We start from the raw sequence: 54,803 nt of genomic DNA on the forward strand, positions 1-54,803 counted from the left end.
TCCTGGACGTTTGTTGTATGATGTAAATGGGGAAACCCATACAGCAAAAAGGGAGTTTTTTTCATGATTATCCAATTCATTCGTTATAGATAATGACAGGTATAGACAATCTGCCAGACCTGGCCAAACTTTTGGGATAGGCCCAGGTTTATTTGTCTATGCCTTTTTCATTTATCTAAAAATGAATGAATGAGGTGTTTTTATCATGAAACGAATAGTTGATTTCAGCCAATTCGCCCCTATGTTTCGATGCCCGCATTGCGGTTCTTCCATGGATGCGAATTCAGGAAGAAGCTTGATTTGTACAGAACGAGGCCACACGTTTGATAGATCTCGACATGGATACGTGAACTTCCTGACGAAGCCGGTCAAAACCGGTTACGATGCCGGACTTTTTGAAGCGAGGAGCAGGCTGATTGGAGAATGCCAGTTTTTTGAGCCGCTCCATCATGCAATTGCAAATCTCATTAGTTATCCCAAATCTGGTCAAGAAGCATTCACCATCTTGGACAGCGGGTGCGGTGAGGGATCTCATCTGAATAAGCTTTGCGGGTTTGATTATGCGGGGAGAACAGCGACGGGAGCCGGCATCGATCTTTCGAAGGATGGGATTGTAAAAGCTTCTAGGACATTCAAAGATCAGATGTGGGCGGTTGCCGATGTGGCGCGTGCTCCCTTTCATGACCGCCAATTCGATGTTGTCTTGTCGATTTTTTCACCATCCAATTATGCAGAGTTTCATAGGCTGCTGAAGGATGATGGCATGCTCATAAAAGTAGTGCCGCGAAAAGATTATTTAATAGAATTAAGGCAATTTTTATATACTGATTCACCAAGGCGTACGTATTCCAATATGGCAGCTGTTGAGCGTTTTACAGCGAATGTTGAACACAGCCATCATGTGAGGCTGCGTTATGTCAAAACGCTTGACCGCCAAGCGATACATTGGCTGCTCCAGATGACGCCGCTCGCTTGGTCTGCGCCGGAAGACAGAGTCAGGCTGCTGAAAGAGATGAAATCAGCCGATATTACGGTTGATGTTGATATCTTAATAGGAATGAAATGAATGGCAGAGGAAAGCTCCGAAAAAAGGAGCTTTCCTTTTTTAATCGGAATAGTTGGCCCCCGCTTCCCGTACATATGGAAAGGGGACGGGAACGGTCGATGCGGAGAGTCTTTGTAAACGCTTTCCTATCCGTGGAAATGGGGGATGTGTGTGGAACTGATCATCATTCTATTGGCGTTAGGCTTGCTGATGTTTACGGCGTATCGGGGATTTTCTGTCATTTTATTTGCGCCGATTTGCGCGTTATTTGCGGTGCTGCTGACAGATCCAAGCCATGTGCTTCCTTTTTTCTCATCGATTTTTATGGAGAAGATGGTGGGTTTTATTAAGCTGTATTTCCCGGTATTTTTACTCGGTGCGATTTTTGGAAAAGTCGTTGAAATGTCCGGGCTTGCGGCATCGATTGCGAAAACGATTGTCAGGCTTGTCGGGGCAAAAAGAGCGATACTTGCCATTGTGCTGATGGGCGCTATCTTGACGTACAGCGGCGTCAGCCTATTTGTTGTCGTGTTTGCCGTGTATCCGTTTGCGAAAAATCTGTTCCGAGAAGCTAACATACCGAAACGCCTCATCCCGGGAACGATTGCTTTAGGGGCTTTTACATTTACAATGGACGCACTTCCGGGGACGCCGCAAATTCAAAATGTCATCCCGACGACGTTTTTCAAAACAGACATTTATGCCGCTCCTTGGCTTGGCTTGTTCGGCGCAGTGATTGTGCTGGCAGCGGGCATGATGTATTTGGAATCGAGGCGAAAAAAAGCGCAGACATCCGGCGAAGGCTACGGCGGTTTTGATTCGGAGAATACTGCTGCTTTTGAATCGCCTGAGTTCACGGCCGAACCGGACAAAAGCCCGGTGCAGCATGCGCTTGCCTTTGTCCCGCTTATACTCGTAGGTGCAGTGAATAAATGTTTCACCATATACCTTCCAAAGTGGTATCCGAATGGATTTGATTTTTCATCGATCGGATTAAAGGAGTTCGGCAAGCTCGATATTTCTTCAGCGGCTGCTATTTGGTCGGTGGAGCTCGCTCTGGTGATTGGCATCATTACAACGATTTTATTTGATTGGAGAAGGGTGTTTGCCCAAATGAAGGAAGGGCTGAATGAAGGGATCGGCGGTGCCTTGCTGGCATCTATGAATACGGGTGCCGAGTATGGTTTCGGCGGCGTTATCGCCGCGCTGCCGGGGTTTCACAAGCTGAGCAGCGGAATCTCGCACACCTTTACCGATCCGCTTGTGAACGGGGCCGTCACGACAACTGCACTGGCGGGGATCACCGGGTCGGCTTCAGGTGGTATGGGCATAGCACTAAGCGCGATGTCCGATCAATACTTGCAGGCGATTCAGGCTTACAACATTCCGCCGGAAGTGATGCATCGAGTCATATCGATGGCATCAGGCGGCATGGATACGCTGCCGCATAATGGCGCTGTCATCACGCTTCTGGCCGTGACAGGACTGACTCACCGGCAATCGTATCGGGATATTTTTGCAATCACGCTCATTAAAACGGCTGCCGTATTTGCTGTGATCGCGATTTACAGCCTGACCGGTCTAGTGTAAGAGAAAACGAAAGGGGCATCAATATGGGAAAAGTACTGTCATCAAGTAAGGAAGCTGCGGAACTGATTCATGATGGAGATACACTGATCGCAGGAGGATTCGGGCTGTGCGGCATTCCTGAACAGCTCATTTTGTCGATAAGAGATCAGGGGGTAAAGGATTTAACCGTTGTCAGCAACAATTGCGGAGTTGATGACTGGGGGCTTGGTTTGCTTTTGGCTAACAGGCAAATCAAGAAAATGATCGCATCCTATGTCGGTGAAAATAAAATTTTTGAGCGGCAGTTTTTAAGCGGAGAGCTTGAGGTTGAACTTGTTCCCCAAGGAACGCTCGCTGAGAGAATTCGTGCAGGCGGCGCGGGCATACCGGGATTTTACACGGCGACAGGCGTTGGTACTTCAATAGCAGAGGGAAAAGAACATAAAACGTTCGGCGGCCGGACATATGTACTGGAGCGAGGCATCACCGGCGACGTGGCGATTGTCAAAGCGTGGAAAGCGGACACCATGGGGAATTTGGTTTTTCGGAAAACGGCGAGAAATTTCAATCCCGTTGCCGCCATGGCAGGGAAGATTACGATTGCCGAGGCAGAAGAAATCGTGGAAGCGGGAGAGCTCGATCCAGATCATATCCATACGCCGGGAATTTACGTACAGCATGTGGTGCTTGGCGCGAGCCATGAAAAACGGATTGAAAAGCGAACAGTCCGACAAGCGGCGGGAAAGGGTGAGGCGAAATGAAAGAAGCGAGAAAACGAATGGTCAAACGGGCTGTACAAGAAATCAAGGATGGCATGAACGTCAATCTTGGGATTGGAATGCCAACGCTTGTCGCAAATGAGATACCCGATGGCGTTCACGTCATGCTTCAGTCAGAAAACGGCTTGCTCGGGATCGGTCCGTATCCTGTGGAAGGAACGGAAGATGCGGATTTGATCAATGCAGGAAAGGAAACAATCACTGAAGTGACGGGGGCTTCCTATTTTGACAGCGCTGAGTCATTCGCAATGATAAGAGGCGGGCATATCGATTTGGCTATCCTCGGCGGCATGGAAGTTTCTGAGCAGGGCGATTTGGCCAATTGGATGATCCCAGGGAAAATGGTAAAAGGGATGGGCGGCGCCATGGATCTCGTCAACGGGGCGAAACGGATCGTTGTCATCATGGAACATGTCAATAAACATGGCGAGTCAAAGGTGAAAAAAACATGCTCGCTTCCGCTGACAGGCCAGAAAGTCGTACACAGGCTGATTACGGATTTGGCTGTTTTTGATTTTGATAACGGCCGCATGACACTGACGGAGCTTCAGGAAGGTGTCACAATTGAAGAGGTTTATGAAAAAACAGAAGCCGCTTTCGCTGTAAGCCAGTCTGTGATCAAACAAAATTCTTAATGGGAAGGTGTTTGACATGAAAAAACAAGTCGCCTTGGTGACTGGGGCAGCCGGCGGAATCGGATTCGAAATCGCGAGGGAATTCGCCCGTGAAGGCGCTAGCGTCATCGTTTCGGACCTTCATCAGGAAGCATGCGAAAAGACCGCTTCCAAGCTTGCAGAAGAAGGTTTTGACGCAGCAGCCATTCCGTGTGATGTGACAAAGGAAGCGCAAGTCGCTGATACGGTAAACGCCATCCAAAAACGATACGGCCGCTTGGATATTTTGGTGAACAATGCCGGTATTCAGCACGTCGCCCCGATTGAAGAGTTTCCGACAGAAACCTTTGAACAGCTGATCAAGGTTATGCTGACGGCGCCCTTCATCGCGATGAAGCATGTTTTTCCGATCATGAAAAAACAGCGATTTGGCAGAATTATTAATATCGCATCTGTTAATGGTTTAGTCGGCTTTGCGGGGAAATCCGCTTATAATAGCGCCAAGCACGGCGTCATTGGACTGACAAAGGTCGGGGCGCTGGAAGGCGCGCCCCACGGCATTACAGTCAACGCGCTCTGTCCGGGTTATGTCGATACACAGCTTGTCCGCAATCAGCTGAGCGATCTTTCGAAAACGAGAAATGTCCCTTACGACTCCGTGCTTGAACAGGTCATTTTTCCGCTTGTGCCGCAAAAACGATTGCTTTCCGTCAAGGAAATCGCGGATTATGCGGTGTTTTTGGCAAGCGAGAAAGCGAAGGGTGTCACCGGGCAGGCTGTCGTCCTTGATGGAGGCTATACCGCTCAATGACATAAAAAACACACTTGCTCCGCCAGGGAATCAAGTGTGTTTTTTCTTTGCTTATTTCCAAACATCGTTAGCGATCTCAACCACATGGCGCAGCTTCGCCCATTGCTGTTCTTCAGTCAGCTTGTTGCCTTCCTCAGTTGAAGCGAATCCGCATTGAGGGCTGAGGCAAAGCTGGTCTAAGCTCACATAGCGGGACGCTTCTTCGATACGGCGTTTTACATCGTCTGGATGTTCAAGCTCACCGAATTTAGATGTCACTAAGCCAAGGACAAGCTGAAGATCAGAGCGCTTCACATAACGGAGTGGTTCAAATCCGCCTGAGCGTGAATCATCATACTCTAGGAAAAGCCCGTCCAGGTTCAAGCCGTCAAAAATGGTTTCGGCTGCTGCGTCATAGCCGCCTTCCGCTGTCCAAGTGGACTGGAAGTTGCCGCGGCAAATGTGCATTGTTACGGTCAAGTCATCCGGACGGTCTGCAATCGCGTCGTTAATGGATTTCGCAAATAGCTGGCGAAGCTCGTCAGGCGTTGTTCCGAACGCTTCGATTTGTTTTAAGCCTTTTTCAGATAAGAAAACAGCCCATGCTGTATCATCAAGCTGGAGGTAGCGGCAGCCTCTGTCATAAAACGCTTGAATCGCTTTTTTATATGCTTTGGATACATCGTGCTGGAAAAGGTGATAGTCGTTTTTGTATGCATCCTTTTCCAGCTTTCCGCGGAAAAACAGCATATTCGGGCTTGGGATTGTCATCTTTGGCGTCGCGTCACCGGCAATGCTATGGAGAAAGGAGTAATCTTCAAGCATTGGGTGAGTTGAAAAGTCGATATCACCGGTCACTTTTATGCCGCGTGCTTTTGTCTGTACGTTATGGAATTGAATGCCCTGCTCAGGAGTAAACGGCTCAACGCCATCTAAGTTTTCAAGGAAATCAAAGTGCCACCACGCTCTGCGGAATTCACCGTCTGTCACGACGTTCAGGCCGGTTTCCTTCTGTTTTTCCACAATGCGGGTGATTTCATCGTTTTCGATTTGGCGAAGCTGCTCAGCCGTAATCTCGCCGGCCGCTTTTTGCAGCCGCGCTTTTTTAACGGGCTCAGATCTCAGCAGGCTTCCGACTTGATCCGCGCGAAACGGCGGTTTTTTTCTTTGAAGTGATTTTTGTTCTGCGGGTGTTGTTTGTTGTGGCATGTTGTCCATTCCTTCTTTCCATTCGAATATAAAAAAGCTCTTCCTTTGGATAAGGAAGAGCTTGTGTGACAATCTCAACCTTATCTTCAAGAGCAATCATTGCTCTAAAGGATTTAGCACCATTCTGTTAAACAGCGGTTGCCGGGTATCGCAGGGCCAGTCCCTCCACCTCTCTTGATAAGGAAAACCTTTTTATGAAATTTTCTGATAGTATCTATTATTCACACATTTTATGTTTCTGTCAATGATAGATTATCTCCACACATCGTTGGCGATGTCGATCACATGGCGCAGCTTCGCCCATTGCTGCTCCTCTGTCAAAAGATTGCCTTCTTCTGTAGAGGCGAAACCGCACTGCGGGCTGAGGCACAGCTGATCCAGGCTGACAAAGCGCGCCGCTTCATTGATTCGGCGCTTCACATCCTCAGGATTTTCAAGCTCGCCGTATTTCGATGTAATCAAACCGAGTACAATTTGCAGATCCTTGCGTTTCACGAAACGGAGCGGATCAAAGTTACCGGAGCGGTCATCATCGTATTCCAAGAACAGGCCGTCCAAATGTAAGCCATCCAAAATCGTTTCCGCTACAGCGTCATAGCCTCCTGATGCCGCCCAAGTTGAACGGAAGTTGCCGCGGCAAATGTGCATCGTGATTGCTAAATCATCAGGCCGGTCTGCCACTGCATCGTTAATCGTTTTGGCGAATAAGGCAGGCAATGTTTCTGGATCGCCCCCAAGCGCTCGGACGACCTCTCTGCCTTTTTCCTCAAAGAAGAGAGACCATGACGTATCATCAAGCTGAAGATAGCGGCATCCAGCGTCATAGAAGGCTTTGATTGCTTTTTTGTACGCTTGGGCCAGATCATGAAAGTATTCCTCTTGGTCGTCATAAATCCCTTTATCGGCTTTTTCACCGAAAAACAGCATATTCGGGCTCGGAATCGTCAGCTTTGGTGTCGCGTCACCGGCAGTCTCATGTAAAAATTGATAATCGGCAAGCGCGGGGTGGCTCGTAAAATCGAGTTTTCCCGTCACTTTGATGCTGCGTGCTTTTGTTTTCGCATGATGGAACTGAATCCCTTCAGCCGGGATGAACGGTTCCACGCCGTCAAGCCCTTCCAGGAAATCATAATGCCACCAGGAACGTCGGAATTCCCCGTCTGTTACCACATCGAGACCGATTTCTTTTTGTTTTTCCACAATGCGGGTGATCTCTTGATTTTCGATATCACGAAGCTGTTCCGCAGTGATCTCGCCAGCCGCTTTTTTTTGCCGGGCTTCTTTCACCGGAGCAGATCGCAGTAAACTGCCGACATGATCGGCACGGAAAGGAGCTTTGATTTGTTTTTCTGTTTTTTGTCCTGCAACATTTGTTTGTTGAGCCATGTCATTCGCCTCTTTTCTGAAATGTGTTGTGCATGAAAAAAGCTCTTCCTTTGAGTAAGGAAGAGCTTGAATGATCAAATCTCCGCCTCATCTGCAAGAACGCAATGTTCTAAAGGATTTAGCACCATTCTGTTTGAAACAGCGGTTGCCGGGTATCATAGGGCCAGTCCCTCCACCTCTCTTGATAAGGTACATCTTCATATTCAGATTTTAATTATCTTAATATTATTACTTTTGGATCAATTGTCAACACCTTTTTAGAAAATACTATTATCTTCGTCGTCATATAATACCATATCCAGCACGATAGCAATGGCTGTGCAGATCAGCACATCTTCCTCGTTTTCAATTTGCAAATGATAGGAATCACCCCAGCTAAGCCACTTTTTGCTCACTGACATCCGGACATTCTCCCCGTCCGTCAGTTGAAATTCATCCTTCCACAAGTCACCGTCAATTTCCCAGTTGAGCTTGGAAATTTCAAATTTTGGTTTGAAAAACGTTAATTTCTTTGCCACCTCACAAACTGTTTTCCCGCCAATTGAAATCTCGTATCGCGGCAATACAGACATTACTTTTTGTTCTATGGAAACGAGTGTTTTTCCGGATGAATCTGTCATTTGTAGCGAGTCTCCTAACGAAAAGAACCGGCCCTCGACCTTGAATGTCTCTTGTTCATTTCGGTCATAAATGTGAAATGCATCTTTAAACGAGAACATTTTTTGTTTCATAAATAATTCGATCATTGCTGAAGTCTCCTTTTGGATTTGCCTTGTAAGAGATTACGGACAGGCGGCAAAAAGGTTTCAAGTTCCAAATCTAGTGATCAGAAACCCTGCTGATTGTTTTTCCCGAGTAATAAATGTTTCTAAAATTGAAAAAGGCTGCATGATTCAGCAGCCTTTTCGTTTGAAATATAGGATTAGGAAAGAGGCATCCGGCGTTTTTGGCGGATGGCGTCAAGGTCGATTAGGTTGTTGTGATGAGGTGCGGCTGCTGGCAGAGGGCTTGTCTTTTGCGGTTTGCGGCGATTGTCCTTGCTGAAAGAAAAAAGAAGATAGCCGCATAATGCGATGATAATAAATAGGATCATTTTACATACCTCCCAAAAAAAGTTTTGGTATTCTCTATTGTACGGATAAAATGTCAAAAAGTATTCAAAAAATTCTAAATCCATTAAAAATAAATAACTGCCCCTCAAAAACAGTCTAACCTGATGACCTGAAAATAGTCTTACAACATGATGATTGTTCTGGTTGGTGATTGGTTCTATAGTTACTATCGACGATAAAATAAATTCCTTTATATAACTTTTAACCTAAAAATCCATAATTCAAATTACCTGTTTTTGGTTGCTGTTTTCTTGCTTGTTTGGTTTATACCCTATTTTGCGGAATCAAACACAAAAAACCCAAATTACGGAGCATTTGGGCGGTACGAGTGAATGCGGATTATGTTTTGGGGATTTGAATGTTTTATTTGAAGAAGCGTTTGAACATTTTTCTGATTTTTTGAAAGGGGCTGGATTTCTTTTGCATGTTAAGCGGCCTTGTCATCATCCATTTTTTCAATAGACTCTTTGCAGCTATTGCATGTTTTGTCATTGTTTTTCCTCCTCAACTGTTGATACTTGTTTTACGGAGGACGTATTCAAAATGTTTCGTTTTCACAAAAAAAAACCAGTCTTTTTTTAAGACTGGCTTTTGGTATTATGCCTGTTCTTCAAACAGTTTTGCAATCTCAACGATGACATTTACGGCTTTCACCATGTTATCGGCTGAGATGTATTCAAACTTGCCGTGGAAGTTTTCCCCGCCGGTAAAGATGTTTGGCGTTGGGAGTCCCATGTAGGACAACTGGGATCCGTCCGTGCCGCCGCGGATTGGAGAAATCTTCGGTTCGATGCCGAGGTTTTCCATCGCTTGCTTGGCAATGTTGACAATTTCGATGACAGGTTCAATTTTCTCTCTCATGTTGTAGTATTGATCGTTCATATCAATCTGAATCCGGTCTTGCCCGTATTCGTTTTGAAGTTCTTCAACGACACGCTTCATTGTTTCTTTTCTGCTTTGGAAGTTGCCTTTGTCAAAGTCTCTGATAATGTAGTGGAGTTTTGTTTCCTCTACATCTCCTTGAATCGACAGCAGGTGGTAGAAGCCTTCGTACCCTTCTGTATATTCAGGCGCTTCGTCTGCCGGTAGCAGGCTGTTCAGCTTCATTGCGATTTTCGCAGAGTTGATCATTTTCCCTTTTGCCGTTCCGGGATGTACGTTGTTGCCTTTGATCGTGATTTTTGCGGCAGCGGCATTGAAGCTTTCGTATTCAAGCTCGCCGAGCGGGCCGCCGTCAACTGTGTAGGCAAAAGACGCATTAAACCGTTTTACATCAAATTTGTGCGGCCCTCTTCCGATTTCTTCATCTGGCGTAAAGGCGACTCTGATTGTGCCATGCTTGATTTCAGGGTGTTTGATGAGGTAATCCATGGCTGTCATGATTTCGGCGATACCGGCCTTATTGTCTGCGCCGAGAAGGGTTGTGCCGTCTGTGGTGATGAGTGTATGGCCCTTATAGCCGGGCAGTTCAGGGAATTGATCAGGTGACAGGATGACCTGCAGCTGTTCATTAAGAACAATGTCTTTTCCATCGTAGCTTTCAATGATTTGCGGATTCACGTTTTTGCCGGTAAAGTCTGTGGCAGTATCGACATGAGCGAGAAAGCCGATAGTCGGCACGTCTTTTTCAGTATTGGAGGGAAGAGTCGCCATGACATAGCCGTTTTCATCAATGGCTACATCCTGCATGCCAATGGATTTCAATTCATCAACGAGCATGTTTCCTAACGTCAATTGGCCGGGTGTGGAAGGGCAGGTGTCGACGGATTCATCGGACTGTGTGTCCACTTTTACATATGTAGTAAACCGTTCAATGATTTCTTCTTTCATTTCCAATCATCTCCTTTGTCTTATTTTATCATGACGGGATGAGAGTTTTCTATTGCACAATACCGTTTCGAATAGCAAAAACGACTGCTTGTGTCCGGTCTTGGGCATTGCATTTTTGCAGAATGCGGTGCACGTGAGTTTTCACAGTGCTTTCGCTGACGAAAAGCTTTTCAGCAATGTCTTCATTTCTCAACCCATAGGCCATTTGCTGAAGAACTTCGAGCTCTCTTTTTGTAAACGGATCTGCCAGTTCTTCGGCTTGAGTTTGTTGCTTTGAGCGAAATGTCTCGCTGATAATTTTAGCAGCTGTGGCTGTACGGAAAATCGCTTCGCCTCTGGCCGCGGCGCGAATGGCGTCAATCAATTCTTCAGGAAGCGTATCTTTCAGCAGATAGCCGACTGCGCCCGCGCGAATGCCTTCAAATACATATTCCTCGGTATCAAAGGTAGTTAAAATGACAATCTTTGTATCTGGCAGTGCGGACATAATGTCTTTTGCCGCTTCGATACCTGAGCAATGTGGCATTTGGACATCCATCAGGATGACGTGGGGTTTTGTTTGCTTTGCCAGTGCAATAATGCCGTGCCCGTCGCCTGCCTCACCAGATACGGCCATATCCGGCTGTGCGTTGATGACATAGCGGAAGCCTTCACGCACAAGCGGCTGATCATCGGCAAGTGCGACGCGTATTTTATCTTTGTTCATCTTTTTGCTCCTTATTCGTTGTCGTGAGCGGCAATGCCAGCTCAATTTGCAGGCCGCTCGGCTGCACGGCGCTGAAAGAAAGGGAACCGCCTGCTTTTTCAGCGCGGTCTTTCATTCCTGTCAGCCCAAATCCGCAAGTAAGATTGCCGGTGAAATGTCCGTTGTCGGTGATTGTGACATAGAGGTGGGTCTCGTCGTTAGAAATGACGGCAGCCGCATGGGTAGCGTGAGCGTGACGGATGATATTGGTCAGCGCTTCTTGCAAGGTGCGGTAGATCGTTTCACTTACGTTTTGAGGCCAAGACTCTTCTGAAAGGCCGGCAGTGTCTAAAGAAACGTGCAAGCCGCTTCGTTCCTCCACTTGGTGGATAAGCCCCCGCAAAGCGGTAAGGCCAACCATCGATTCACTTCGGCCCATTTGGTGAACGACAGACCGTACTTCCTGAAGACATTCTCTGGCGACAGTCAGTACATTTTGAATGACTTTTTCTGAATCATCCTTGCTGCTTTTCAGGATATAGGGAAGAGATTGAAGCTGAACAATCACAGAAGTCAGCTCGTGGCCGATACTGTCATGAATGTCTCGGGCAATTCTTGTACGCTCCTCAAGGACCGCGTACCTTAAAGAAAGAACAGAAGCCTCCTGCAGCTCTGCATGTGCTTTCTGGAGTTCTTCGTGGGCTTGCTCCAGCTGCAAGTGCATTTTTGCCAATTCAGCATGATTTCGTTCAGCCTCTCTTCTCGCTTCTCGCCTGAAACGCATGGAGGAGAAGAAGACGTACAGTCCGATCATGATAGAGATGTTACTAATGATATCATCCAAGCTGCTGTCAAAAAGGGTGTATAGAAAGAAAACGTTGCCCCCAATTAGGCATATTGTAAAAATCAAGGACAGCCGTGCAGGAAGCTTTATGGCTGCGAAAACCATTAAAAATACGATTAAGAAAAAGGCGGCTCCCTGCTCTTGGCCGGAAATAGCCCAAAGGAAAACGGTCAGGAGCCAAAGCCCGATGAATATGCCCAAATTGACAGCAGCGGATGCCACAAAGGGAATGATCCAAATGAATGCTAGATACACCGCAAATACAAACGCTAACAAAAGGGGGTCAGCTTTGGCTGGGTGAGATAAAAATTGTATGCAATTCAAAATGAGAATAAGGCTCGGCACAAGCTTCTTGTAGTGCCGAGCCGGAGATTGTTGGTTCATGCTGGTCCTTCTTTCAGTTATTGAATGGATACTTTGCCAGAGGCCAGCCGTCTGTATGCTTTGTAAAGCATGATGTTACGGGCTGTGATAGTGCCGAGGGGAATGAAGAACATAGAATGTATAATGCCAATAAAAATCTCGTTGCTCTCAGGCAGCCATGTTCTCGCAGCCATGCGCAAAGAAAGTATCACTAGAATGAGGATAACACTTCCAAGGGAGCCGCGTGAAGTGACCTTTCCGGTTTCCGGGTGAATCCGCACGTTTACCATCTTCCCAATGCCAAACCCGCAGGCCAGCCCGATCAGTAATAAAATGCAGCTGATCGCCACATGTAAAACAGAATGAAAATACACCGGCTGAAATGATGCTGATACACCCCATAAGAGCAGCAGCGGAATGATCAGCAATTTCGCGGGCTTTACCGTTCTTTCTCGATACATCGATAAAATAATAAGAATAAATACAATAAAAATGTAGGGGCTCATCGCCATGTCATCAAATCCTTTCAGCATTAAGCATAGCGAAAATTGGAAAAGAAAACGTCAACCGGCAGATTGATTTTTCAGCTGCCATACTTGTTTGCGCTGCATAAAGTCATGTAATATGGCGTGAAAATGCTGAAAACCTGTATCGGATAGCCCGCAAAAATATGAAAAAACCATTAATAAACTATTAAACTTCTTAAAAATGGATGTAGCCCGGTTCCAAACACTATATAATAATAGCAGGTCATTTTTTAGGAGGGTTTACATCATGGCAATACTTGTTACTGGCGGTGCCGGGTACATCGGAAGCCACACATGTGTTGAATTATTGAACAGCGGCTATGAGATTGTCGTTCTTGATAATTTGTCCAACAGTTCAGCTGAGGCACTGAACCGCGTCAAGGAGATTACGGGAAAAGATTTAACGTTCTATGAAGCGGATCTATTGGATCGGGAAGCGGTAGATTCGGTTTTTGCAGAAAACGAGATTGAAGCTGTGATTCATTTTGCGGGGTTAAAAGCAGTCGGTGAGTCTGTTGCGATTCCGCTCAAATATTATCATAATAATCTCACAGGAACGTTTATTTTATGTGAGGTCATGGAGAAATACGGCGTCAAAAAAATCGTATTCAGTTCTTCTGCGACGGTATACGGCGTTCCGGAAATGTCACCGATCACGGAGGACTTTCCATTAGGTGCGACTAACCCTTATGGGCAGACGAAACTCATGCTTGAACAAATATTGCGTGACTTGCATACGGCCGATAATGAGTGGAGCGTTGCCCTGCTGCGCTACTTTAATCCATTCGGCGCGCATCCAAGCGGACGGATCGGTGAAGACCCGAATGGCATTCCGAATAACCTTATGCCATATGTGGCGCAAGTCGCCGTCGGCAAGCTGGAACAGTTAAGCGTATTCGGCAATGACTATCCGACAAAAGACGGGACAGGCGTACGCGATTATATTCACGTTGTTGATCTCGCAGAGGGCCACGTCAAGGCGCTGGAAAAAGTATTGAACTCCACAGGAGCAGATGCATACAACCTCGGAACAGGCACAGGCTACAGCGTGCTTGAAATGGTCAAAGCCTTTGAAAAAGTGTCAGGGAAAGAAGTTCCGTACCGTTTTGCGGACCGCCGCCCGGGAGACATCGCCACATGCTTTGCAGATCCTGCAAAAGCCAAGCGGGAACTAGGCTGGGAAGCAAAACGAGGCCTCGAGGAAATGTGTGCTGATTCCTGGAGATGGCAGTCTTCTAATGTGAATGGGTATAAGAGTGCAAAATTATAAACAAAAGGGCTGGTGGTTTTCCCCAGCCCTTCTTTCTATTGATCTAAGTTCACTTCAAATGTAAATGGATTGATTGTTATATCGTAGTTTTCGGAAGATCCTTCTAAAATAATTTTTGCTGTTTTGCTTTCGATTTTAGGGAAAACAATAACCCCTTCAGTGTTAACTCCTGGTAAGATTTCACTTTGGATTTTAGGATAACTTGATAGGTCGTCTTTACGCTCAAGCTGTTTATTATCAGCGATGATTTTGGCATTGAAGTCATAAAAATTGATTTCATCTTGTGATTTGTTTTCTATCTTTACATATAGGCGAGTTTCTTTTTCAGCAAGTTCAACTTTTTGAAGCGTGAGTGCAAATCCGTGCTGGTTCTGTGTTTTATCCACGTTAATTGTTTTTTGAGCTGGGGCAAAAGCTGTTGCATAGTCGCTTTTTTCAATAGAATCGGCAATGATTCTCGGCGCTGAAACAGATCCGCCCAATGCGTTTTCACCATCATATTTGTCTTTCACCGTACCGACTACATGAATAATATCGTCATCTTTAATATCTAAATCAGAGTCGTCGCTCATAATAAGTGTATTCTTGCTTAACTTTTCTGGATTATTATAGCCCTGAAGATATGTACCATCATCGTCTTGTTCAACGTCAAAAACTTTTACATACAGATCAACTTTATAATTTTTAAATTGATTGGCATTGGTATATAGTTTTTCTATATCAGCCTTTTGTACTGTTTTTGTCGACTTTTTAGAGTCGGAGCTGGTTGTTGCTGTAGAAGCTTGAGAATCTCCGCTGTTTCCGATGTTCGCAATAATGATAATGACGACTATCGCTAGAATAAACGTAATGATTTTATGTCTCATAAAAAAGTTACGTTGGTCTTTACCGCAATTCGGGCATTTTTTAACACCTTTTGCAATCTCTTGACCGCAAGTTTTACAGTGTTGCATCTTTCCTGACATTATATTTCCTCCTATGTAATTAAATGTTTGAAATATATGTTCTATTTTGCCTATATATTTTCGCGTAGTCAATGATAAATTGATACTAATATTTAATTTATATTTTCTTTTAAAAGGTACTTTGTATCATATCGGTCAAATCTTTCATTTATTAACAGCTGATGCTCTTTTTTTGTTTCTCTTTATTTACTGATTAAATCTCCGCAAATACCTCTTGAACCAATTCAAACCGTCCCTTATAATGCTAATATTGGAAAGTAAAAATGATATGATAAAAACAGTGGTTTTCTAGGGTTCCGCAATGCAAATTGGACTGTGACCGAGAGAAAACACATAGCAGCCCGGCTGTTATGACACGGTGGGATAAAAGCCCAGGAGTTTCTGCTCTTTTGCGAGAGCGTACTCCTGGGTTTTTTTGTTGATACTATTTGGAGAAGGAGTGTTTTGTGATGAAAAAGAAAATGCTTGATGTGCTGATGCTTGTGATTGGCGCTTTTTTCTTTGCGCTTGCAGTGAATTTGTTTGCGATTCCCAATGACCTTGGGGAAGGCGGGGTCACTGGGATTACGCTGATTTTGTATTATGTGTTTCAATGGTCTCCCGGGGTAACGAACTTTATCTTAAATGCATTTCTGCTTTTAATCGGCTACAAGTTTCTAGACGGTAAGACCACTGTCTATACAATCATTGCCGTAGCGGCGAATTCGCTTTTCCTCCACCTGACACACGGGTGGAGCACTCCGTCTGATGAATTGATCATTAATACGATTTTCGCGGGTGTATTTGCGGGAGTCGGTATTGGCATGATTATTCGTGTCGGCGGAACGACAGCCGGTTCTGCGATTCTGGCCAGAATTGCTAATAAATATTTAGACTGGAATATCAGCTACGCGCTCTTGTTTTTTGATTTAATCGTGGTATTTAGCTCTTATTTTATTATTGGTGCGGAAAAAATGATGTTTACGATCGTGATGCTGTATATCGGAACGAAGGTGATGGACTTCATTATTGAAGGCTTGAACACGAAAAAAGCGATTACCGTCATTTCAGAAAATAAGAGTGAGATTGCAGAGCAGGTAAATACCTTGATGGATCGGGGCGTGACGATTTTATCAGGGAAGGGAAACTATACGGGCCAGTCAAAAGAGATTTTGTATATCGTCATTAACAAACAGGAACTGTCCATGCTGAAGAAAATCATCAGAAGCTGTGACAAAAAAGCGTTTGTGATCGTTCATGACGTACGCGATGTGTTTGGCGAAGGCTTTGTTGATATATCTAAATAATGAAAATCCCTCTGCACTTGAAGCAGAGGGATTTGTTCGTTTAGAACGGATATTTGCGGTATTGTTTCTGGATTGATATCCATTTCGTCACAGTAAATTCCTCGACCACCCATGGATTTCCGAAGCGGCCGACACCGCTTGCTTTGTTTCCGCCAAAGGCGATATTTGGCGAGTCATTAACGGACTGGTCGTTGACATGGGTCATGCCGCTGTCAATTTGCAGGGCAAACGTTTCGCCTTTTTCTAAATCAGAAGTGAAAACCGCTGAGCTGAGGCCGTATTCGGTATCATTAGCCATGTCGATCGCTTCCTGATCACTGGAGGCTTTGATAATGGTGGCAATCGGGGCAAACAGCTCCGTTTGGGCAATTTTGCTGTTGTTGTCTGCACCTACAAAGACATAAGGTGTGAGCACGTTTCCGACGCGTTTTCCTTCAACCGCAAGCTCAATGCCGTCTGCCTTTGCCTGCTCAATGATCTCCAGCGCTTTTTCGATTTGGCGCTCGTTGATCAGCGGGCCGACAACGGTTTTCGGATCAGTTTGATCGCCGTACGGAAGCTGTTTGACACGTGCGGTGAATTTTTCAACAAACGCATCGTACACATCTTGATGAACGATGATTCTGTTGATAATCATGCAGATTTGTCCCTGGTGAATAAATTTCCCGAAAATCGCGGCGTCTACAGCACGATCGACATCCGCGTCTGAAAGGACGGCAAAGGGGTTGTTGCCGCCGAGCTCAAGGGCCATTCGCTTAAAGTCACGCCCGGCGATTTCACCAATATGGCGCCCGACTGCGGTTGATCCCGTAAAGCTGATTAATTTCGGAATTGGATTGGTCAGCATGCCGTCCCCGATTTCCTTTAGGTCCGTCAACATGACGTTGAGGACACCCGCAGGAAGACCGGCGTGTTCAAATGCTTTTGCAATGATGGTTCCGCCGGAAAGAGCGGTTTGAATATCAGGCTTGTGAACAACACTGTTTCCCAGCGCAATAGCAGGTGCAATCGTTCTCATTGATAAGTTCATCGGAAAATTAAATGGAGAAATCGATGAAATAACACCGAGCGGAAGGCGGTAAATCTTATTGATTTTCCCTTCAATGTCGGATGGAACCTCTTTGACGCCGCCTAATTCTCCGGTATATGTCATGGCTTCATCTAAAATCGCAATTGTTTGTTCAAGCTCGATCGTTGCTTTAATGATGGTTCCGCCGGTTTCGCGGGAGATCATCATGATGATGTCATCACGGTTTTCCTGTAGGTAGTCGCGTGCTTTTTGCAGGACTGCTTTTCGTTCTTCTGCTGTGCTCTTGGCCCACTCTTTTTGCGCCTGCTGTGCAATGTCAAATGCATCCTCCAGTTGTTTGTTTGTTGCCAAAGATGCTGTTGTCATCACAGACTGGTCATACGGATTCAAAATGTCCTCCGTACGTCCGCTTTCCCCTTCTGTCCATTTTCCGTTGATAAAACTTTTGTTTAACGCTTCTAAACCCATTAATGATCGTCCTCCTTTGGTCGTGCATATCCTCTTCTATTTCCGCTGAAGCCAATATGTAAACGAACGAGGTTTCCCTTTCAGTTTCCCGTCTATCTATGCCGGATATACTCTTTTTTATTGGAGAACATGTGCATTTCGCCTTATACTGAATATACAGATCCTTACATGAGAGAGGAGACCCTATGAAATCGCTGCTGGCTATTTATCCCGGTTCGATTGTGTCTGAGGAGCTTTGCGTAAAGGAAGGCTGTCTATGTTTTTTTGATGAGAACAGTCAGAGATATATCACCATTCCGAAAACGGAGATTAGCGAAAAAGAGACGTTGCTGCTGCGGTCATTTTTGACACCTGCAGATGAGGCCAATCAAATGTCTTTGAAGTCGCCGGAGGAGAACAAGTGGTTTGCGTTTCTTTTTTCGAGAGGGGAAGTGCCGGCGAGCATAAAGAAGCGAACGAGATTTGTTCATTTTCATTTGCTCGGTAAAATAGAGCGTGCGTCTTTTGCGGAAGCGGTTCGCCATTTCTGGCCGGTGCCTTTTGTGATTGTGTGGATGCATGAAGACAGAGGCGTGATTGTCGAGCAGGAAAGTGAAGCGGCGGCGGGGAAGGACGAACTGGAATCACTCGCCAAGGTTCTTGAAAGTGATTTCTACTTCAGTGTCCGTTTTTACGCCGGGAGATTTTACGAGCCCGATGAGAGTCTGCGAACACATTATGCCCGTGAACAGACGTATTTCCTCTTTGCTGAAAAACGGCTGCCTCAGATGCAGAGTGTGACCTTTGAGATGATCTTTCCTTTTTTATTATTAGAAGCAGAAAAAGAAAAGCTTGAAACGCTGCTCTCTGAAGAAGCTGAGCTTTTATTCGGAGATGAATCTGAGCTGAGGAAGACAATCAAGCTCTTTATTGAAAACAACTCAAACGTGACGTTAACGGCGAAAACGCTGCATCTGCACCGCAACAGCCTGCAATATCGAATTGATAAATTTATTGAGCGGTCAGGGATAGACATTAAAACGTATAAAGGCGCGCTGCTCGCCTATTTTATCTGCCTGCAAAGCGAAGTTTCAGAATAAATTGGAAATATGCACGAAAAATGGTTGCTGATTTTATGAACGCTGCCCATTTTAGCGATAGGGAAATGCTGTTACACTCAATTTAGGAAAGCGTTTACAATGACAAAGGGGGAAATTACATGGCTGAATTGCGGATGGAGCACATTTATAAATATTATGATCAGAAGGAAGCGGCTGTTGATGACTTTAACCTTCATATTGACGATAAGGAATTTATCGTATTCGTAGGCCCGTCTGGCTGCGGGAAATCAACGACGCTGCGGATGGTCGCAGGGCTTGAGGAAATTTCGAAAGGCGATTTTTATATTGAGGGAAAACGTGTAAATGATGTAGCGCCAAAGGACAGGGATATCGCGATGGTATTTCAAAACTACGCGCTCTATCCGCATATGACTGTCTACGATAATATTGCATTCGGGCTGAAGCTTCGGAAAATGCCGAAGCCTGAAATCAAAAAAAGGGTAGAGGAAGCCGCTAAAATTCTCGGGCTGGAGGAATATTTGCACCGCAAACCGAAAGCGCTGTCAGGCGGGCAGAGACAGCGGGTCGCGCTTGGACGGGCAATCGTGCGGGATGCAAAGGTGTTCCTGATGGATGAGCCTTTGTCAAACCTAGACGCGAAGCTGAGGGTGCAAATGCGGGCGGAAATCATTAAGCTCCACCAGAGACTGCAAACCACAACAATTTACGTGACGCATGACCAGACAGAAGCGCTGACGATGGCGACACGGATCGTGGTCATGAAAGACGGAAAAATCCAGCAGATCGGGACGCCGAAGGACGTATACGAATTCCCTGAAAACGTCTTTGTCGGCGGTTTTATCGGCTCACCGGCGATGAATTTTTTCAAAGGAAAGCTGACGGACGGTCTCATCAAAATTGGTTCTGCGGCATTAACCGTGCCGGAAGGAAAAATGAAGGTGCTGCGTGAAAAGGGCTACATCGGCAAAGAGGTCATCTTCGGCATCCGTCCTGAGGATATTCATGATGAATTGATTGTCGTGGAGTCATATAAGAATTCTTCGATTAAAGCGAAAATCAATGTCGCAGAGCTGCTCGGTTCTGAAATCATGATTTATTCGCAGATTGATAATCAAGACTTTATTGCGCGGATCGACGCCCGTCTCGATATTCAATCAGGTGATGAGCTGACGGTTGCGTTTGATATGAATAAAGGCCATTTCTTTGACAGTGAGACAGAAGTGAGAATTCGTTAAGCACAAAAGCCGGACATGGAGACATGTCCGGTTTTTTTGTGTTCTTTTTAAGGTTTACAGAAAAAAACGCAGCGGGTAGTGGTTGGTAAGGAAGGGGAGATAGAGATGTGGCATGCGGCAATGTGGGGCGGGATCTCAGGCTCTGCTGTATTGCTGGGCGCGCTGGCGTCCATGTTTTTTTCGATTCGCAAACAGATCATCGGCTATATTATGGCTTTTGGCACAGGGGTATTAATTGGCGCGGCTGCTTACGAACTTCTCGGGGATGCAGTGTCAGAAGGCGGAATTGTAGCGACAGGCGCCGGATTTATTGCGGGAGCTGTCGTGTTTACGGTTTTTGATTATGCTGTTTCCAAAAGAGGCGCGTCGCAAAGAAAAAGATCGGGACAAGCAGCTGCCGGCGGCGGAGGAATAGCCATTTTTATCGGCACCATTATGGATGCTGTTCCGGAATCGATTATGGTTGGCGCAAGCCTTCTCGAAGAACAATCGGTCAGCTTCCTTTTGGTGATCGCCATTTTTATCAGCAACATACCTGAAGGGCTGTCCAGTACAGCAGGAATGAAAAACAGCGGATATTCGAGAACGAAAATTGTACTGCTTTGGGCTGCGGTACTCGTGATATCAATTCTCGCATCATGGTCAGGATACTTCCTTCTCGACGGTGCTTCAGAAGAAGTGATGTCAGCGATTGCAGCATTTGCAGGCGGGGGGATCATTGCGATGGTTGCTTCGACGATGATGCCTGAGGCGTACGACGACAGCGGTCCAATGACAGGTTTGATCGCTGCACTTGGCCTGTTAACCTCGCTGGTTTTGAATCAGTTTTCTTAAGTTATTTTTATTAAATGTATTGAAAAGAGAGTGGCTTATCCACTCTCTTTTTGTTCGCATTATCGATAAACTGAAACACTTAATTGTCCATAAAGTGAACCATTTTTAAAAACAGTAAGTTTTCCCTGACCAACACTTTGACCTGTTACGATCCCATAAGCATCTACAGTAAAAACAGCTTTGTTGTCACTGTGATATGAAAATCCTGACCCCAATAAATGGCTTGGTAGTGGTTTTGCATGACCCACCTGTATGTTAAAGTCGGCTAATTTCGCCTCAATAGGAGCGAGTGATGCAGGAGCAGTTTGACTTTCTGGAACCATTACAGAATTCTGAGTTGCCTCTTTAGCAGAAGCTTGACCTCCGATTGATAAAACAACAGCTGAAACAGAAAGTAAAGAAACAATCGTTTTCTTCATTTTCATATCAATTCCTCCTAATTCATTTTTTATTGCAAGTAAACTATTCGATTTACATAATTAATTACCCTTGTAAATATATGTAAACTATTTGTGAACTTTTGGAAGTGGTTTTTTTGTACTTGAAAAACCTACAAATCAACCGATGAAAAAGGAGGAAGAAATAGACAGAAAGCAGGGAACTGATGAAACGTTTTATCCTAAGCATTTTTCTTTTGGGAAGCTGCTTGGCTCTCGCGGCTTGCGCTGATAAAGAGGCGAACGCGGAGCAGCAGATGCCGAAAGCCGAACAAAAGAAACCGGAAGAAAAGACAGTACATGTTCAGAAAAAAGAAAACGATACATCCGCATGGATCAAAACAGAGAAACCGGCAAAGCTGCCGATTTTGATGTACCACAGCATTTCCTCTGGAAACAGCCTCCGTGTCCCGAAGGAAGAATTCGAAGCGCATATGAAGTGGCTGCACGAAAACGGCTATCAGACATTAACGCCGAAAGAGGCGTATCTCATGCTGACGCAGGATAAAAAGCCGAGTGAGAAATGCGTGCTGATTACGTTTGATGACGGATACACCGACAATTATCAAGACGCGTATCCAGTGCTAAAAAAGTACGGGATGAAGGCGACGATTTTTATGATCGGCAAATCGATCGGACATAAACACCATCTGACAGAGGACCAATTGAAAGAAATGGCGAAGCATGGCATATCCATTGAAAGCCATACGATTGACCACCTTGAGCTGAACGGGTTAACGCCTGAACAGCAGCACAGTGAGATGGCTGATTCGAAAAAGCTGTTTGACGGCATGTTTCATCAGCAAACCTCTATCATCAGCTATCCGGTAGGACGCTACAATGAGGAGACGCTGAAGGCTGCCAAAGAAACGGGCTATCAAATGGGCGTGACGACAGAACTGGGCGCGGCATCGAGAGACCAGGGAATGTACGCCCTCCATCGCGTGCGCGTGTCCCCGGGCATGTCAGGCTCGGCTTTTGGCGCGTACATCGAATCAATGAAATAAAAAAGGGCGGCGCTCAATCGCCGCCCCCTCCGCCACAGCCGGAATCGCTGAAACCTCCGTCACTGCCGCATCCATCATGGTGCGAGCCATGATCTGAATAACCGAAAAAACCGCTGTCCGCATGCTGGCGGCTTTTGTTTTCCGACGGCTGTGGCTGAATGACTGAAAGAAAAACAATAATAGCTATAACCAATAAGATGATCACAATCACTTCTGATCACTCCCTTTTTTCACCATATCTGTTATACGGGTGAAACGCAGATCGGTTTCACTTCAAAGAGATCGATTCTTTCAGACGGTCTCTGAGCCAGCGTTTCAGTACCCCGTGTCCTTTGTTTGACAATAGAGTGCTAACACGCCAATACATAGGGGGATGAGGAGCGAACTGAAAATCAATCAATCTGAAAAGCCAGCTTTTATCGCGGGTGAGAGAGTCAATTTGAAGCTCGTCTTCATCTGCTTCGGAACTGTAGGCACTTTGTTTCTGTATGTCCTCATCCTGCCGAACCGCCAAGATCCTCAAAGCTTCGGCCATTTGTTTGTACCCGCCTTCCAGCAGTGATGCGCCAAGGTTGTCAGCGCGCACCTCCATCCATTGTGAACAAAAGGATTGATAGAGCTGAAACAGGATGATGATCGCCATGATGAAGACCCAAAGCACAATTTTGTGGGCCCCGGAATGGACGATATGCTGTTCAAATAAGAGGATGACTCCAACGACGGCTCCAAGATATAGAAAACGTAAAAACTGTGATGACAGAACATCACGTTTTTTAATATGAATCGCCTCATGAGCCAGAATGCCTTCGATGACACGCAGCGGAAGGGTTAGTGTGGCACTTGTCAGAATGACCATCGACCTTCCGACATTCATGCCGACTGCCATTCCGTTGTAATCATCACTTTCCGTTTCGTATATGCGGACATGGGAAATGCCGGCCTTGAGGAAAACCTTGTCGGCCGCTGCCTGTACATGCGGATGATGACAAGGCTTGGCATCCATTGCCGCCCGCAAAACACGGTCTGACAGATACATGTTGAGTATCCAGTACAGCATCACGGCAACGGCCATGGCCCATGGAGAGGCATGTAATGCGTATAACGCGAGCACCAATAAGGCGTAAGCTGATACGCCCTTTACGCTGGCGGCAAAATATAGCTTCCCAAGCAGCCGCTTCACATTTTTTCTATGATAAAACGGTAAAACAGAAATCACAGTGTCATCGTTGTTTTCCGATTCTGTGTATTCACGGAGGATCGCTTTCCATCTTTGCGGTTCCTTCACCGTCAGAAACAGCGTTTCACCGGGAAGAGACAGTTTGATGACTTGCTGAAAGCTTGTTGTCAGATCTAAACGGGATGAATACATCGTCAGAAGCGGATGAAGCTTTAAGAGATCAGCCGTTGATTCAAGCTGAATATCTTTCAAATCAGAAAGTGGGTATGTACGGGTTTCATAACGTGAGCTGATGTGCAATTTTTCTAAGGATGCTGAATACAAAACGTTCACGCTGAAAACATTCAATATTCGTTTCACCATTGCCCCTCCGCCGGAGATCATGCCGAAAAGGATCACATATTTGAGGGGGCTTGGGTCAGGTCCATAGATCAAAAAGATGACGGCGCCCGCAAACACAACGGCGGTCAGCGTGATGTCTGACAGGAGGCGTGTTTTGTTTCTGGCAAGCTCGATTTCCTGCCAGTCTCCCGAAGGTTTTGCCGCACGTTCGGAGACAGTGAGATCCATTGCTGTCCAGTAGCAGTAGAACATTGTCGCGATCGAGACAATGCCGTCCATAAATGATTGATGAGAGAAGATATAAACAGCAGCGCCAACCCAAAGAACGATATCAATCCAGAAGTCTATGATTGGAATGAGTTTTGCTGTCAGGGCTGATATAAAATAAAGTCCCAGCCCGAGAATCATAAAGAGAAATAGATCTGTTCCCATAGGCATGCTAGAGTCCTTTCTATCTGGTATTTCCAACTATTACTATAGCATGTTGCGGGAACTTGCAAAAACACGGACATGCAAAAAAGCAAGCCCTTTCGTTTTACGAAGAACTTGCTTGCGGTGTATCAATAAAACTGGTGAAGCAGCAATAAGGTTAAGGACACTGTAATCGCTCCCCCGATTCGGGTAGACACCTGGGCGAATGGCATTAACTCAAGCCTTTCTGCGGCGCTTAAAATGGCGACGTCTCCGGTGCCGCCTTGTCCTGAGTGGCACGCATTGATAATGGCGGTCTCAATCGGATACATGTTCAGCCACTTTCCAGTGAAGAAGCCGACGGCCATCATGGTCACAACGACAGACAGGATCGTAATGATATTGCTGAGGTTAAAGGCAGCGATAAGCTTGTCCCACGGGGTCATGGACACCCCGATCGCAAAGAGCAGCGGGTAGGTCACAGCGGTTGAAAAGAAGCGGGACACCCCAAACGCGCCATTTTCAATTGAGGCAGGCGCCAATTTGAACAGCTTAATCAGAACGGCCAGTAACAGCATGGCAACGGGTGCCGGAAATCCAAAAAAGTCGTGAGCGAGCATGCCGACTAAATATAAAGAAACAGCAAGGATACCGCCTGAAGCAAATAAGGAAAGGTTGAACATTTGCTGTCCGCTTTGCGATTCCTCCAGCGCAGGGGACTCCTCTTCAGAGCGGTCCACTTTGCCGTTGCCTGTCCATTCCGGTTTTTTCTTTCCGATTCTGTTCAGCAATCCCGCTAGAATGATCGCGCACAGGCTGCCCAGCATGATAGACGGCAGAACAAGTGCAAACGCTTCCCCTTGAGACATGGGCATGATGTCAGAATAACCGATGGACAGCGGAATAGCGCCTTCTCCGACTCCCCCTGCCATAATAGGGATGACAATGTACAGCAATGTATGCTGAAATCCGAGCCCGAGCAAAGTGCCGACAGCCAGTCCGACAATAGCGGCTGCGACAGAACCGGCAATAAGCGGAATAAAGATTTTCATGAATGCTTTTATGAGTGTTTCTCTTTTCATGCCTAGGATGCTTCCGACGACAATCCCAGCGATAAATAAGTATAGAAAGTTTGAGTTTTCTGTAAATTCTGTGGTGGATTTGACGATATCATTAGGCAGCAGGTGATAGTAGACGACAGCAGACGGAATAAAAGTAGCTAGGATGGCCGGGCCGCCGATAGAACGAACAATCGGTACCGATTTGCCGATTTGGGCAAAGGTGAACCCGAAAAACGCCATGACGGCAATGGATGTCAAGATGTCACTTTTTACATCGTGATGCATAACAAAAACAGTGATTAATATAAACAGCAAGACATACACAGGAAGCGGTATGATGCCTACTTTTATATTCATGGCTTTCGCAAACCAATTCTCTTTTCGAACCCCTTCGTGAATTGTATCCGTTTGCAATTGCATTTGTGTTTGAAGCTCTCCCATTGAAAAACCTCCCCCTATTCTTGATGCAGTGAAATTGTTCACTACGTTAAGTATACTAAAAAATTGAAATTATTAATATATTAAAAATTTACTATTCGAATTTTCGAATTTTCCCGGTTCAAATGGAAAGAGGCATTCTGACTAAAAACGGTCTATGACGGAGTGCCGAGAAACGGGTGTTGGTGCCGGACAAGCATTTTATTCGCAAGGAACGATGTGTTGATGTACGATAATAAAGGGTCATTTATCCTAGGAGGCCGTCATAAATCAGCGACAAAATAGACAATAATTCGTCACATAGTGTGGGGCTTTTTAGGTATTTTAGGCTTTATTTTTAAAATGAATCGTTGTAAAGTACTTAATATGAACCAGTCAGAGAATGTGTCATTTGGTCAGTCTGGCAATCTAGCATCATATAGAACGACTTATTGACACATTTGTGAAATATTGAACAATATTTTTTTCGTCTATTTTGTGAATTACTGATCAAAGTCTCGGTTCTATTTGTGAAGTAGTGAGCAAATTAACAGTTTTAACCGGAAATGGAGGAGAAAGCATGAGTGAATTGGTATTAGCCCGTATACAATTTGCATCAACAACGTTGTTTCACTTCTTGTTTGTGCCGATGTCTATCGGCCTTGTGTTTATGGTTGCGTTGATGGAGACTCTTTATCTTGTGAAGAAAAATGAGCTGTACCTCAAAATGGCAAAGTTTTGGGGGCACTTATTCTTAATAAATTTCGCAGTCGGTGTTGTAACGGGAATTTTGCAAGAATTCCAGTTTGGGCTGAACTGGTCTGATTACTCCCGTTTTGTCGGAGATGTATTTGGCGCTCCGCTTGCGATTGAAGCATTATTGGCGTTTTTCATGGAATCTATCTTTATCGGATTATGGATTTTCGGCTGGGACCGCCTGCCGAAAAAAATTCACGCTCTCTGCATTTGGCTCGTGTCATTCGGAACGATTATGTCATCTTTCTGGATTTTAACAGCGAACTCCTTTATGCAGGAGCCGGTCGGCTTTACGATCAAAAACGGCCGCGCGGAAATGAACGACTTTGCCGCGCTGATTACAAATCCTCAGCTTTGGGTTGAATTCCCGCACGTCATTTTTGGTGCGCTTGCCACCGGGGCTTTCTTTATTGCCGGAGTGAGTGCTTTTAAACTATTGAAGAAAAAAGAAGTGCCGTTCTTTAAACAATCTTTTAAACTCGCAATGATCGTCGGCCTTTGTGCCGGTCTTGGCGTCGGCCTTAGCGGACACATGCAGGCTGAGCACTTGATGGAATCACAGCCGATGAAAATGGCTGCCAGTGAAGGACTTTGGGAAGACAGCGGCGACCCTGCTGCTTGGACGGCTTTTGCTACGATTGATACAAAAAATGAAAAAAGCTCAAACGAAATCAAAGTTCCTTATGCATTGAGCTACTTGGCTTATCAGAAATTCAGCGGAAGTGTCAAAGGGATGAAAACACTTCAGGCTGAGTACGAAAAAATATACGGAAAAGGCGACTACATTCCGCCTGTCAAAACGACTTTCTGGAGCTTCCGCATCATGGTTGGCGCAGGTGTTGTCATGATTCTTGCTGCGTTAGGCGGCCTTTGGTTAAACCGGCGCAAAAAGCTTGAAAACAGCAAATGGTATTTGCGCATTATGATCGCATTGATTTCCTTCCCGTTTCTTGCGAACTCCGCGGGCTGGATTATGACAGAAATCGGGCGTCAGCCGTGGACGGTCATGGGCTTGATGACAACTGCTCAATCCGTGTCGCCTAACGTAACGGCGGGCTCCCTGTTATTCTCAATCATCGCATTTGGTGTGATGTACTTGATTCTGGGTGCACTGCTTGTCTTCTTGTTCATCCGTGAGATCAAAAAAGGTGCGGAGCATAGTGATCATCACGATGTTCCTGTAACAACAGATCCATTTAGTCAGGAGGTATACCATGGCATCTCTTCATGATCTTTGGTTTATACTCGTTGCTGTATTGTTTGTAGGATTTTTCTTTTTGGAAGGCTTTGATTTCGGGGTCGGCATGGCGACCCGTTTTCTTGGCCATAATGAGTTAGAACGCAGAGTGCTGATCAACACGATCGGGCCGTTTTGGGACGCGAATGAAGTATGGCTTTTGACTGGTGCAGGCGCCATTTTCGCGGCGTTTCCGAACTGGTATGCAACGATGCTGAGCGGTTATTACATTCCGTTTGTCATTGTGCTGCTTGCGTTAATGGGCCGCGGGGTTGCGTTTGAGTTTCGCGGCAAGGTTGATCATTTAAAATGGGTAAAGGTTTGGGACTGGGTCGTTTTCTTCGGCAGTCTGATTCCTCCATTTGTGCTTGGTGTGCTGTTCACGACATTATTCCGCGGGATGCCGATTGATGCCGATATGAACATTCACGCACATCTATCCGATTATATCAATGTATACTCTGTACTTGGCGGTGTGACTGTAACACTTCTTTGCTTCCAGCATGGATTAATGTTTATCACGCTGCGTACGATTGGTGATTTGCAAAATCGCGCCCGGAAAATGGCGCAAAAGATAATGGGTGTTGTTTTTGTAGCGGTTCTTGCCTTCGCGGCCCTTTCTGCCTATCAGACAGACATGTTTACTCGCCGCGGCGAGATTACCATTCCGCTCGTTGTTTTGATTGTCATCTGCTTTATGCTCGCGGCTGTATTTATCCGTAAGAAAAAAGACGGCTGGACATTTGGGATGACAGGCGCGGGGCTGGCGCTGACTGTAGGAATGATCTTTATTTCATTATTCCCTCGGGTGATGGTCAGCTCGCTTCAAAGCGCGTACGATTTAACAGTAGCTAACGCTTCTTCCGGTGATTATTCGCTTAAAGTCATGTCAATTGCAGCATTAACGCTATTGCCGTTTGTCATCGGCAGTCAGATCTGGAGCTATTATGTCTTCCGGAAGCGCGTCAGCCATAAGGAGCCTATGACTTATTAATGGGAAAAGACCTGTTTCGATATAAAGGAATGAAGCGGATTCTCACCGTGATTACTTGTTTAACGCTGATTCAGACAGCCGCTATTATTATGCAGGCAGAGTGGCTGAGTGAAGCCGTAACCGGACTGTTCAACGGGAAGAGCATTGCCTCCCTGTTTCCGGTGATCGGCTTTTTCCTTATCGCTTTTGTCGCCCGGCACGGGGTGACGGTGGCGCGCCAGAAAATCGTCTATCAATATGCCGCCCGGACAGGGGCAGATTTTAGAAAAAGTTTTCTTGATCAGCTGTTCCGATTAGGCCCCCGCTTTGCAAAGAAAGAGGGGACGGGGCAAATGGTGACCCTAGCGATGGAAGGCATCAGCCAGTTCCGCCGCTACCTTGAGCTGTTTCTGCCGAAAATGGTCAGTATGGCGATTGTGCCTGCGGCGGTTGTCATTTATGTGTTTTTTCAGGATCGCACATCAGCCGTCATTTTAGTTGCTGCTATGCCGATTCTGATCATCTTTATGGTTCTCCTCGGCCTTGTCGCACAGAGAAAAGCGGATCGTCAGTGGAAATCCTATCAGAGACTTTCCAATCATTTTGTTGATTCTCTTCGCGGGCTGGAGACATTGCGTTTCCTAGGTTTGAGCAAGTCGCACAGCAAAAATATTTTCTATGTTAGTGAGCGGTATCGGAAAGCAACGATGAGCACGCTTCGGGTGGCATTTTTATCTTCATTCGCCCTTGATTTTTTCACGATGCTGTCGGTGGCGACAGTCGCAGTGTTTCTGGGCCTGCGCCTCATTGACGGCGATATTTTGCTTGGCCCGGCTTTAACGGCGCTTATTCTCGCACCTGAATATTTTCTGCCGGTGCGGGAAGTGGGGAATGATTATCATGCAACGCTGAACGGACAGGAAGCAGGCAAAACCATTCAAGAGATTTTGTCGCAGCCTGGTTTTAAAGAAGAGGCGCCGCTTCAGCTTGAGGCTTGGTCCGATCAGGATGAGCTGAAGCTGTCAGGTGTGTCAGTCGGCCGGTCGGTGTCCGATATTGATCTGTCATTCAAAGGCAAGAAAAAAATCGGCATCATTGGTGCAAGCGGTGCGGGAAAATCAACTTTAATTGATATCCTCGGCGGTTTTTTGGAGCCGAATGGCGGTACGATAGAGGTCAATGGTTCAGAACGGTCCCACTTGCAGGACGGCAGCTGGCAGAAAAACCTCCTTTATATCCCGCAGCATCCGTACATTTTTGATGATACACTGGCGAACAACATTCGCTTCTATCATCCAAGCGCTTCGGCTGAGGATACTGCCCGCGCAGCTGCCGCGGCGGGACTGGCGGAGCTGGTGGACAACCTTCCGGACGGATTAGAGGGACGGATCGGGGAAGGCGGCCGGGCGCTCAGCGGCGGCCAAGCCCAGCGTGTCGCGTTGGCCCGCGCCTTCTTGGGAAACCGCCCGATCCTGCTGCTGGATGAGCCGACCGCCCATCTAGATATCGAAACAGAATATGAAATAAAAGAAACGATGTTGGATTTATTTGAGGATAAGCTCGTCTTTCTCGCGACTCACCGCCTTCACTGGATGCTCGATATGGATGAAATTATCGTGCTGGACGGGGGCAGGATTGCGGAAATCGGGACTCACGATGAATTGCTGGAGAAAAACGGTGTGTACACCAAACTCGTGGAGGCACAACTGGGGGAAAGAGCATGAAGAAAGAAGAATGGATTCTGCCGTATATCAAGCAAAATGCCCGCCTGTTCGTTCTGGTTATCTTTTTGGGCGCGGTGACAATTTTTTCTGCTGCTTTTCTCATGTTCACCTCAGGTTTTTTGATCTCTAAGGCGGCGACAAGACCGGAAAACATCCTGCTTATTTATGTGCCGATTGTCGCTGTGCGCACCTTTGGGATTGCACGGTCTGTGTCACGGTATGTGGAACGCCTCGTAGGCCATCACATCATTTTGAAAATCGTGTCCGACATGCGCGTCCGCCTCTACAACATGCTTGAGCCGGGTGCCTTGCTGCTGCGTTCCCGTTTTCGCACGGGGGATATGCTCGGCATTTTGTCTGAGGATATTGAGCATTTGCAGGATGCCTTCTTAAAAACAATTTTTCCTGCCATCTCGGCCTTGCTCCTGTATGCTGTTTCAGTGATTGCGCTCGGCTTCTTCTCTTGGCCGTTTGCCATATTGCTTGCGCTTTATTTGTTTGTTCTTGTTGTATTGTTTCCGGTTGTGTCTTTGCTCGTGACGAGAGCGAAGAATGCGAAGCTGAAAAGCGGACGGAATGTGCTGTACAGCCGTCTGACAGATGCTGTGATGGGTGTCAGCGACTGGATGTTCAGCGGACGCCGGCATGCGTTTATTGATGCCTATGAAAAAGAGGAACATGATTGGTTTGAGCTTGAACGGAAAAAACAACGCTTTACAAGATGGCGGGACTTTGCTGCGCAATGCCTTGTCGCCGGCCTAATTTTGCTGATGCTGTTTTGGACGGCGGGGCAGCATGCAGACGGCGAACTCGCCAAAACGATGATTGCGGCTTTTGTCCTTGTGGTGTTCCCGCTGACGGAAGCCTTTCTGCCGCTTTCAGATGCTTTGGGCGAAGTGCCTGGCTATCAGGATTCCATCAGACGCATGAACAAGGTGGCTCCTCAACCGGAGGCGTCACAAACAGAATCAGCGGCTGAAACGCTCGATCTCCATGATGTCACACTGTCATTTCGTGATGTGGCGTTTTCTTATGACAACAGCAGCCAAGTGCTGCACAACTTTTCCTTTACGTTGCGCCAAGGAGAAAAGATGGCGCTGCTCGGCCGGAGCGGGTCCGGGAAATCTACATCGCTCGCATTAATCGAGGGCGCTTTGAAACCGGGCTCAGGATCTGTGACGTTAAACGGTGTGGAGACATCGCTGTTAAAGGATCAGATTGCTGATGCGGTGGCCGTGTTAAACCAAAAACCGCACCTGTTCGATACAAGCATTCTGAACAACATCAGGCTTGGAAACGGAGAAGCAAGTGACGAGGATGTGCGCCGCGCCGCAAAACAGGTAAAGCTGCATGACTACATTGAGTCACTGCCTGACGGATATCACACTTCTGTTCAGGAAACGGGGATTAGGTTTTCCGGAGGAGAGCGCCAGCGGATCGCACTTGCGCGGATTTTGCTGCAGGATACGCCGATCATCATCCTTGATGAGCCGACAGTCGGCCTCGATCCCATCACTGAGCGTGAATTGATGGAAACGGTGTTTGAGGTGCTGAAAGGAAAAACGATTCTATGGATTACGCACCACCTTGCGGGAGTGGAAGCGGCCGATAAAATCGTGTTTCTCGAAAATGGCAAAACAGAAATGGAAGGAACGCATGAAGAACTGCTGGCGGCAAACGAACGATATCGCCGACTGTATCATCTTGACGTTCCTGTAAAATAGAAGACAGCCCCTAAGGCTGTCTTTTTTTGTTTGAAATAGAAAAGGTGCAGGAAAAATAGGAAGAGAAAGCAGAGGAGGGATAGAGATGAATATTCCAATTTGGACGGAGGAGCATGTGAGGGCCTCGCTCCCTGAAAGAGAGACGGAAAGCCATAAAGGCACGTACGGTACTGCATTGCTGCTGGCGGGAAGCGACGACATGCCGGGCGCAGCGCTTCTTGCGGGGCTTGGGGCCATGCGGAGCGGGCTCGGAAAGCTTGTCATCGGTACGTCTGAAAGCGTGATCCCGCTGATTGTTCCTGTTCTGCCGGAGGCGACCTATTGGCGTGACGGCTGGCAAAAAGCGGCTGACGCTCAGCTTGAAGAGACGTACCGGGCCATTGCCATCGGACCGGGGCTTCCGCAAACCGAAAGTGTTCAGCAGGCAGTTGATCATGTGCTTGCGGCGGATTGCCCCGTTATTTTGGATGCCGGAGCGCTGGCGAAGCGTACATATCCGAAACGGGAGGCGCCCGTCATCCTCACGCCGCACCCGGGCGAGTTTTCCCGCATGACAGGGGTACCGGTGAAGGAATTGCAAAACAAAAGAGCGGAATATGCAAAGGAATGGGCGGCTCAGCTGCAGGCTGTCATTGTGTTAAAAGGGAATCAAACCGTTATCGCATTTCCCGATGGTGACTGCTGGCGCAACCCAACCGGAAACGGGGCACTCGCCAAAGGCGGAACCGGTGACACGCTGACGGGCATGATATTGGGCATGCTTTGCTGCCACGAAGACCCGAAGCATGCCATATTAAACGCAGTCTATCTGCACGGTGCGTGCGCCGAGCTCTGGACGGACGAGCACTCCGCTCATACGCTGCTCGCTCACGAGCTTTCTGATGTGCTGCCTCGTGTGTGGAAGCGATTTGAATGATAAAAAGCTGTCTTCATAGAGAAGACAGCTTTTCTTGATAACTCCGTTTTTTCAGACGCGGTTTCATCAATACATAATAAAGAACAGAAGGCACGGCCAAGCCGACAATCCATGCGATATCTCCGCCTCCAAACATTTTGGCAAGCGGTCCAATGTAAAAGGACGTATTGATAAACGGGATTTCAAGCAAGATGGACAGGACGAACGCAATCGTGGTAATCCAATTGACTTTTCCATACGGCCCGTTCACATCAAACATGGCTTTGACTTGATAGTTTCCGTGGCGGACGAAGTAGTAATCGACTAAATTGATTGCCGTCCAAGGTATTAAGAAATAACTGATGAAAAAGATAAAATTCAAAAACAGCTCCATAAAATTGCTTTGCCCGAGAAGGCTTAAGACTGTGCCGACAAGCGTGACGCCGAGGATCATGATGATTCTGACTTTGGGCGTGACTTTTAACTTCAGAAACGGCTCAAGCGTTGTTGTTGTAGACATGAAAGCTCCATACAGGTTAAAGACATTGATCGCCATTTGCCCAAATAACACAATGATTAGCATAATAAACGAGAAAGGGCCAAACAATTGGACAATCTGGCTGCCTGAGTTTGCCGTAAAGTCAGGCAGTGCTGTCGTCAGCAAAGCGCCGAGCAGCATCATCCAGATGGAGCTGACAGATGTACCTGCATAGCTGTACCAAAATGTTTGAGAAGCCGGTGTTTTAACTGGCAGATATCTAGAATAATCGGCAACATACGGTGCGTATGCAAGCTGCCACGTCGCGACTGCGCTGACCGCCACCAAGAAAATTGGCAGATCAACCACTCCGGGAATCCAGCTGCCTGCCGGAATCGGCAATTGGAAAATGAGTATCGTTGCAGCAAAAAATACAGCAAAAGAGGTCCAAGAAAGGATTTTTTGCATTTTGTGAATCAAATCATGGCCGAAAATGGTGAGTAAAAAACATACGGCGCTTAAGCCTATAATGCTCCATGATCCCGGGATGGGAACAAAGCTGCTTAAGGTTCCAGCCGCCAGAATCGTGCTGCTTGCGAAGAAACCAAGGTAGATAAACATAACTAAGAAGAGGGGAAGAATCGCTCCAATTACGCCGAATTGGGCACGGCTTTGAATCATTTGCGGGATGCCAAGCTGAGGGCCTTGCGCGGAATGAGACGCCATAAATATGGCACCGATTAAGGTTCCGCAAATAATAGCGGCAACACTCCAAAACAGATTAAGTCCCATTGCAACGGGAATCGTGCCAGTCACTAACGTGGTGATATGCATATTAGCCCCGAACCATACGGGAAATAAATCTTTCGCTTTACCATGTCTTTCTTCATTCGGAATATATTCAATCGTTCGCCTTTCTACTTTCAATGCATCGTCCTCCATATATAATGAAATTTTGAAATTGACATAAAAACATAGCTTAACAGACTGTACCTCGCTTTACAAATTTAGATGTTCACGAAAACCGATGAGAAGCCAGTGAAGTCAATAGATCAAAAGAATTATAAAAAAAATGAACGCTTTTGAATCCGGTGTCGTCTCATAAGGCAGAAAAACAAAAAAGGGGGGATCGCGGCTATTGGATACACATGAAGAACACCAGCTGATTCAACAGGCAAAAGAGGGAGACGACGAGGCGTTTACAGCCCTTTTCCACTATCATTATTCTTTTTTATATAAATATTTGTTGAAGCTCTCTCTTCACCCTGATCTCAGCGAGGAACTTGTTCAGGAAACCTTTCTCAAAGGATACATTCATTTAAGAAGCTTCCAAGGCCGTTCCAAATTCTCCACGTGGCTGATTTCTATTGCTTCGAGGCTCTATCTCGATCACCAGAAAAAGAGAAAGAGAGAATGGAAACGGAATCAGGCGGTTACGGAGGAAGCAATCCGCAAGATCAAGTGGGACGTGTCAGCGAAAGGGGAAGAATGGAGCGAAGCGCTTGATCTGTTTTCAAAGCTGGACCCTAAACTGCGCACGCCAGTTTTATTAAGGCATTACTACGGCTATACCTATGCAGAAATCGGGCTGATGCTGCAGATCAGAGAAGGCACGGTAAAGTCTAGAGTCCATAAAGGGCTCCAGCAAATCAGAAAGGAGTGGGACGATGAATAAAGAAAAGCTTTCTATTCATTTAAAATCAGAATTGCAGAAAATTGATCAAACAGCCAATCCCTCTATACCAGATCAAAAAGAACTGCTTTACCAGCTATTACAAATGAAAGCTGAACGCAGAAAAAAACTGCTGAAAGAGATCATCTTATTTGTATTCTGCGCGCTGATGGTTGTGAGTGCGGCAATCCTGACATTCACTCAAGCTCCCGCTGTATTTATCGTAATTCAGGTTTGTGTGTTTGCGGTGCTGCCGATTTTGATTGTGACCGAGAAAAAAAGACAGCTCGGGGAATGCGAGGTGGAGCGCCGATGACACAAACAGAAATGATCATAACGGCTGCGGCTTATCTCATCGTATTGGCGCAGGGAATCTTTTTATTTATTGATGCGAAAAAACGAAATCGCATGGCATGGGTTTGGGGGATTGTCGGACTAATCACAGCACCGATGCCTCTGGTTTGCTATTACTTTTTTGTTATTAGGCCGGACCGGAAGAAAAGGGGGATCAAGCAATGAATATTTCTTGGGAAATGATTTTGCCGCTAATTGTATTGCAGCTTGTGCTGGCGGTGTTCGCTCTCATCAGCTGTATAAAGGAAGAGCGGACAAACGGGCCAAAGTGGATGTGGGCTGCAATTATTGTATGTATCAATATTATCGGGCCGATTTTATTTTTTACCGTCGGCAGAAAGCAAAGGTGAGAGGGCATGCTGTCTATTGAGTCATTATGCAAATCGTATCGGCATCATCAAGCTGTAAAGAATGTCAGTTTTCACGTAAATGAAAACGAGTGTGTTGCACTATTAGGTCCCAATGGAGCCGGTAAAACCACAACGCTGCAAATGCTGGCCGGGCTGCTTTCGCCAACCTCTGGAACCATCAAGCTGTTAGGGGAGAAAAAACCCGACAGGCGTTTGATTGGGTACCTCCCGCAGTATCCTGCTTTTTATTCGTGGATGACCGCAAATGAATTTTTAACCTTTGCCGGGAGACTGTCCGGGCTTTCGAAGAAAAAATGCCAAGAGGAGATCGGCGGGATGCTGGAATTTGTCGGCTTGCAGGAATCCGCGCACAAAAGAATCGGCGGCTATTCAGGCGGCATGAAGCAAAGACTCGGGCTGGCACAGGCGCTGCTCCATAAACCGAAGCTGTTGATATTGGATGAACCGGTGTCTGCTCTTGATCCATCAGGACGGTTCGAGGTGCTGGACATGATGCGAGAGCTGAAGAAGCATATGGCTGTCCTGTTTTCTACACATGTTTTGCACGATGCGGAGCAGGTATGTGATCAGGTGGTGATCATGAAAAACGGGGAGATTTCATGGAAAGGCGAATTACAGCAGCTGAAGAAACAGCATCAAACGAACGTTTTCACCCTTACAGTGAAAGAGAAGCTGAAGGGCTGGCTTGAAGAGAAGCCTTACGTCTCAGCTATTGTCTATATGAATCCGTCTCAAGCTGTTTTCGAGCTGCCTGATATACAGGCTGGCCGGACATTGCTGAGTGATTGTATCCGAACGGGCTTGACTGTCACTCATTTTGAACAGAAAACGGAGTCGCTTGAAGACGTCTATCTAAAGGTGGTGCACGCATGAAGGTGATGATAACGCTATTGCAGAAAGAATGGCTCGATGGGTGGAAAAGCGGCAAGCTGATCTGGCTGCCGATCGCAATGATGATTGTCGGGTTGACACAGCCGCTGACCATTTATTATATGCCGGAAATTATTGAACACGGAGGAAACCTTCCTGACGGCATGAAAATCAGTTTTACGATGCCTTCCGGGTCTGAAGTGATGGTCAGCACGCTTTCTCAATTCAACACGCTTGGCATGGCTCTGGTCATCTTCAGCGTCATGGGCAGCGTGGCGAATGAAAGAAATCAAGGCGTAACGTCGCTGATCATGTCACGGCCTGTGACGGCAGCCCATTATATCGTGAGCAAATGGCTCACCCAAAGCGTGATCGGCATTGCGTCATTTGCAGCTGGATACGGGCTTGCTTATTATTACGTCCGGCTGCTGTTTGAGGACACATCATTCAGCCGTTTTGCCGTAAGCCTTGGCCTCTACGCTCTTTGGATCATGTTTATTGTGACTGCCGGCCTTGCCGGAAGCACGATGTTTCGGTCTCTCGGAGCAGCCGCGGCTGTCGGGATCGGGCTGACAGCTGCAGTTTCCTTTGCTGTTTCGCTATTTCCTGATGGTGCGAAATGGCTTCCGGCTGCGCTTTGCAAGCAGGCGGAGCATATCCTTCTTCATGGAGAGCGGGCGGATTTTTTCGGATGGTCGCTCACATTCTCCATTTTGTGCATCGTGCTTCTGGCCATGTTTTCAGTATGGCGCTTCCGGCGGTATGAAAGCTATTAATTGATCATGTTACGCTTTTGCACAAGCATTACAAGAAAGGCGGCAAATGCCAGCGACCCGGCTCCATAAAAAACCTCGGCCAGCCCGAAAAGCTGTGCGGTTTTTCCTGCAAGAAGGGGACCGAGGAAGATACCCAGCGCATAAAACGATTGATAAAACCCCATAACCGACATTTTCAAACGGGCAGAACTGATATCGACGACAAGGCTTAGCAGCAGAGGAAATACGAAACCGAGCGCCAGCCCGATGCAGGCGTGTGTGATGCAAACTGTGAACAATGTAGCTGAAAAAGGAACGAATAGCAAACAGACTCCGGTGACAGCAAAACTGATGAGCATCACCGAGTAAGCGATTCGGCTTGTGAAACGCAGAAACACGAAGCTTAATGTGGCGGCTGCGTGAGGGAGGAAAAAGGCGCTCATCACCCAAAGCAGCTCCGCGTCGCCCATTCCGAGCTGATTAATGAAAAGCGGTGTAAATCCAAACACTGTCATAAATAATACCGCATGGGCCGTCATGGATAGAATGGTGAAAAGCTTCAGCTTCGGCAGCTGGAATGTGTCTTTGATGTATTGCGGCACACGGATTGTATCACGGTTCGCGGGAGGAGCCGACGGATCTTTAATAAAACAGCAGATCACCAGACCGGCGGCAGAGGCTGCGAGCGCCATCCAAAATGGAACCTGCCTGCCTAAGTGGGCTGCCGCAAGCCCGCAGAACACAATACTGACAAACTGAGGCATGACGGTGAAAAACTGCATGATGCCCATTGCTTTGGATGCATTGTCATTGTTGAAATAATGCGCGTATAAAATGGTCGCCATTACCCACATGGAAGCGGTTATCCCTGCAAACAGCCGGGCGGCCAGCACGAAGAAGAAAGAATCAAACATCAGAAAAAGCAGGCTGCTGAGGACGGAAAACCCAAACCCGGCAATTAACAATTGCTTGCGCAGAGAAAACAGGATGTCTGACAGAAGGCCGAGCGGGAATCGCAGAAGGATTTGCGTAACGCCGTAGCTGCCGAGAATGATGCCGATTGCGCCGTATGAAAAGTGCAGATCCTCCAAATACAGGCTGAATACAGGAACATAAATATAACCTGAGAACCAAAAACAAAATACCATACATAAAAAAACGGCGTGATCTAAAGCGCCGATTGTTTTTTTCTGAGGAATCATGTCCTGCTGTAATTCCATCGTTTCTCTCCACCCCTTTCCTTCCAGTACAACACAATTGCTGAAAGCGTTTCAATAGAAAAACAAAAAAACAGGACTTCAAAAAAGCCCTGTTTGTTGTTTTTAATACGGATCAGACGGATGGCTTTCCTGTTCAGCCTGCCTTGCAGCCTGTTCAGTCTCTGTTGTGCCGATCGGTCCGTTGCTGTTGTTTTCTGAGACTTTTTTCAGACCTTCCGCCACGCGTTTTCCATAGTCCGGATCAGCTTTTGTGAAATTTTCAATCATCTGATCCTGGATTTCTTTTCGGCATGTAGAAAGCGTATTAACTAGATTCGTGATCAATTCGTTCCGTTCAAATTCGGTAAATCTCCGGTACGTTTCTCCGGCCTGTCCGAAGTTGTTCGTTCTGTCGATCGCTTCACGTTTTACATCACCTTCGACATGCGGAGTATGATCTTTTCCATCCTGCTTCGCTTCCTTTAGCCCGCCCATAATCGATGGTTCATAGTTGACGTGCGGGTTTTGGCCTTCTGCTCTATCGACCCGATATTGCATTTGCCCGCCTTCCTGGTTGGTGGCAACATGCTTTTTCGGCGAGTTGATCGGAAGCTGCAGGTAATTTGCGCCAACACGGTAGCGCTGTGTATCAGAGTAGGCAAACGTCCGCCCCTGAAGCAGCTTGTCATCTGAGAAATCAAGTCCGTCAACAAGCACTCCCGTTCCGAATGAAGCTTGTTCCACTTCTGCATGGTAGTTTTCCGGGTTTTTGTTAAGCACCAATTTGCCGATCGGTTTCCATGGGAAATCGTCTTTATACCACAGCTTTGTCGGATCGAGTGGATCAAAGTCCAGTTCAGGATGCTCATCATCGCTCATGATTTGAGCATACACTTCCCATTCCGGATAATCTCCATTTTCAATCGCTTCATACAAATCCTGTGTAGCATGGTTAAAGTTTTTCCCTTGAATCTCTTCCGCTTCCTTCTGTGTCAGGTTGCGGATGCCCTGCTTCGGTTCGAAATGGTATTTCACGAGAACGGCTTTGCCTTCCTCATTCACCCATTTATAGGCGTGTACGCCCGAACCCTGCATTTGCCGGTAGTTGGCTGGGATGCCCCAAGGCGAAAACAAGAAGGTGATCATATGTGTCGCTTCAGGAGACTGAGAAATGAAGTCGAAAATACGTTCACCATCTTGGATATTGGTCACTGGGTCAGGCTGAAACGCGTGCACAAGATCCGGAAATTTAAGCGGGTCGCGGATAAAAAAGATTTTCAGATTGTTCCCGACCAAATCCCAGTTTCCGTCTTCGGTATAAAGCTTAAGGGCAAAACCGCGCGGGTCTCTCAATGTTTCTGGTGAGTGTTTTCCATGATTTACCGTAGAAAAACGGACAAATGCCGGCGTTTTCTTGCCTTTTTCCTGAAAAAGCTTGGCCCGGGTGTACTTTGAAATCGGCTCGTCTCCAAAGCTTCCGTAAGCTTCAAAATACCCGTGTGCACCCGCTCCTCTGGCATGAACAACCCGCTCAGGGATGCGTTCACGGTCAAAGTGGCTGATTTTTTCGAGAAAATCGTAATTCTCAAGTGTTGTAGGTCCTCTGTTCCCGACAGTTCTCACATTTTGGTTGTCAGTGACAGGGTGCCCCTGTCTATTCGTTAAGGTATCCTCTGATTCGTTTTCCCCGGATGTCTTATGAGAAAGCGCATCCTCGCTGCTTTGGGCATTTGTTCCGTGATGTTTGTTTTGATGATCATCTTTCATTGGTTGACCCTCCTTTTTAGAACGGTAACAATATTCCCTTAATGGAAAGATTTTAAAACAGCCGTTTTTTTTTATCGGGGTCGGGAATGGTACAATGTACAAAAATCGGTAAAAGGAGAGGTCGATTCGTGACGAGAGAAAAAAATCCGCTGCCCATCACGTTTTACCAAAGAACCGCCCTTGAGCTTGCCCCGGCGCTTCTCGGCTGCCTTCTGGTAAAAGAAACAGACGAAGGCACAGCGTCAGGCTATATTGTGGAAACAGAAGCCTATATGGGCGCCGGAGACAGAGCGGCCCACAGCTTTAATAACCGCCGGACGAAACGGACTGAGATTATGTTTGCAGAAGCTGGGCGGGTGTATACATACGTGATGCACACCCATACATTGCTGAATGTCGTTGCCGCAGAAGCAGATGTCCCGCAAGCGGTATTAATCAGGGCCATTGAGCCTCATGAAGGCCAGCTGTTAATGGAGGAGAGAAGGACGGGCCGGCATCCGAGGGAATGGACAAACGGGCCCGGAAAGCTGACGAAAGCGCTTGGCGTCACGATGAATGACTACGGACGCTGGATCACGGAACAGCCGCTTTACATCGAAGGCGGGTATACACCGGAAGAAATTTCAACCGGCCCGCGTATCGGCATCGACAACAGCGGAGAGGCGCGCGATTATCCGTGGCGTTTCTGGGTGACGGGAAACAGGTACGTGTCGCGGTAGCATGTTTAAGCAAAAGGCAATCAGGGGAATGGTTGAGAAAAAAGAAGGGAGAATCGGAGCTTTGAAAAAGATGATAAAAACCGTTATCAAATGGGCGCCGGTCATTTACCCGATTGTGCGAAAAATCATGAAGGATCGCAAGGCGTCTAAACGAAAGAATATGTCCGCATCCCGAACAGCCGGCTGACCCCGGCTGTTTTTTATAGGTCAGTTTTCCCTCTAGCCCTCCCGATGTTCATTGACTTGCCATTCCCGCCATTATAGAATTTATATACATTTCGCATTCCTTCATCATCCTTTCTGCCTATTCACTTATCCCTGCATCTACTTGATAGGAGGTTTTTCTCATGCTTCATGGGCGACTTCGTGATATTCTGCGCTTGCTGATGGCGGCTGAAGCCCCGGTGACAAGCTCGTTTTTTGCCGCGCAATTAAATGTGACGACGCGGACGGTCCGCAATGATATAAAGGAACTGCAAGGTGCGCTAAGCGGCTATGGCGCCTATGTCCAATCGGTAAGAGGCTCAGGTTACAAACTCCGCATTCATGACGAGCAGACATTCAGAACGCTGCTGCAAGATGTGTTTCAGCAAAAAAAAAGCCTGCCGGTATTGCCGGAGGAGAGAATGGCCTATCTCACAAAACGGCTGCTGCTGGCGGAGCATTACCTCAAGCTCGATGAACTGGCTGAGGAACTATTTATCTCAAAATCTACACTCCAAACGGATTTAAAAGAAGTAAAGAAACGGCTGCTGCCGTACCGCATCGTCATGGAAACACGCCCAAATTACGGCTTCAAGCTGCGCGGGGACGAGGTGCAGATGAGGTACTGTATGGCGGAGTACATTGTCGATGAAAGAGAAACGGAGATTGATATTCTGAATGAAAAGGCTGATATTTTGCCAAATGAAGAAATCGAGATCATCCGTTCCGCCATCCTGAAAAAAATGAAAAACGACCGCATCCCTCTGTCCAACTTGGGACTGAATAACCTCATCATCCATATCGCCATTGCCTGTAAACGGATCAGAACGGAAAACTATGTATCTCTTTTCCCGGAAGATATGGATCACATCCTGCATCAAAAAGAATATCAGGCTGCCGAAGCCATTGTAAAAGAGCTGGAATCAGAACTTGCCGTTACATTTCCGAAAGACGAGACGGCCTATATCGCCATGCATCTCCTCGGCACAAAACGAATGACACAACCACAATGCGGGGAGGACATATTTTCAATAGACGAGGAAACCGATCAGCTGACATTTGCGATGATTGAAGCCGTTGATCGCGAAATGAAGCTCGGCATCCTGCATGACAAAGAGCTGAAAATCGGCTTGGCGCTACATGTGAAGCCGGCGGTCAGCCGTAACCGATACGGCATGAACCTTCGAAATCCGATGCTGGCAGCGATCAAGGAACATTATCCTCTCGCTTTTGAAGCCGGGATCATTGCGGGGATGGTCATAAAGGAACAGACGGGCATCGATATTCATGAAAACGAAATTGGGTATCTGGCTCTCCACTTTGGCGCTGCGATTGAACGGAAAAAAACAGAAAGCCCGCCGAAACGCTGTATCATTGTGTGCGCATCAGGTGCCGGAAGCGCACAGCTACTGCGTGAAAAACTCCGCTCCCATTTCGGCAAGCGGCTCGATATTCTTGGAACGGCTGAGTATTACAGTCTTGACCAAATGTCCTATGAATCCATTGATTTTGTCATCAGCACCATCCCGATCAAAAAAGAGCTCCCTGTACCAGTGCTAAAGGTCAACACACTCTTAGGCGGGACTGACTTTACAAAAATCGAATCCATTCTGAGTGATGAAAAAGAAAAAGCCGCCCGCTATCTGAAAAAAGAACTCGTTTTTTTCCAGGAGGATCTGCGCTCAAAAGAAGAAGTGATTCAATTTTTAGGGCAGAAAGCGGTTGATTGCGGCTATGCCGACAAAGAAATCATAGATTCCATTTTTGAAAGAGAAGACATGTCGCCAACGTGCTTTGGCAATCTGGTTGCCATCCCGCATCCGCTCGTTCCGCAGACAAAAACAACGTTTTGGGCCGTCTGTACGCTCAAAAAACCGATAGATTGGGAGGACCAGCGTGTTCAATTTGTCTGTTTGCTTTGTGTCGAAAAGGAGAACAAAGCGGATTTGCAAAGCATGTATAAACTGCTTGGCAGCATTTTGGATGACCCGGCAGCGGTGAACCAGCTGATCAAATGCCGTTCGTATCAAGAGCTTTCGGACGTGTTTGACCAAAAAATGTTGAGCTGACAGCCTGTATATACCTTTTTTCCGTTTCCTGCGGAAAAACCTTGAGTGTTTATGAAAGCGATTTCATAATATGATGATATCAACAGCAGGACATTACAAAATTGATCAAACTCTAGGGGGTCTTTTACATGAATATATTACTCGTATGTGCAGCAGGCATGTCTACTAGCTTATTGGTGAGCAAGATGGAAAAAAGTGCGCAGGAACAAGGAAAAGACTATACCATTTGGGCAGTTTCAGGCGATTCTGTACAAAGTCATATTGATAAAGCGGATGTATTGCTTCTCGGCCCGCAAGTCCGTTATATGCTTCCGCAGCTGAAAAAATTAGGAGAGTCAAAGGGGGTACCAGTAGACGTCATTAATACCGTCCATTATGGCACATGCAACGGGGCGGAAGTGCTGAAATCAGCTGAACAGCTTGGACATGTGTCATAGAGAGGGGCGGGCTATGTGAATAAAGTCAATCAGATCTTAGAAGAAAAGGTCATGCCTATAGCGGGAAGAATTGCGGGGCAGCGTCATTTGCAGGCGTTGCGTGACGGTATCATCCTCACGATGCCGCTGATTATCATCGGTTCCTTTTTCCTCATCATCGGCAACCTCCCGATCCCGGGATACGCTGAGTTTATGGCAAAAACGTTTGGCAGCTCCTGGTCTGAAAAGCTGGCCTATCCAGTTGACGCCACCTTTGAAATTATGGGTTTGGTCGCCGCGTTCGGCATCGCCTACCGGCTCGCCGAGAAATACGGCGTTGATGCCTTGTCGGCCGGAGCCATTTCACTTGCGGCATTTTTGTTAGCAACACCTTATCAAGTGCCGTTCACGCCTGATGGTTCGACGAAAGAGATTATGGTCGGCGGCGGAATTCCGCTCTCGCTGATGGGAAGCAAAGGCCTGTTTGTCGCTATGATTATCGCGATGGTGTCAACAGAGATTTACCGTCTCATTATCCAGCGCAATTTGGTCTTCAAAATGCCGGATGGTGTTCCGCCGGCAGTCAGCAAGTCATTTGTCGCGTTAATCCCCGGCTTTGCCGTCATCTTTCTGATTTGGGCAGCCCGGCTGATAGTTGAAGCGACGCCGTTTGAAAGCCTTCATAATATTGTAAGCGTTTTACTGGGAACCCCGCTTTCCATTCTGGGAGGAAGCCTCGGGGGAAGCCTTGTCGCAGAAGCCGTGAAAATGCTTTTATGGGCCTGCGGCCTTCACGGCGCCAACATTGTCGGCGGCGTCATGGCACCGATTTGGTATGGCGCAATGGATGCCAACCGGATCGCATTCCAAGCCGGTGAGGAGCTTCCTAAGATTTTCACCCAGCAATTTTTCGATATCTGGGTCAATATCGGCGGAAGCGGCGCCACATTGGCGCTGGTTGTCACGATGTTCCTGCGCGCCCGAAGCAAACAAATGAAGCAGCTCGGGAAGCTTGCGATCGGCCCGGCCATCTTCAATATTAACGAACCGATTATTTTCGGAATGCCGATCGTCATGAACCCGATGCTTTTACTTCCGTTTATCATCACGCCGCTTATCACACTGACACTCACTTACATCGGAATGAGTACCGGCCTTGTCGCCAAACCGGCGGGGATCGCAGTGCCGTGGACCATGCCGCCAATCTTTTCAGGCTATTTGGCGACAGGGGGGAAAGTTTCAGGCGCGGTCATGCAAGCCATTAATATCGCCGTATCCTTTGTTGTCTACTATCCGTTCTTCAGAATGTGGGATAAACAGAAGCTGAAAGAAGAAAACGATTTGGAACTGGTCCAAACGCCTGCAGCATCAGATGACAAAGAAGCGGCTCTGTAGAGAAAGGAAGTGAATCGCGTGAATGAAAAAATGGAGCAAATCATTTTTCAAATTATCCTTCACGGAGGAAACGGAAGGAGCTCCGCAATGGAGGCCATTGCCGCTGCCAAAAGCGGTGACGCAGAAGAAGCGCGGAAAAAGCTTCAAGACGCGGCAGAAGAATTATCAAAAGCCCATCATTATCAGACAGAGCTGATCCAAAATGAAGCGGGCGGAGAAAAAACAGAAATGACGCTTCTGATGGTGCATGCACAGGATCATTTAATGAATGCAATGACAGTGAAGGATCTGGCGGCGGAGATCATTGAGTTATATGAAAAAATCACCGAGCAAAGGGGAGCAAGCATATGACAAAAGGATTAAAGATTGTAACGATTGGCGGAGGTTCAAGTTATACGCCCGAGTTAGTGGAAGGGTTGATTAAACGGTATGATGAGCTGCCTGTCCGTGAATTATGGCTCGTCGATATCCCTGAGGGCGAAGAAAAGCTGAATATTGTCGGCACGCTCGCCAAACGGATGGTTGAAAAAGCCGGCGTCCCGATCGATATTCACCTTACGCTCGACCGGAGAAAAGCGCTGAAAGACGCAGACTTTGTCACGACTCAGTTCCGTATCGGACTTCTGCAGGCAAGAGCCAAGGATGAGCGCATCCCATTAAAATACGGCGTCATCGGCCAAGAAACGAACGGCCCGGGAGGCCTGTTTAAAGGATTGCGCACGATTCCAGTTATCCTGGAGATCGCAAAGGACATTGAAGAACTCTGCCCGAACGCGTGGCTCGTTAACTTCACAAACCCTGCCGGCATGGTGACAGAAGCTTTGCTTCGCTACTCCAACCTGAAGAAAGTCGTCGGTCTCTGTAACGTTCCAATCGGCATCAAAATGGGTGTAGCCAAAGCGCTTGATGTAGATGTGGACCGCGTAGAAGTCCAATTCGCCGGACTGAATCATATGGTGTTCGGGCTGGATGTTTTCTTGGATGGCGTAAGTGTGAAGGATCAAGTCATCGAAGCGATGGGTGACCCGAAAAACGCGATGACGATGAAAAACATCTCAGGCGCAGAGTGGGAGCCAGAATTTTTAAAAGCACTCGATATCATCCCTTGCGGCTACCACCGTTACTATTTCAAAACAAAAGAGATGCTGGAGCACGAACTGGAAGCATCACAAACGGAGGGCACCCGTGCTGAAGTTGTGCAGAAGGTTGAAAAAGAACTGTTCGAGCTCTATAAAGATCCGAACCTTGCGATCAAACCGCCGCAGCTGGAAAAACGGGGCGGTGCGTATTACAGCGATGCAGCGTGTAATTTAATCAGCTCTATTTACAATGATAAACACGACATTCAGCCGGTGAACACGATGAATAACGGGGCAATCGCCAGCATTCCAGACGATTCCGCGGTTGAAGTGAACTGCGTGATGACGAAAAACGGCCCTCAGCCAATTGCTGTCGGCGACTTGCCGGTGTCTGTCCGGGGCCTCGTTCAGCAAATCAAATCCTTTGAACGTGTCGCGGCAGAAGCGGCGGTCACAGGCGACTACCAAACAGCGCTCCTCGCCATGACGATTAACCCGCTCGTTCCGTCCGACACTGTGGCTAAACAGATTTTAGACGAAATGCTGGAGGCGCACAAAGCGTATCTGCCGCAGTTCTTTAACAAAATTGAAGCGTAAAAAAAGCCGGCCATTGAAGGCCGGCTTTTTTCTTACTTATTTGCTTTCAGTCAGCGCTGCAACTTCGGTCGTCCATCCGAATTCGTCTGCGACAGCGCCTTTTTGAATGCCTGTAATCGTGTCATATAGTTTTTTGGCGATTTCACCTGTTTCACCGTTGTTGATCGAAAGTGTTTCATCCTGCCAGATCAGCTCGCCGACTGGGGAAATAACAGCTGCTGTACCAGTTCCGAAGGCTTCTTCCAGGATGCCGTCTTTATGGGCTTGGATGACCTCATCGATCGCAATTTTCCGTTCTGAAACTTGAAGGCCCCAATGCTTAAGCAAGGCGATGACTGAATTGCGCGTAATGCCTTCCAGGATGCTTCCGTTCAGCATCGGCGTTACGATTTCACCGTTGATTTTGAAGAAGATGTTCATGCTTCCGACTTCTTCGATGTATTTCTTCTCAATGCCGTCCAGCCAGAGTACTTGAGAAAATCCTTTCTCTTCGGCTACCTGCTGAGCTTTTAAGCTTGAAGCATAGTTCCCTGCGGTTTTGGCATTTCCCGTTCCGCCTTTTACCGCACGGACAAATTCACTTTCAACAGCGATTTTGACCGGCTTGATGCCTTCTTTGTAATAAGAGCCGACCGGAGAAAGAATGATAAAGAGCTTATACGTATGAGATGCCGCAACACCGAGGAAAGGCTCGGTTGCGATGATGAACGGACGGATATAAAGGGACGTGCCCTCCGCATTCGGAATCCAGTCTTTATCGATCGCGACAAGTTGTTTTAAGCCTTCCAGAACCTGTTCTTCATCAATTTGCGGGATGCAGAGGCGGTCGTTTGATTGATTCAGACGCTCCATATTTTTTTCCGGTCTAAAAAGCAGGACATGGTCATCCTCTGACACGTAGGCCTTTAACCCTTCAAACACGGTTTGGCCGTAGTGATAGACCATTGCGGCCGGGTCCATTGGAATGGGTTGGTAAGGAATGATTCTTGGATCGTACCATCCTTTATCCGCCGCATAGTCCATTACAAACATGTGGTCTGTAAACACTCTCCCGAACGAAAGCTGATTTGGATCTGGTTTTGGTTTTTTTGTTGATGTCAATTCAACGCGAATCGTTTGTTTAGTCATGGTCAATCTCCCTGCTGTTAAATTGTTTATATTATCAAACTTATTTGAAAATAATTTATATTCTATTGTATACCTTCAACAAATATTCGCAATAGGTTTGCTCAAATTTGTAAGAAATTCATAAGAAAAAAGCAGGAGAAATTAATTCTCCTGCGTGTTCATTTGCTCGAACACTCTGTCATAATCGGCCCGAGTGGCATTTCGAAGACCTTCAACACGTTCATTTGTAATCTCTTGTTTGCCTTCCTTCAAGCCGTCCAAGAAATACTGAACATATTCTTCAGCTGAAATGCCGCGGTACGTCAGGCCTTGTTTATCGCGTGATTTTTGGTTTAAGCCCGTGTCAACCATAGGCGGTGCCATTTCAATCACTTCCACGCTCGTGTCGCGGAGCTGGTGTCTCAGCGTAAGCGAGAACGAGTGAAGCGCCGCTTTCGTTGCGCAGTACACCGGATAAACAGCTAACGGGTTAAATGCAAGCCCGGATGTGACCTGAACGATTGCTGCCTCGGGCTGCTTCATCAAATGAGGCGTGAAAAGGGCTGATAAATGGACAGGCGCTTGAAAATTAAGTTCAATTTCATCTCCGTCCACAAAAAGCTCTTCCGTCCCTTTTTTGAAGTCAATTTCCTTTTGAATGCCGGCGTTGTTGACGAGAACATTCAGGTTCGGAAATTCCTTTAAAGCCCATTCATACAATGCTTCCCGCTGCGAACGGTCTGCAACATCACATTGCTTTGTATAGATGTTTGGGAGCTGCTGCTTCGCTTCTGTAAGACGCGCTTCGCTGCGTCCGCAAATGATAACTTCATTGCCAAGTTCCAGCAGGCGCTTGGCCAGTTCAAGCCCGATGCCAGCGGACCCCCCTGTGATTAAAACCGTATTGCCTGTCATCTTCATTGATGTACCACCTCTTACTAGTTGGCTGTGATTCCTTTACTATTTCAAATCTTAGCAGGAAATATGCAGCCGCGTCCTATGAGATGCTCAGGATGACGTCACTTTTCCGGTTTTATAAAACTCGTCAATTGCTTTATCGACATACACCCAGCCTTTCCAGCCGATGTGGATGGTATCTTTCATGAAATACGGGTCATATTCATGTCCTGAAAAATCAGCAACCTGGAAGCCCTTCGCTCTAATCTGCTTATTTACTTTTTTGTAATAATCAGTGCGGCCTTTTTTCGGGAAGCCAGTGTAGTCGTACCATTTTCCATTGACAGGGATGGTGACAAACATAGGCTCTGCACCCGCATCCTTCAGGATATCAAGCATCATTTCAAAATCGCCGTATTCCGGTGACACCGCATACGATTTTCCTTTGTTTTTTCCTTTCAGCTTAGGCACTTTCGGCTTCAGCTTTTTATAAACAGGATTGTCAATGTGAAAATCGTTAGACCCGGAGTGGCGTTTGCCTGATTGATCTGCGAGTTTATTCAATTCAGACCATGACTTATCTTTTACAGACTGAGAGATATAACGCTTTGGCCCGGATGATTCCGTCGTTGAATAATACAGGTCTTTCTTTTCGAGCATGCTGTAATATACTTTTGCGGCCGGCTTCAGCGCGTTCACTTTCCACGTCTGGCCGTTTACGATTGCTTTATACAGCTCGCAAAGAATCGCATCATTTTGTACGGCCTTAAAGCGCAGCATGCGTTTCATCATTTTCTTTTTCACATCAGGGTCGATCTGCTCGTTAAATGCCAAATCAAGCCCTTGCAGCGCAGAATAGTTCGGCGCGAAATGCTGTTCATCAGACCCGCGCTTAATAAACCATTGCGGAGACACGATGAATACGATTTTTTTGCCCTTCAGCTGATCCATATGGGCAGCGAAGTTTAAGGAATGAATCAATGACTGGGACCCGCCTTTGCCGACAAGGTATGGCGTGAACCCCTCATTGTTTACCTGAAAATAATTAGATGGGTGGAACTCGTCCAGCCGGGAAAGCTCAGAAGACCCGTAAATCGGAAGATATGCCGGATCTTTGAGCATTTGATCTTGTAAATATAGCCCTTGAAACATACTCGGGTTCAAGGCGGTTGCTGACTCTTTCACCTGCTTATCAGTGATGAAGCCTGTCAGCCATGAAGATGGAATTGCGATGGCGCCTGCGAATAGAATAAACGCCAAAATAATTGGACCGAAAAAACGCTTTTTCATTATTTCAACTCAGACAGCTGATTTACAATGTTGTTAGGCGTATTCCAAACATCCCGATCAAACTCAGTGATCGGCACTAAAATATCAAAACGGTTTTCAATCGCAAGCAGCAATTCTACTGTTCCAAAAGAATCAAGCAAACCTTCTTCAAAAATTTCAATATCAGGATTTTCCTTTACGATGTCATCCTGGCAAACCTCTGCTAAAACGTCTAATACCTCTTGTTTAAATTCCATAGCTTTCTAATCTCCTTTAATGGTGGTGATGAAATAGTTTTCCTGAGAAAATATAAAACCCGAAGCAAACGAAGTGGAACGTGATCACAATCGCAAGAATGGTTGTCCAGCGATTGGACGGAAGCCATTTGTATTTCTTATTCCACTTCTCGAAAAAGTTGTAACACGTCATCAGCACGGCGTGATAGAGCCCGTAGATGATATATTGCGGCGCGAGCCCGTGCCAAACCCCCATCAGCATAAACAGCAGGAAATACCCGATGTTTGAAACGGCCATACGGTTTTTGATCCACTTTTTCTTTGTCATCCAAAATACGAATCTCATGAACACATAATCTCTGAACCAGAATGACAGAGACATATGCCAGCGATTCCAGAAATCTTTAATATTTTTACTGATAAACGGTTTATTAAAGTTTTCCGGTGATTTAATGCCCATAATATAGCTGACTCCGACGGCAAACATCGTGTAGCCGGCGAAATCAAAGAATAAATACATGCTGTAGCCGTACATGTACAACAGGTTCCCAAGAATCTTATTGTGCGTGATCGCGGGAAGATTCATGATGAAGTACGTATTGATTGCATAGCCGATAATAAACTTGTACAGGAAACCGATAAAGATCTTATGAATCCCTGTATACAATAGGTCGGCGTATTCTTCTTTCGTCCAAGCCTTCTGTTCATCCTTGACGAATCGGCGGTATCTGTCGATCGGACCGGATGAAATCGTCGGGAAAAACAGGATGAAATACAGCAGGCGGTGCAGCGGCAGCTGTTCTTTCAGCAGGCCGTCTCTTGCTTCCATAATCAGCTGAACGCCTTTAAAGGTTAGATACGAAATCCCTAAAAAGCTGATCAGGTTTTCTGGCGGATGATGCGGCTGCGGGTGTGAAAGAAACGGCCATATTTTTGACAGAAATAAAGGCAGAATCGAAGCGATAACAGCTCCGCAAAAGACAAAGCCGCTGTTCGCTTTCTGCCGGTACGCCAGATAGCCGCTGATCAAAAGCACCTGCCATATCGTAAACAGACACAGTGCGATGACCCCGTGTAAGTCGTGCGAAAAAATTAAAGCCAATATAATGATAGATATGAACATGTTGTATGCTTGAAATCTTTTTCCGTTCAGGCCGAGAATGATCGTCGGCAGAAGAAGAATGCCAAGCAGTATAAAGAATAAAAACGAGCTGTAAGGCGTCATACAAGAACCTCTTCGCCGATGCGTTTCCGGTCGATTTTGCCGTTAGCCGTCATTTGAATGTGATCCTGATAAATGAATTTTCTCGGGATCATATACGCCGGAAGGGAAGCGGCAAGCTCTTTTTTAATGGCGCTTGTCAGCTGGAATTCCTTCTGGAACTCATGCTCCTCAGGCACAATAGCAGCGATCAGGTACTCAACTGTTCCGTTTGGCTGATACGGGATCACGACAGCAGAGCGAACGTACTGAGACTGTCTGACATGGACCTCAATTTCCTCCAGCTCCATTCGGTAGCCGTGAAGTTTAATTTGGAAATCCAAACGCCCTTGGCAGAAAATCTGACCATCTTGCATATAACCAGCATCACCCGTCCGGTATGCCCACTGGCCTTCATAAGAGAAAAACGCTTTTTCCGTCAGCTCAGGTTCACCAAGGTAGCCTCGGCTTACGCTCGGCCCTGCGATGACGATTTCTCCTTTTTCTCCTTCAGGAAGCGGCTGTCCCTGTTCATCCATAATGAAAATGTTCATATCAGGTTTGGCGAAGCCCACTGGAAGCGATTCGCTGCGGCTGATGACGTCACTTGTAATTTCAACGGATGTGACAGCCACTGTCGCTTCAGTCGGACCGTACGTATTAAAGATTTTTGCTTTCGGAAAACGCTCAAGCAGCGCTTTTGCAACAGAAACCGGAAGAACCTCTCCGCAAAACATAAATGTGTCCGCTTCAGGCAGCAGGTCCTGTGAAAAACCCGGGTCCATCAGGCACATCTGCACAAAGGAAGGTGTTGATGTCCACACATTCAGCCCGGACTTTTTCAGCTCTTCGAATAAGATTTTCGGCTTATTCACCGCATCCTTTGTCACGCAGTGTAAAGTCCCGCCTGATTGAAGGCACGGATAAAGATCCATGACTGATAAATCAAATGAAAACGGCGCTTGATTTAAAAATGTTTTTCCTCCGTTGACTGGAAAGTCTGCACAAATCCAGTCTGTAAAGCTTTGAAGATTCGCAGCGGAAATCTGCACGCCTTTCGGATTTCCTGTGCTTCCGGAAGTGTAAATGATATAAAACGTCTCGTGTTCCTTGACCCATTGATCTTGGCTGACAGAGCCGTCTGCGTTTTCCAGCAGTTCTTCTGCTGATACCGTCTGAATCTGCTGGCTGACTGCGTCAATTGGATGTCCGGCTGTATGGATCAGCAATTCTGCTCCAGAGCTTTCGATAATTTTCGCAATCCGCTCGGACGGAATGGACAGATCAACCGGAATATAAGGATGACCCGCTTTGACGCTCCCTAAGAAGGAAACGATCATGTGCGGCTCCATATGGCCGTACACAAGGATAGGAGATTTCTTTTCTCCGGAAATGCGTTTTTGAATCGCGGCAGCCGCGCGGTCAGACTGCTCCCATAATTCCTGATACGTGAGCGACTGGCCTTGAGAGCGGAAGGCATCGGTTTGCGGATAAGATTCCGCATGTGTTTGAATAGCATGTAAAAGTTTCATCATTATTCTCTCTCCAATTAGAAATCGTTATAAATATATGAACCGGTATTCGCGGTGTGAAAACCATACATAAAAAACAAAACAAGCAGTATCATCAAATAAAATCCTGTATGACATGTCCACTTGACAGCGGGCTTTTCATACAGCTGTTTCATCAATTGCAGCATATCAAAAATTCCCTTCCCGTTTTTTCGACAATCACATGAGTATTTGACGATTAGATGCTCAAAAAGTTTCATTTTTTCCCTAATCTCCCTCAGATTAATATATCGGCGTCTTCTTTTGAAAATGAATCTTTATACCTGCAAGAGCTTGGGCTGATTCATAAAAGGTAAAGATCTATGGAGACAAAAGATCTTTCTTAACTTTTAAAAAGCGTATTGCACTTAAAAAAATTTTTCTGTAGCTGTTTGTTCAGGTAAAAGCAGAAACCTCATGAAATCGGGGCAGAAAGCGTATAATAAGAAAGAAAACGCCTTCTTGCGGTATCTTGTGAAATGAGGGAGAAGTCATTATGATAGATAAGGAAGCAAAAGGAGTTTTTATCAAGCTGCCGGCTGAAAAAAAGTAAGCCTTTTAATAGAAAGGAAGAGGGAAGATGAACCAAACAAATAAGGGTGAGGGTCAGACAGCGCCGGAAAAAGAAAGCATGGGGCAGATCCTTTGGCAGTTAACCCGTCCTCATACGTTAACCGCATCGTTTGTGCCTGTGCTGCTCGGAACGGTTTTGGCGATGTTTTATGTGAAGGTTGATCTGCTGCTGTTTCTGGCTATGCTGTTTTCTTGCCTATGGATCCAGATCGCGACGAACTTATTTAATGAATACTATGATTTTAAACGCGGGTTAGATACAGCAGAATCTGTCGGAATCGGAGGTGCGATTGTACGCCACGGAATGAAGCCTAAGACGATTTTGCAATTAGCTCTCGCATCATACGGGATTGCCATTTTGCTCGGCGTCTATATTTGCGCAAGCAGCAGCTGGTGGCTCGCTCTAATCGGCCTTGTCGGCATGGCGATCGGATACCTGTATACAGGCGGGCCGCTGCCGATTGCGTACACGCCGTTCGGTGAGTTATTCTCAGGCATTTGCATGGGTTCGGTGTTTGTGCTGATTTCGTTTTTTATTCAGACAGATAAGATCAATATGCAAAGCATTTTGATTTCGATCCCGATTGCGATTCTTGTCGGCGCAATTAACCTGTCGAACAACATTCGTGATATTGAAGAGGACAAAAAAGGCGGACGCAAAACATTGGCGATTTTGATGGGGCATAAGGGTGCTGTCACTCTGTTAGCTGCGTCATTTGCCGTCGCTTATATCTGGGTTGTCGGCCTGGTTATTACCGGTGCTGTAAGCCCGTGGCTGTTTGTCGTCTTTTTGAGCGTGCCTAAGCCGGTTCAGGCAGTGAAGGGCTTCGTCCAAAAAGAAATGCCGATGAATATGATTGTCGCAATGAAATCAACAGCCCAAACGAATACATTTTTCGGATTCCTGCTCTCGATCGGATTATTGATCAGCTATTTCCGATAAAAAGAAAGACCGCTTATTT

55 protein-coding genes and 3 riboswitches are annotated in these 54,803 nt (G+C 46.6%); of the genes, 30 read left to right on the plus strand and 25 right to left on the minus strand.

From position 1 onward, the window contains the following. Nucleotides 1–205 precede the first annotated feature (205 nt). The 5 genes from RAC86_RS05955 (at nucleotide 206) to RAC86_RS05975 (ending at nucleotide 4,818) form a co-directional block, all read left to right on the plus strand. Nucleotides 206–1,066 (plus strand): methyltransferase domain-containing protein, encoded by an 861-nt coding sequence (locus RAC86_RS05955; RefSeq protein WP_072565509.1) that lies wholly within the window; start codon nucleotides 206–208, stop codon nucleotides 1,064–1,066. Between the two features lie 150 nt (nucleotides 1,067–1,216). After that, the gene (locus RAC86_RS05960; RefSeq protein ID WP_072565508.1) at nucleotides 1,217–2,635 is read left to right on the plus strand and encodes a GntP family permease; all 1,419 of its coding nucleotides are present in this window, start codon (nucleotides 1,217–1,219) and stop codon (nucleotides 2,633–2,635) included. A gap of 23 nt (nucleotides 2,636–2,658) precedes the next feature. Next, nucleotides 2,659–3,375 carry a CoA transferase subunit A gene (locus RAC86_RS05965; RefSeq protein ID WP_072565507.1) on the plus strand — a complete coding sequence of 239 codons (717 nt, stop codon included), beginning with the start codon at nucleotides 2,659–2,661 and terminating at the stop codon, nucleotides 3,373–3,375. Further along, on the plus strand, nucleotides 3,372–4,028 hold the full coding sequence (locus RAC86_RS05970; protein ID WP_014115700.1) for a CoA transferase subunit B: 657 nt from the start codon (nucleotides 3,372–3,374) through the stop codon (nucleotides 4,026–4,028). The genes RAC86_RS05965 and RAC86_RS05970 overlap by 4 nt, the downstream gene beginning before the upstream one ends. A gap of 16 nt (nucleotides 4,029–4,044) precedes the next feature. Further along, on the plus strand, nucleotides 4,045–4,818 hold the full coding sequence (locus RAC86_RS05975; protein WP_072181676.1) for a 3-hydroxybutyrate dehydrogenase: 774 nt from the start codon (nucleotides 4,045–4,047) through the stop codon (nucleotides 4,816–4,818). A 51-nt stretch (nucleotides 4,819–4,869) separates the two neighbouring features. Here the strand turns inward: RAC86_RS05975 and RAC86_RS05980 are convergent, their stop codons facing one another. The 9 genes from RAC86_RS05980 to RAC86_RS06020 all read right to left on the minus strand — a co-directional run bounded on the left by RAC86_RS05980 (nucleotide 4,870) and on the right by RAC86_RS06020 (nucleotide 12,738). Next, nucleotides 4,870–6,006 carry a 5-methyltetrahydropteroyltriglutamate--homocysteine S-methyltransferase gene (locus RAC86_RS05980; RefSeq protein WP_072565506.1) on the minus strand — a complete coding sequence of 379 codons (1,137 nt, stop codon included), beginning with the start codon at nucleotides 6,004–6,006 and terminating at the stop codon, nucleotides 4,870–4,872. A 77-nt stretch (nucleotides 6,007–6,083) separates the two neighbouring features. Beyond that, a riboswitch (SAM riboswitch) is annotated at nucleotides 6,084–6,190 on the minus strand. Nucleotides 6,191–6,258: 68 nt separating this feature from the next. Then, entirely contained in the window at nucleotides 6,259–7,392 is a 1,134-nt protein-coding gene (locus tag RAC86_RS05985) for a 5-methyltetrahydropteroyltriglutamate--homocysteine S-methyltransferase (RefSeq protein ID WP_061186618.1), read from the minus strand. An 84-nt stretch (nucleotides 7,393–7,476) separates the two neighbouring features. Further along, a riboswitch (SAM riboswitch) is annotated at nucleotides 7,477–7,583 on the minus strand. A gap of 66 nt (nucleotides 7,584–7,649) precedes the next feature. Continuing rightward, nucleotides 7,650–8,138 (minus strand): LURP-one-related/scramblase family protein, encoded by a 489-nt coding sequence (locus tag RAC86_RS05990; protein WP_072565505.1) that lies wholly within the window; start codon nucleotides 8,136–8,138, stop codon nucleotides 7,650–7,652. Nucleotides 8,139–8,314: 176 nt separating this feature from the next. Beyond that, nucleotides 8,315–8,569: a hypothetical protein gene (locus RAC86_RS05995; protein ID WP_072181679.1), complete on the minus strand. Its 255-nt coding sequence runs from the start codon at nucleotides 8,567–8,569 to the stop codon at nucleotides 8,315–8,317. Nucleotides 8,570–8,867: 298 nt separating this feature from the next. Then, nucleotides 8,868–8,996, minus strand: a complete 129-nt coding sequence (locus RAC86_RS06000; RefSeq protein WP_014115693.1) for a hypothetical protein — start codon at nucleotides 8,994–8,996, stop codon at nucleotides 8,868–8,870. A 105-nt stretch (nucleotides 8,997–9,101) separates the two neighbouring features. Further along, a complete protein-coding gene (pepT, locus tag RAC86_RS06005) occupies nucleotides 9,102–10,334 on the minus strand; it encodes a peptidase T (protein WP_014115692.1) in 1,233 nt (410 codons plus the stop codon). A gap of 49 nt (nucleotides 10,335–10,383) precedes the next feature. After that, a complete protein-coding gene (yxjL, locus tag RAC86_RS06010; protein WP_072565504.1) occupies nucleotides 10,384–11,040 on the minus strand; it encodes a two-component system response regulator YxJL in 657 nt (218 codons plus the stop codon). Then, nucleotides 11,027–12,247 (minus strand): sensor histidine kinase, encoded by a 1,221-nt coding sequence (locus RAC86_RS06015; RefSeq protein ID WP_072565503.1) that lies wholly within the window; start codon nucleotides 12,245–12,247, stop codon nucleotides 11,027–11,029. Before RAC86_RS06015 ends, yxjL begins: the two co-directional genes overlap by 14 nt. A 17-nt stretch (nucleotides 12,248–12,264) precedes the next feature. Next, nucleotides 12,265–12,738: a DUF1453 family protein gene (locus tag RAC86_RS06020; RefSeq protein WP_072565502.1), complete on the minus strand. Its 474-nt coding sequence runs from the start codon at nucleotides 12,736–12,738 to the stop codon at nucleotides 12,265–12,267. A 262-nt stretch (nucleotides 12,739–13,000) separates the two neighbouring features. On the opposite strand from RAC86_RS06020, the gene galE reads away from it, so the two are divergent. Then, nucleotides 13,001–14,023 carry a UDP-glucose 4-epimerase GalE gene (galE, locus tag RAC86_RS06025; RefSeq protein WP_072565501.1) on the plus strand — a complete coding sequence of 341 codons (1,023 nt, stop codon included), beginning with the start codon at nucleotides 13,001–13,003 and terminating at the stop codon, nucleotides 14,021–14,023. Nucleotides 14,024–14,058: 35 nt separating this feature from the next. Here the strand turns inward: galE and RAC86_RS06030 are convergent, their stop codons facing one another. Next, a complete protein-coding gene (locus RAC86_RS06030; protein WP_061186589.1) occupies nucleotides 14,059–14,988 on the minus strand; it encodes a zinc ribbon domain-containing protein in 930 nt (309 codons plus the stop codon). Between the two features lie 277 nt (nucleotides 14,989–15,265). Further along, nucleotides 15,266–15,368: riboswitch (guanidine-I (ykkC/yxkD leader) on the plus strand. Nucleotides 15,369–15,437: 69 nt separating this feature from the next. Between RAC86_RS06030 and RAC86_RS06035 the strand changes: the two genes are divergently transcribed. Further along, on the plus strand, nucleotides 15,438–16,274 hold the full coding sequence (locus RAC86_RS06035) for a YitT family protein (protein ID WP_072565500.1): 837 nt from the start codon (nucleotides 15,438–15,440) through the stop codon (nucleotides 16,272–16,274). Nucleotides 16,275–16,314: 40 nt separating this feature from the next. On the opposite strand, the gene RAC86_RS06040 is transcribed toward RAC86_RS06035, so the two are convergent. Beyond that, on the minus strand, nucleotides 16,315–17,772 hold the full coding sequence (locus RAC86_RS06040) for an aldehyde dehydrogenase family protein (protein ID WP_061186587.1): 1,458 nt from the start codon (nucleotides 17,770–17,772) through the stop codon (nucleotides 16,315–16,317). Between the two features lie 185 nt (nucleotides 17,773–17,957). On the opposite strand from RAC86_RS06040, the gene RAC86_RS06045 reads away from it, so the two are divergent. The 3 genes from RAC86_RS06045 (at nucleotide 17,958) to RAC86_RS06055 (ending at nucleotide 20,902) form a co-directional block, all read left to right on the plus strand. Next, nucleotides 17,958–18,851 carry a PucR family transcriptional regulator gene (locus tag RAC86_RS06045; protein WP_061186586.1) on the plus strand — a complete coding sequence of 298 codons (894 nt, stop codon included), beginning with the start codon at nucleotides 17,958–17,960 and terminating at the stop codon, nucleotides 18,849–18,851. Nucleotides 18,852–18,970: 119 nt separating this feature from the next. Continuing rightward, nucleotides 18,971–20,068, plus strand: coding sequence for a maltodextrin ABC transporter ATP-binding protein MsmX (msmX, locus tag RAC86_RS06050; RefSeq protein WP_014115682.1), 1,098 nt, complete (start codon nucleotides 18,971–18,973; stop codon nucleotides 20,066–20,068). A 105-nt stretch (nucleotides 20,069–20,173) separates the two neighbouring features. Beyond that, on the plus strand, nucleotides 20,174–20,902 hold the full coding sequence (locus tag RAC86_RS06055) for a ZIP family metal transporter (RefSeq protein WP_072565499.1): 729 nt from the start codon (nucleotides 20,174–20,176) through the stop codon (nucleotides 20,900–20,902). Nucleotides 20,903–20,961: 59 nt separating this feature from the next. Here RAC86_RS06055 and RAC86_RS06060 read toward each other — a convergent pair whose 3' ends face one another. Continuing rightward, on the minus strand, nucleotides 20,962–21,327 hold the full coding sequence (locus RAC86_RS06060; protein ID WP_014115680.1) for a hypothetical protein: 366 nt from the start codon (nucleotides 21,325–21,327) through the stop codon (nucleotides 20,962–20,964). A 179-nt stretch (nucleotides 21,328–21,506) separates the two neighbouring features. On the opposite strand from RAC86_RS06060, the gene RAC86_RS06065 reads away from it, so the two are divergent. After that, nucleotides 21,507–22,346: a polysaccharide deacetylase family protein gene (locus tag RAC86_RS06065; protein WP_072565498.1), complete on the plus strand. Its 840-nt coding sequence runs from the start codon at nucleotides 21,507–21,509 to the stop codon at nucleotides 22,344–22,346. A 13-nt stretch (nucleotides 22,347–22,359) separates the two neighbouring features. Here RAC86_RS06065 and RAC86_RS06070 read toward each other — a convergent pair whose 3' ends face one another. The 3 genes from RAC86_RS06070 to cimH form a co-directional block, all read right to left on the minus strand. Next, nucleotides 22,360–22,557, minus strand: coding sequence for a hypothetical protein (locus RAC86_RS06070; protein WP_072565497.1), 198 nt, complete (start codon nucleotides 22,555–22,557; stop codon nucleotides 22,360–22,362). A 57-nt stretch (nucleotides 22,558–22,614) separates the two neighbouring features. After that, entirely contained in the window at nucleotides 22,615–24,303 is a 1,689-nt protein-coding gene (locus tag RAC86_RS06075) for a M56 family metallopeptidase (protein ID WP_072565496.1), read from the minus strand. Between the two features lie 122 nt (nucleotides 24,304–24,425). Beyond that, on the minus strand, nucleotides 24,426–25,778 hold the full coding sequence (gene cimH, locus RAC86_RS06080; protein WP_014115675.1) for a citrate/malate transporter CimH: 1,353 nt from the start codon (nucleotides 25,776–25,778) through the stop codon (nucleotides 24,426–24,428). A 556-nt stretch (nucleotides 25,779–26,334) separates the two neighbouring features. On the opposite strand from cimH, the gene cydA reads away from it, so the two are divergent. The 5 genes from cydA (at nucleotide 26,335) to RAC86_RS06105 (ending at nucleotide 33,084) form a co-directional block, all read left to right on the plus strand. Next, nucleotides 26,335–27,741, plus strand: a complete 1,407-nt coding sequence (gene cydA, locus RAC86_RS06085; RefSeq protein WP_014115674.1) for a cytochrome ubiquinol oxidase subunit I — start codon at nucleotides 26,335–26,337, stop codon at nucleotides 27,739–27,741. Further along, the gene (cydB, locus tag RAC86_RS06090) at nucleotides 27,725–28,741 is read left to right on the plus strand and encodes a cytochrome d ubiquinol oxidase subunit II (protein WP_014115673.1); all 1,017 of its coding nucleotides are present in this window, start codon (nucleotides 27,725–27,727) and stop codon (nucleotides 28,739–28,741) included. The genes cydA and cydB overlap by 17 nt, the downstream gene beginning before the upstream one ends. Further along, a complete protein-coding gene (gene cydD / locus RAC86_RS06095) occupies nucleotides 28,741–30,444 on the plus strand; it encodes a thiol reductant ABC exporter subunit CydD (RefSeq protein WP_072565495.1) in 1,704 nt (567 codons plus the stop codon). Before cydB ends, cydD begins: the two co-directional genes overlap by 1 nt. Beyond that, complete coding sequence (cydC, locus tag RAC86_RS06100; protein WP_072565494.1) at nucleotides 30,441–32,168, plus strand: thiol reductant ABC exporter subunit CydC; 1,728 nt, start codon at nucleotides 30,441–30,443, stop codon at nucleotides 32,166–32,168. Before cydD ends, cydC begins: the two co-directional genes overlap by 4 nt. An 85-nt stretch (nucleotides 32,169–32,253) precedes the next feature. Continuing rightward, nucleotides 32,254–33,084: an NAD(P)H-hydrate dehydratase gene (locus RAC86_RS06105; RefSeq protein ID WP_072565493.1), complete on the plus strand. Its 831-nt coding sequence runs from the start codon at nucleotides 32,254–32,256 to the stop codon at nucleotides 33,082–33,084. Nucleotides 33,085–33,097: 13 nt separating this feature from the next. Here RAC86_RS06105 and RAC86_RS06110 read toward each other — a convergent pair whose 3' ends face one another. Continuing rightward, on the minus strand, nucleotides 33,098–34,468 hold the full coding sequence (locus RAC86_RS06110) for a cytosine permease (RefSeq protein ID WP_072565492.1): 1,371 nt from the start codon (nucleotides 34,466–34,468) through the stop codon (nucleotides 33,098–33,100). Nucleotides 34,469–34,679: 211 nt separating this feature from the next. Here RAC86_RS06110 and sigY point away from each other — a divergent pair, with 211 nt between their 5' ends. From sigY to RAC86_RS06140, 6 genes are read left to right on the plus strand one after another with little or no spacing between them, the layout of a single operon-like run. Beyond that, nucleotides 34,680–35,216: an RNA polymerase sigma factor SigY gene (gene sigY, locus RAC86_RS06115; RefSeq protein ID WP_072565491.1), complete on the plus strand. Its 537-nt coding sequence runs from the start codon at nucleotides 34,680–34,682 to the stop codon at nucleotides 35,214–35,216. Beyond that, complete coding sequence (locus RAC86_RS06120; protein WP_072565490.1) at nucleotides 35,209–35,529, plus strand: YxlC family protein; 321 nt, start codon at nucleotides 35,209–35,211, stop codon at nucleotides 35,527–35,529. The genes sigY and RAC86_RS06120 overlap by 8 nt, the downstream gene beginning before the upstream one ends. Beyond that, the gene (yxlD, locus tag RAC86_RS06125; protein ID WP_072565489.1) at nucleotides 35,526–35,732 is read left to right on the plus strand and encodes a sigma Y negative regulator YxlD; all 207 of its coding nucleotides are present in this window, start codon (nucleotides 35,526–35,528) and stop codon (nucleotides 35,730–35,732) included. Before RAC86_RS06120 ends, yxlD begins: the two co-directional genes overlap by 4 nt. Beyond that, nucleotides 35,729–35,917, plus strand: a complete 189-nt coding sequence (yxlE, locus tag RAC86_RS06130; RefSeq protein ID WP_003218770.1) for a sigma Y negative regulator YxlE — start codon at nucleotides 35,729–35,731, stop codon at nucleotides 35,915–35,917. The genes yxlD and yxlE overlap by 4 nt, the downstream gene beginning before the upstream one ends. 6 nt (nucleotides 35,918–35,923) lie before the next feature. Next, on the plus strand, nucleotides 35,924–36,811 hold the full coding sequence (locus tag RAC86_RS06135; protein ID WP_014115665.1) for an ABC transporter ATP-binding protein: 888 nt from the start codon (nucleotides 35,924–35,926) through the stop codon (nucleotides 36,809–36,811). Next, on the plus strand, nucleotides 36,808–37,584 hold the full coding sequence (locus RAC86_RS06140) for an ABC transporter permease (RefSeq protein WP_014115664.1): 777 nt from the start codon (nucleotides 36,808–36,810) through the stop codon (nucleotides 37,582–37,584). Before RAC86_RS06135 ends, RAC86_RS06140 begins: the two co-directional genes overlap by 4 nt. Here the strand turns inward: RAC86_RS06140 and RAC86_RS06145 are convergent. Further along, nucleotides 37,581–38,783 carry an MFS transporter gene (locus RAC86_RS06145; protein WP_072565488.1) on the minus strand — a complete coding sequence of 401 codons (1,203 nt, stop codon included), beginning with the start codon at nucleotides 38,781–38,783 and terminating at the stop codon, nucleotides 37,581–37,583. The genes RAC86_RS06140 and RAC86_RS06145 overlap by 4 nt on opposite strands. A 102-nt stretch (nucleotides 38,784–38,885) precedes the next feature. Then, on the minus strand, nucleotides 38,886–40,529 hold the full coding sequence (gene katX / locus RAC86_RS06150) for a catalase KatX (protein WP_072565487.1): 1,644 nt from the start codon (nucleotides 40,527–40,529) through the stop codon (nucleotides 38,886–38,888). 128 nt (nucleotides 40,530–40,657) lie between these two features. Here katX and RAC86_RS06155 point away from each other — a divergent pair, with 128 nt between their 5' ends. The 7 genes from RAC86_RS06155 to licH all read left to right on the plus strand — a co-directional run bounded on the left by RAC86_RS06155 (nucleotide 40,658) and on the right by licH (nucleotide 47,008). Next, complete coding sequence (locus RAC86_RS06155) at nucleotides 40,658–41,248, plus strand: DNA-3-methyladenine glycosylase (RefSeq protein ID WP_014115661.1); 591 nt, start codon at nucleotides 40,658–40,660, stop codon at nucleotides 41,246–41,248. Between the two features lie 28 nt (nucleotides 41,249–41,276). Then, nucleotides 41,277–41,435, plus strand: a complete 159-nt coding sequence (locus RAC86_RS06160) for a hypothetical protein (protein WP_061186616.1) — start codon at nucleotides 41,277–41,279, stop codon at nucleotides 41,433–41,435. Between the two features lie 160 nt (nucleotides 41,436–41,595). Then, on the plus strand, nucleotides 41,596–43,521 hold the full coding sequence (licR, locus tag RAC86_RS06165; protein ID WP_072565486.1) for a transcriptional regulator LicR: 1,926 nt from the start codon (nucleotides 41,596–41,598) through the stop codon (nucleotides 43,519–43,521). A gap of 128 nt (nucleotides 43,522–43,649) precedes the next feature. After that, a complete protein-coding gene (gene licB / locus RAC86_RS06170) occupies nucleotides 43,650–43,958 on the plus strand; it encodes a PTS lichenan transporter subunit IIB (RefSeq protein ID WP_014115658.1) in 309 nt (102 codons plus the stop codon). Nucleotides 43,959–43,973: 15 nt separating this feature from the next. Then, complete coding sequence (gene licC, locus RAC86_RS06175) at nucleotides 43,974–45,332, plus strand: PTS lichenan transporter subunit IIC (RefSeq protein ID WP_014115657.1); 1,359 nt, start codon at nucleotides 43,974–43,976, stop codon at nucleotides 45,330–45,332. An 18-nt stretch (nucleotides 45,333–45,350) separates the two neighbouring features. Next, a complete protein-coding gene (gene licA / locus RAC86_RS06180) occupies nucleotides 45,351–45,683 on the plus strand; it encodes a PTS lichenan transporter subunit IIA (protein ID WP_003218748.1) in 333 nt (110 codons plus the stop codon). Next, on the plus strand, nucleotides 45,680–47,008 hold the full coding sequence (licH, locus tag RAC86_RS06185; protein ID WP_072565485.1) for a 6-phospho-beta-glucosidase LicH: 1,329 nt from the start codon (nucleotides 45,680–45,682) through the stop codon (nucleotides 47,006–47,008). Before licA ends, licH begins: the two co-directional genes overlap by 4 nt. 36 nt (nucleotides 47,009–47,044) lie before the next feature. On the opposite strand, the gene RAC86_RS06190 is transcribed toward licH, so the two are convergent. The 7 genes from RAC86_RS06190 to RAC86_RS06220 form a co-directional block, all read right to left on the minus strand. After that, a complete protein-coding gene (locus RAC86_RS06190; protein WP_014115655.1) occupies nucleotides 47,045–48,136 on the minus strand; it encodes a branched-chain amino acid aminotransferase in 1,092 nt (363 codons plus the stop codon). A 141-nt stretch (nucleotides 48,137–48,277) separates the two neighbouring features. Continuing rightward, nucleotides 48,278–49,036, minus strand: a complete 759-nt coding sequence (locus RAC86_RS06195) for an SDR family oxidoreductase (protein WP_014115654.1) — start codon at nucleotides 49,034–49,036, stop codon at nucleotides 48,278–48,280. Nucleotides 49,037–49,123: 87 nt separating this feature from the next. Then, nucleotides 49,124–50,302 (minus strand): D-alanyl-lipoteichoic acid biosynthesis protein DltD, encoded by a 1,179-nt coding sequence (dltD, locus tag RAC86_RS06200; RefSeq protein ID WP_061186574.1) that lies wholly within the window; start codon nucleotides 50,300–50,302, stop codon nucleotides 49,124–49,126. Further along, nucleotides 50,302–50,538, minus strand: a complete 237-nt coding sequence (gene dltC / locus RAC86_RS06205) for a D-alanine--poly(phosphoribitol) ligase subunit DltC (protein WP_003222263.1) — start codon at nucleotides 50,536–50,538, stop codon at nucleotides 50,302–50,304. The genes dltD and dltC overlap by 1 nt, the downstream gene beginning before the upstream one ends. A 16-nt stretch (nucleotides 50,539–50,554) precedes the next feature. Further along, nucleotides 50,555–51,742 (minus strand): D-alanyl-lipoteichoic acid biosynthesis protein DltB, encoded by a 1,188-nt coding sequence (gene dltB, locus RAC86_RS06210; protein ID WP_061186573.1) that lies wholly within the window; start codon nucleotides 51,740–51,742, stop codon nucleotides 50,555–50,557. Next, nucleotides 51,739–53,250 (minus strand): D-alanine--poly(phosphoribitol) ligase subunit DltA, encoded by a 1,512-nt coding sequence (gene dltA / locus RAC86_RS06215; protein ID WP_041521208.1) that lies wholly within the window; start codon nucleotides 53,248–53,250, stop codon nucleotides 51,739–51,741. The genes dltB and dltA overlap by 4 nt, the downstream gene beginning before the upstream one ends. A 17-nt stretch (nucleotides 53,251–53,267) precedes the next feature. Next, nucleotides 53,268–53,417, minus strand: a complete 150-nt coding sequence (locus RAC86_RS06220) for a teichoic acid D-Ala incorporation-associated protein DltX (protein WP_003227330.1) — start codon at nucleotides 53,415–53,417, stop codon at nucleotides 53,268–53,270. A gap of 431 nt (nucleotides 53,418–53,848) precedes the next feature. On the opposite strand from RAC86_RS06220, the gene RAC86_RS06225 reads away from it, so the two are divergent. Continuing rightward, nucleotides 53,849–54,784, plus strand: a complete 936-nt coding sequence (locus RAC86_RS06225) for a 1,4-dihydroxy-2-naphthoate polyprenyltransferase (RefSeq protein ID WP_061186572.1) — start codon at nucleotides 53,849–53,851, stop codon at nucleotides 54,782–54,784. The last annotated feature ends 19 nt before the right edge of the window (nucleotides 54,785–54,803 follow it).

This window comes from Bacillus sp. LR_5 (genome assembly GCF_042709275.1).

What these genes read in the sequence shown, in the direction of transcription:
- RAC86_RS05955 (WP_072565509.1), top strand. Translation starts at nt 206, where the DNA reads ATGAAACGAATAGTTGATTTCAGCCAATTCGCCCCTATGTTTCGATGC.
- RAC86_RS05965 (WP_072565507.1), top strand. Translation starts at nt 2,659, where the DNA reads ATGGGAAAAGTACTGTCATCAAGTAAGGAAGCTGCGGAACTGATTCAT.
- RAC86_RS05970 (WP_014115700.1), top strand. Translation starts at nt 3,372, where the DNA reads ATGAAAGAAGCGAGAAAACGAATGGTCAAACGGGCTGTACAAGAAATC.
- RAC86_RS05975 (WP_072181676.1), top strand. Translation starts at nt 4,045, where the DNA reads ATGAAAAAACAAGTCGCCTTGGTGACTGGGGCAGCCGGCGGAATCGGA.
- RAC86_RS05980 (WP_072565506.1), bottom strand. Translation starts at nt 6,006, where the DNA reads ATGCCACAACAAACAACACCCGCAGAACAAAAATCACTTCAAAGAAAA.
- RAC86_RS05985 (WP_061186618.1), bottom strand. Translation starts at nt 7,392, where the DNA reads ATGGCTCAACAAACAAATGTTGCAGGACAAAAAACAGAAAAACAAATC.
- RAC86_RS05990 (WP_072565505.1), bottom strand. Translation starts at nt 8,138, where the DNA reads ATGATCGAATTATTTATGAAACAAAAAATGTTCTCGTTTAAAGATGCA.
- RAC86_RS05995 (WP_072181679.1), bottom strand. Translation starts at nt 8,569, where the DNA reads ATGGATTTAGAATTTTTTGAATACTTTTTGACATTTTATCCGTACAAT.
- RAC86_RS06000 (WP_014115693.1), bottom strand. Translation starts at nt 8,996, where the DNA reads ATGACAAAACATGCAATAGCTGCAAAGAGTCTATTGAAAAAATGGATG.
- pepT (WP_014115692.1), bottom strand. Translation starts at nt 10,334, where the DNA reads ATGAAAGAAGAAATCATTGAACGGTTTACTACATATGTAAAAGTGGAC.
- yxjL (WP_072565504.1), bottom strand. Translation starts at nt 11,040, where the DNA reads ATGAACAAAGATAAAATACGCGTCGCACTTGCCGATGATCAGCCGCTT.
- RAC86_RS06015 (WP_072565503.1), bottom strand. Translation starts at nt 12,247, where the DNA reads ATGAACCAACAATCTCCGGCTCGGCACTACAAGAAGCTTGTGCCGAGC.
- RAC86_RS06020 (WP_072565502.1), bottom strand. Translation starts at nt 12,738, where the DNA reads ATGGCGATGAGCCCCTACATTTTTATTGTATTTATTCTTATTATTTTA.
- galE (WP_072565501.1), top strand. Translation starts at nt 13,001, where the DNA reads ATGGCAATACTTGTTACTGGCGGTGCCGGGTACATCGGAAGCCACACA.
- RAC86_RS06030 (WP_061186589.1), bottom strand. Translation starts at nt 14,988, where the DNA reads ATGTCAGGAAAGATGCAACACTGTAAAACTTGCGGTCAAGAGATTGCA.
- RAC86_RS06035 (WP_072565500.1), top strand. Translation starts at nt 15,438, where the DNA reads ATGAAAAAGAAAATGCTTGATGTGCTGATGCTTGTGATTGGCGCTTTT.
- RAC86_RS06040 (WP_061186587.1), bottom strand. Translation starts at nt 17,772, where the DNA reads ATGGGTTTAGAAGCGTTAAACAAAAGTTTTATCAACGGAAAATGGACA.
- RAC86_RS06045 (WP_061186586.1), top strand. Translation starts at nt 17,958, where the DNA reads ATGAAATCGCTGCTGGCTATTTATCCCGGTTCGATTGTGTCTGAGGAG.
- msmX (WP_014115682.1), top strand. Translation starts at nt 18,971, where the DNA reads ATGGCTGAATTGCGGATGGAGCACATTTATAAATATTATGATCAGAAG.
- RAC86_RS06055 (WP_072565499.1), top strand. Translation starts at nt 20,174, where the DNA reads ATGTGGCATGCGGCAATGTGGGGCGGGATCTCAGGCTCTGCTGTATTG.
- RAC86_RS06060 (WP_014115680.1), bottom strand. Translation starts at nt 21,327, where the DNA reads ATGAAAATGAAGAAAACGATTGTTTCTTTACTTTCTGTTTCAGCTGTT.
- RAC86_RS06065 (WP_072565498.1), top strand. Translation starts at nt 21,507, where the DNA reads ATGAAACGTTTTATCCTAAGCATTTTTCTTTTGGGAAGCTGCTTGGCT.
- RAC86_RS06075 (WP_072565496.1), bottom strand. Translation starts at nt 24,303, where the DNA reads ATGCCTATGGGAACAGATCTATTTCTCTTTATGATTCTCGGGCTGGGA.
- cimH (WP_014115675.1), bottom strand. Translation starts at nt 25,778, where the DNA reads ATGGGAGAGCTTCAAACACAAATGCAATTGCAAACGGATACAATTCAC.
- cydA (WP_014115674.1), top strand. Translation starts at nt 26,335, where the DNA reads ATGAGTGAATTGGTATTAGCCCGTATACAATTTGCATCAACAACGTTG.
- cydB (WP_014115673.1), top strand. Translation starts at nt 27,725, where the DNA reads ATGGCATCTCTTCATGATCTTTGGTTTATACTCGTTGCTGTATTGTTT.
- cydD (WP_072565495.1), top strand. Translation starts at nt 28,741, where the DNA reads ATGGGAAAAGACCTGTTTCGATATAAAGGAATGAAGCGGATTCTCACC.
- cydC (WP_072565494.1), top strand. Translation starts at nt 30,441, where the DNA reads ATGAAGAAAGAAGAATGGATTCTGCCGTATATCAAGCAAAATGCCCGC.
- RAC86_RS06105 (WP_072565493.1), top strand. Translation starts at nt 32,254, where the DNA reads ATGAATATTCCAATTTGGACGGAGGAGCATGTGAGGGCCTCGCTCCCT.
- RAC86_RS06120 (WP_072565490.1), top strand. Translation starts at nt 35,209, where the DNA reads ATGAATAAAGAAAAGCTTTCTATTCATTTAAAATCAGAATTGCAGAAA.
- yxlD (WP_072565489.1), top strand. Translation starts at nt 35,526, where the DNA reads ATGACACAAACAGAAATGATCATAACGGCTGCGGCTTATCTCATCGTA.
- yxlE (WP_003218770.1), top strand. Translation starts at nt 35,729, where the DNA reads ATGAATATTTCTTGGGAAATGATTTTGCCGCTAATTGTATTGCAGCTT.
- RAC86_RS06135 (WP_014115665.1), top strand. Translation starts at nt 35,924, where the DNA reads ATGCTGTCTATTGAGTCATTATGCAAATCGTATCGGCATCATCAAGCT.
- RAC86_RS06140 (WP_014115664.1), top strand. Translation starts at nt 36,808, where the DNA reads ATGAAGGTGATGATAACGCTATTGCAGAAAGAATGGCTCGATGGGTGG.
- RAC86_RS06145 (WP_072565488.1), bottom strand. Translation starts at nt 38,783, where the DNA reads ATGGAATTACAGCAGGACATGATTCCTCAGAAAAAAACAATCGGCGCT.
- katX (WP_072565487.1), bottom strand. Translation starts at nt 40,529, where the DNA reads ATGAAAGATGATCATCAAAACAAACATCACGGAACAAATGCCCAAAGC.
- RAC86_RS06160 (WP_061186616.1), top strand. Translation starts at nt 41,277, where the DNA reads ATGGTTGAGAAAAAAGAAGGGAGAATCGGAGCTTTGAAAAAGATGATA.
- licR (WP_072565486.1), top strand. Translation starts at nt 41,596, where the DNA reads ATGCTTCATGGGCGACTTCGTGATATTCTGCGCTTGCTGATGGCGGCT.
- licB (WP_014115658.1), top strand. Translation starts at nt 43,650, where the DNA reads ATGAATATATTACTCGTATGTGCAGCAGGCATGTCTACTAGCTTATTG.
- licH (WP_072565485.1), top strand. Translation starts at nt 45,680, where the DNA reads ATGACAAAAGGATTAAAGATTGTAACGATTGGCGGAGGTTCAAGTTAT.
- RAC86_RS06190 (WP_014115655.1), bottom strand. Translation starts at nt 48,136, where the DNA reads ATGACTAAACAAACGATTCGCGTTGAATTGACATCAACAAAAAAACCA.
- RAC86_RS06195 (WP_014115654.1), bottom strand. Translation starts at nt 49,036, where the DNA reads ATGAAGATGACAGGCAATACGGTTTTAATCACAGGGGGGTCCGCTGGC.
- dltD (WP_061186574.1), bottom strand. Translation starts at nt 50,302, where the DNA reads ATGAAAAAGCGTTTTTTCGGTCCAATTATTTTGGCGTTTATTCTATTC.
- dltC (WP_003222263.1), bottom strand. Translation starts at nt 50,538, where the DNA reads ATGGAATTTAAACAAGAGGTATTAGACGTTTTAGCAGAGGTTTGCCAG.
- dltB (WP_061186573.1), bottom strand. Translation starts at nt 51,742, where the DNA reads ATGACGCCTTACAGCTCGTTTTTATTCTTTATACTGCTTGGCATTCTT.
- dltA (WP_041521208.1), bottom strand. Translation starts at nt 53,250, where the DNA reads ATGAAACTTTTACATGCTATTCAAACACATGCGGAATCTTATCCGCAA.
- RAC86_RS06220 (WP_003227330.1), bottom strand. Translation starts at nt 53,417, where the DNA reads ATGCTGCAATTGATGAAACAGCTGTATGAAAAGCCCGCTGTCAAGTGG.
- RAC86_RS06225 (WP_061186572.1), top strand. Translation starts at nt 53,849, where the DNA reads ATGAACCAAACAAATAAGGGTGAGGGTCAGACAGCGCCGGAAAAAGAA.